The 55,079-nt window shown below is 59.3% G+C and carries 62 protein-coding genes and 2 tRNA genes (2 of these 64 running past the window's edge); 52 read left to right on the top strand and 12 right to left on the bottom strand.

Annotated features, from left to right (window positions below):
• Together QEP12_RS09860 and QEP12_RS09855 are read left to right on the top strand one after the other, a co-directional pair.
• A protein-coding gene (locus QEP12_RS09860) for a glutamate synthase-related protein (RefSeq protein ID WP_284214116.1) crosses the window boundary here: on the top strand, positions 1-2,788 show its 3' portion. It extends 1,949 nt beyond the left edge of the window; 2,788 of the gene's 4,737 nt are visible here — the last part of the coding sequence; its start codon lies off the left edge, out of view; the stop codon is at positions 2,786-2,788.
• Positions 2,789-2,866: 78 nt separating this feature from the next.
• Positions 2,867-4,342, top strand: a complete 1,476-nt coding sequence (locus tag QEP12_RS09855; protein ID WP_284214115.1) for a glutamate synthase subunit beta — start codon at positions 2,867-2,869, stop codon at positions 4,340-4,342.
• Positions 4,343-4,572: 230 nt separating this feature from the next.
• Here QEP12_RS09855 and QEP12_RS09850 read toward each other — a convergent pair whose 3' ends face one another.
• Positions 4,573-4,995 (bottom strand): DUF3293 domain-containing protein, encoded by a 423-nt coding sequence (locus QEP12_RS09850; RefSeq protein ID WP_174862946.1) that lies wholly within the window; start codon positions 4,993-4,995, stop codon positions 4,573-4,575.
• A gap of 184 nt (positions 4,996-5,179) precedes the next feature.
• Between QEP12_RS09850 and QEP12_RS09845 the strand changes: the two genes are divergently transcribed.
• The 31 genes from QEP12_RS09845 to tatC all read left to right on the top strand — a co-directional run bounded on the left by QEP12_RS09845 (position 5,180) and on the right by tatC (position 27,538).
• The gene (locus tag QEP12_RS09845; RefSeq protein WP_219163709.1) at positions 5,180-5,986 is read left to right on the top strand and encodes an amino acid ABC transporter substrate-binding protein; all 807 of its coding nucleotides are present in this window, start codon (positions 5,180-5,182) and stop codon (positions 5,984-5,986) included.
• 137 nt (positions 5,987-6,123) lie between these two features.
• Positions 6,124-6,777: an amino acid ABC transporter permease gene (locus QEP12_RS09840; protein ID WP_174862947.1), complete on the top strand. Its 654-nt coding sequence runs from the start codon at positions 6,124-6,126 to the stop codon at positions 6,775-6,777.
• Positions 6,758-7,534, top strand: a complete 777-nt coding sequence (locus QEP12_RS09835) for an amino acid ABC transporter ATP-binding protein (protein WP_284214113.1) — start codon at positions 6,758-6,760, stop codon at positions 7,532-7,534. The genes QEP12_RS09840 and QEP12_RS09835 overlap by 20 nt, the downstream gene beginning before the upstream one ends.
• Positions 7,535-7,747: 213 nt before the next feature.
• Entirely contained in the window at positions 7,748-8,554 is an 807-nt protein-coding gene (locus QEP12_RS09830; protein ID WP_284214112.1) for an ABC transporter ATP-binding protein, read from the top strand.
• Positions 8,551-9,327, top strand: a complete 777-nt coding sequence (gene mlaE, locus QEP12_RS09825; protein ID WP_174862948.1) for a lipid asymmetry maintenance ABC transporter permease subunit MlaE — start codon at positions 8,551-8,553, stop codon at positions 9,325-9,327. The genes QEP12_RS09830 and mlaE overlap by 4 nt, the downstream gene beginning before the upstream one ends.
• Before the next feature lie 28 nt (positions 9,328-9,355).
• Positions 9,356-9,835 carry an outer membrane lipid asymmetry maintenance protein MlaD gene (gene mlaD / locus QEP12_RS09820; RefSeq protein ID WP_219163712.1) on the top strand — a complete coding sequence of 160 codons (480 nt, stop codon included), beginning with the start codon at positions 9,356-9,358 and terminating at the stop codon, positions 9,833-9,835.
• A gap of 19 nt (positions 9,836-9,854) precedes the next feature.
• On the top strand, positions 9,855-10,604 hold the full coding sequence (locus QEP12_RS09815; protein ID WP_174862949.1) for an MlaA family lipoprotein: 750 nt from the start codon (positions 9,855-9,857) through the stop codon (positions 10,602-10,604).
• A gap of 42 nt (positions 10,605-10,646) precedes the next feature.
• The gene (locus QEP12_RS09810) at positions 10,647-11,294 is read left to right on the top strand and encodes an MlaC/ttg2D family ABC transporter substrate-binding protein (RefSeq protein WP_284214111.1); all 648 of its coding nucleotides are present in this window, start codon (positions 10,647-10,649) and stop codon (positions 11,292-11,294) included.
• Complete coding sequence (locus tag QEP12_RS09805; RefSeq protein ID WP_174862951.1) at positions 11,291-11,590, top strand: STAS domain-containing protein; 300 nt, start codon at positions 11,291-11,293, stop codon at positions 11,588-11,590. Before QEP12_RS09810 ends, QEP12_RS09805 begins: the two co-directional genes overlap by 4 nt.
• A gap of 59 nt (positions 11,591-11,649) precedes the next feature.
• Positions 11,650-12,555, top strand: coding sequence for an ABC transporter ATP-binding protein (locus QEP12_RS09800; RefSeq protein WP_284214109.1), 906 nt, complete (start codon positions 11,650-11,652; stop codon positions 12,553-12,555).
• A gap of 11 nt (positions 12,556-12,566) precedes the next feature.
• Positions 12,567-13,322: an ABC transporter permease gene (locus tag QEP12_RS09795; RefSeq protein ID WP_174862968.1), complete on the top strand. Its 756-nt coding sequence runs from the start codon at positions 12,567-12,569 to the stop codon at positions 13,320-13,322.
• Positions 13,323-13,386: 64 nt separating this feature from the next.
• Positions 13,387-13,629 carry a BolA family protein gene (locus QEP12_RS09790; RefSeq protein WP_174862952.1) on the top strand — a complete coding sequence of 81 codons (243 nt, stop codon included), beginning with the start codon at positions 13,387-13,389 and terminating at the stop codon, positions 13,627-13,629.
• 86 nt (positions 13,630-13,715) lie between these two features.
• Positions 13,716-14,981 (top strand): UDP-N-acetylglucosamine 1-carboxyvinyltransferase, encoded by a 1,266-nt coding sequence (murA, locus tag QEP12_RS09785; protein WP_284214108.1) that lies wholly within the window; start codon positions 13,716-13,718, stop codon positions 14,979-14,981.
• On the top strand, positions 14,982-15,632 hold the full coding sequence (gene hisG / locus QEP12_RS09780; RefSeq protein ID WP_174862953.1) for an ATP phosphoribosyltransferase: 651 nt from the start codon (positions 14,982-14,984) through the stop codon (positions 15,630-15,632).
• Between the two features lie 32 nt (positions 15,633-15,664).
• Positions 15,665-16,981, top strand: coding sequence for a histidinol dehydrogenase (hisD, locus tag QEP12_RS09775; RefSeq protein WP_174862954.1), 1,317 nt, complete (start codon positions 15,665-15,667; stop codon positions 16,979-16,981).
• Between the two features lie 136 nt (positions 16,982-17,117).
• The gene (locus QEP12_RS09770) at positions 17,118-17,387 is read left to right on the top strand and encodes a hypothetical protein (RefSeq protein ID WP_174862955.1); all 270 of its coding nucleotides are present in this window, start codon (positions 17,118-17,120) and stop codon (positions 17,385-17,387) included.
• Positions 17,384-17,827: a PIN domain-containing protein gene (locus QEP12_RS09765; protein ID WP_174862956.1), complete on the top strand. Its 444-nt coding sequence runs from the start codon at positions 17,384-17,386 to the stop codon at positions 17,825-17,827. Before QEP12_RS09770 ends, QEP12_RS09765 begins: the two co-directional genes overlap by 4 nt.
• A gap of 66 nt (positions 17,828-17,893) precedes the next feature.
• A complete protein-coding gene (hisC, locus tag QEP12_RS09760; protein WP_174862957.1) occupies positions 17,894-19,012 on the top strand; it encodes a histidinol-phosphate transaminase in 1,119 nt (372 codons plus the stop codon).
• Entirely contained in the window at positions 19,009-19,647 is a 639-nt protein-coding gene (hisB, locus tag QEP12_RS09755; RefSeq protein ID WP_174862958.1) for an imidazoleglycerol-phosphate dehydratase HisB, read from the top strand. The genes hisC and hisB overlap by 4 nt, the downstream gene beginning before the upstream one ends.
• Positions 19,648-19,731: 84 nt before the next feature.
• Positions 19,732-20,400 carry an imidazole glycerol phosphate synthase subunit HisH gene (hisH, locus tag QEP12_RS09750; protein WP_284214107.1) on the top strand — a complete coding sequence of 223 codons (669 nt, stop codon included), beginning with the start codon at positions 19,732-19,734 and terminating at the stop codon, positions 20,398-20,400.
• A 63-nt stretch (positions 20,401-20,463) separates the two neighbouring features.
• Complete coding sequence (gene hisA / locus QEP12_RS09745) at positions 20,464-21,225, top strand: 1-(5-phosphoribosyl)-5-[(5-phosphoribosylamino)methylideneamino]imidazole-4-carboxamide isomerase (RefSeq protein ID WP_174862959.1); 762 nt, start codon at positions 20,464-20,466, stop codon at positions 21,223-21,225.
• Positions 21,222-22,073, top strand: coding sequence for a D-hexose-6-phosphate mutarotase (locus tag QEP12_RS09740; protein WP_174862960.1), 852 nt, complete (start codon positions 21,222-21,224; stop codon positions 22,071-22,073). Before hisA ends, QEP12_RS09740 begins: the two co-directional genes overlap by 4 nt.
• A gap of 48 nt (positions 22,074-22,121) precedes the next feature.
• Complete coding sequence (gene hisF / locus QEP12_RS09735) at positions 22,122-22,922, top strand: imidazole glycerol phosphate synthase subunit HisF (RefSeq protein ID WP_174862961.1); 801 nt, start codon at positions 22,122-22,124, stop codon at positions 22,920-22,922.
• Positions 22,923-23,035: 113 nt separating this feature from the next.
• Complete coding sequence (gene hisI, locus QEP12_RS09730) at positions 23,036-23,425, top strand: phosphoribosyl-AMP cyclohydrolase (RefSeq protein WP_219163725.1); 390 nt, start codon at positions 23,036-23,038, stop codon at positions 23,423-23,425.
• A gap of 5 nt (positions 23,426-23,430) precedes the next feature.
• A complete protein-coding gene (locus QEP12_RS09725; RefSeq protein WP_284214106.1) occupies positions 23,431-23,829 on the top strand; it encodes a phosphoribosyl-ATP diphosphatase in 399 nt (132 codons plus the stop codon).
• Positions 23,826-24,218: a DUF4870 family protein gene (locus QEP12_RS09720; RefSeq protein WP_174862962.1), complete on the top strand. Its 393-nt coding sequence runs from the start codon at positions 23,826-23,828 to the stop codon at positions 24,216-24,218. Before QEP12_RS09725 ends, QEP12_RS09720 begins: the two co-directional genes overlap by 4 nt.
• 46 nt (positions 24,219-24,264) lie before the next feature.
• Positions 24,265-25,305: a patatin-like phospholipase family protein gene (locus QEP12_RS09715; protein ID WP_174862963.1), complete on the top strand. Its 1,041-nt coding sequence runs from the start codon at positions 24,265-24,267 to the stop codon at positions 25,303-25,305.
• 64 nt (positions 25,306-25,369) lie between these two features.
• A complete protein-coding gene (locus QEP12_RS09710) occupies positions 25,370-25,747 on the top strand; it encodes a histidine triad nucleotide-binding protein (RefSeq protein ID WP_174862964.1) in 378 nt (125 codons plus the stop codon).
• Between the two features lie 104 nt (positions 25,748-25,851).
• Positions 25,852-26,085, top strand: a complete 234-nt coding sequence (tatA, locus tag QEP12_RS09705) for a Sec-independent protein translocase subunit TatA (RefSeq protein ID WP_174862965.1) — start codon at positions 25,852-25,854, stop codon at positions 26,083-26,085.
• A 40-nt stretch (positions 26,086-26,125) separates the two neighbouring features.
• The gene (gene tatB, locus QEP12_RS09700; RefSeq protein WP_174862966.1) at positions 26,126-26,623 is read left to right on the top strand and encodes a Sec-independent protein translocase protein TatB; all 498 of its coding nucleotides are present in this window, start codon (positions 26,126-26,128) and stop codon (positions 26,621-26,623) included.
• Between the two features lie 120 nt (positions 26,624-26,743).
• Positions 26,744-27,538 carry a twin-arginine translocase subunit TatC gene (tatC, locus tag QEP12_RS09695; RefSeq protein WP_284214105.1) on the top strand — a complete coding sequence of 265 codons (795 nt, stop codon included), beginning with the start codon at positions 26,744-26,746 and terminating at the stop codon, positions 27,536-27,538.
• 228 nt (positions 27,539-27,766) lie between these two features.
• Here tatC and QEP12_RS09690 read toward each other — a convergent pair whose 3' ends face one another.
• A complete protein-coding gene (locus QEP12_RS09690) occupies positions 27,767-28,915 on the bottom strand; it encodes a trypsin-like peptidase domain-containing protein (protein WP_284214104.1) in 1,149 nt (382 codons plus the stop codon).
• A 368-nt stretch (positions 28,916-29,283) separates the two neighbouring features.
• On the opposite strand from QEP12_RS09690, the gene QEP12_RS09685 reads away from it, so the two are divergent.
• From QEP12_RS09685 to pdxA, 3 genes are all read left to right on the top strand, one after another.
• The gene (locus QEP12_RS09685; protein ID WP_284214103.1) at positions 29,284-30,615 is read left to right on the top strand and encodes an MFS transporter; all 1,332 of its coding nucleotides are present in this window, start codon (positions 29,284-29,286) and stop codon (positions 30,613-30,615) included.
• Between the two features lie 85 nt (positions 30,616-30,700).
• Complete coding sequence (locus tag QEP12_RS09680) at positions 30,701-31,459, top strand: Nif3-like dinuclear metal center hexameric protein (RefSeq protein ID WP_174862970.1); 759 nt, start codon at positions 30,701-30,703, stop codon at positions 31,457-31,459.
• Between the two features lie 48 nt (positions 31,460-31,507).
• Complete coding sequence (gene pdxA, locus QEP12_RS09675) at positions 31,508-32,575, top strand: 4-hydroxythreonine-4-phosphate dehydrogenase PdxA (protein WP_284214102.1); 1,068 nt, start codon at positions 31,508-31,510, stop codon at positions 32,573-32,575.
• Between the two features lie 66 nt (positions 32,576-32,641).
• Here pdxA and mscL read toward each other — a convergent pair whose 3' ends face one another.
• On the bottom strand, positions 32,642-33,070 hold the full coding sequence (gene mscL, locus QEP12_RS09670) for a large conductance mechanosensitive channel protein MscL (protein WP_219163735.1): 429 nt from the start codon (positions 33,068-33,070) through the stop codon (positions 32,642-32,644).
• Between the two features lie 146 nt (positions 33,071-33,216).
• On the opposite strand from mscL, the gene petA reads away from it, so the two are divergent.
• From petA to QEP12_RS09635, 7 genes are all read left to right on the top strand, one after another.
• Positions 33,217-33,813, top strand: a complete 597-nt coding sequence (gene petA, locus QEP12_RS09665) for a ubiquinol-cytochrome c reductase iron-sulfur subunit (RefSeq protein WP_219163736.1) — start codon at positions 33,217-33,219, stop codon at positions 33,811-33,813.
• Positions 33,814-33,828: 15 nt separating this feature from the next.
• Positions 33,829-35,244, top strand: a complete 1,416-nt coding sequence (locus QEP12_RS09660; RefSeq protein ID WP_284214101.1) for a cytochrome b — start codon at positions 33,829-33,831, stop codon at positions 35,242-35,244.
• A gap of 18 nt (positions 35,245-35,262) precedes the next feature.
• On the top strand, positions 35,263-36,021 hold the full coding sequence (locus tag QEP12_RS09655) for a cytochrome c1 (RefSeq protein ID WP_219163738.1): 759 nt from the start codon (positions 35,263-35,265) through the stop codon (positions 36,019-36,021).
• Positions 36,022-36,128: 107 nt separating this feature from the next.
• Positions 36,129-36,740, top strand: a complete 612-nt coding sequence (locus QEP12_RS09650) for a glutathione S-transferase N-terminal domain-containing protein (protein ID WP_054067369.1) — start codon at positions 36,129-36,131, stop codon at positions 36,738-36,740.
• Positions 36,741-36,791: 51 nt separating this feature from the next.
• On the top strand, positions 36,792-37,334 hold the full coding sequence (locus tag QEP12_RS09645) for a ClpXP protease specificity-enhancing factor (RefSeq protein WP_219163739.1): 543 nt from the start codon (positions 36,792-36,794) through the stop codon (positions 37,332-37,334).
• Positions 37,335-37,382: 48 nt separating this feature from the next.
• A tRNA-Thr gene (locus QEP12_RS09640) sits at positions 37,383-37,458 on the top strand.
• 66 nt (positions 37,459-37,524) lie between these two features.
• Positions 37,525-37,600: transfer RNA gene (locus QEP12_RS09635), tRNA-Thr, on the top strand.
• A 65-nt stretch (positions 37,601-37,665) separates the two neighbouring features.
• Here QEP12_RS09635 and QEP12_RS09630 read toward each other — a convergent pair.
• Positions 37,666-37,992, bottom strand: coding sequence for a hypothetical protein (locus QEP12_RS09630; protein ID WP_174862973.1), 327 nt, complete (start codon positions 37,990-37,992; stop codon positions 37,666-37,668).
• Between the two features lie 229 nt (positions 37,993-38,221).
• Between QEP12_RS09630 and secA the strand changes: the two genes are divergently transcribed.
• The 4 genes from secA (at position 38,222) to QEP12_RS09610 (ending at position 43,992) form a co-directional block, all read left to right on the top strand.
• Complete coding sequence (gene secA, locus QEP12_RS09625; RefSeq protein ID WP_284214100.1) at positions 38,222-40,945, top strand: preprotein translocase subunit SecA; 2,724 nt, start codon at positions 38,222-38,224, stop codon at positions 40,943-40,945.
• 123 nt (positions 40,946-41,068) lie between these two features.
• Entirely contained in the window at positions 41,069-42,298 is a 1,230-nt protein-coding gene (argJ, locus tag QEP12_RS09620) for a bifunctional glutamate N-acetyltransferase/amino-acid acetyltransferase ArgJ (RefSeq protein ID WP_284214099.1), read from the top strand.
• A gap of 284 nt (positions 42,299-42,582) precedes the next feature.
• Positions 42,583-43,515 carry an ATP-binding protein gene (locus QEP12_RS09615; RefSeq protein ID WP_284214125.1) on the top strand — a complete coding sequence of 311 codons (933 nt, stop codon included), beginning with the start codon at positions 42,583-42,585 and terminating at the stop codon, positions 43,513-43,515.
• 12 nt (positions 43,516-43,527) lie between these two features.
• Positions 43,528-43,992: an NUDIX domain-containing protein gene (locus QEP12_RS09610; RefSeq protein ID WP_174862974.1), complete on the top strand. Its 465-nt coding sequence runs from the start codon at positions 43,528-43,530 to the stop codon at positions 43,990-43,992.
• Between the two features lie 83 nt (positions 43,993-44,075).
• Here QEP12_RS09610 and QEP12_RS09605 read toward each other — a convergent pair whose 3' ends face one another.
• The 7 genes from QEP12_RS09605 to QEP12_RS09575 form a co-directional block, all read right to left on the bottom strand.
• Positions 44,076-44,291 (bottom strand): DNA gyrase inhibitor YacG, encoded by a 216-nt coding sequence (locus QEP12_RS09605; RefSeq protein WP_174862975.1) that lies wholly within the window; start codon positions 44,289-44,291, stop codon positions 44,076-44,078.
• Positions 44,292-44,318: 27 nt separating this feature from the next.
• Positions 44,319-45,074, bottom strand: coding sequence for a cell division protein ZapD (gene zapD / locus QEP12_RS09600; protein ID WP_174862976.1), 756 nt, complete (start codon positions 45,072-45,074; stop codon positions 44,319-44,321).
• A gap of 94 nt (positions 45,075-45,168) precedes the next feature.
• Positions 45,169-45,777: a dephospho-CoA kinase gene (coaE, locus tag QEP12_RS09595; protein ID WP_284214098.1), complete on the bottom strand. Its 609-nt coding sequence runs from the start codon at positions 45,775-45,777 to the stop codon at positions 45,169-45,171.
• Between the two features lie 2 nt (positions 45,778-45,779).
• Complete coding sequence (locus QEP12_RS09590) at positions 45,780-46,637, bottom strand: prepilin peptidase (protein ID WP_284214097.1); 858 nt, start codon at positions 46,635-46,637, stop codon at positions 45,780-45,782.
• An 11-nt stretch (positions 46,638-46,648) separates the two neighbouring features.
• On the bottom strand, positions 46,649-47,872 hold the full coding sequence (locus tag QEP12_RS09585) for a type II secretion system F family protein (protein ID WP_284214096.1): 1,224 nt from the start codon (positions 47,870-47,872) through the stop codon (positions 46,649-46,651).
• Positions 47,873-47,961: 89 nt separating this feature from the next.
• Complete coding sequence (gene pilB, locus QEP12_RS09580) at positions 47,962-49,704, bottom strand: type IV-A pilus assembly ATPase PilB (protein WP_174862978.1); 1,743 nt, start codon at positions 49,702-49,704, stop codon at positions 47,962-47,964.
• A gap of 148 nt (positions 49,705-49,852) precedes the next feature.
• Positions 49,853-50,782, bottom strand: coding sequence for a polyprenyl synthetase family protein (locus QEP12_RS09575; RefSeq protein WP_284214124.1), 930 nt, complete (start codon positions 50,780-50,782; stop codon positions 49,853-49,855).
• 210 nt (positions 50,783-50,992) lie between these two features.
• Between QEP12_RS09575 and rplU the strand changes: the two genes are divergently transcribed.
• The 4 genes from rplU to proB all read left to right on the top strand — a co-directional run bounded on the left by rplU (position 50,993) and on the right by proB (position 54,044).
• Positions 50,993-51,304: a 50S ribosomal protein L21 gene (gene rplU, locus QEP12_RS09570; protein WP_174862979.1), complete on the top strand. Its 312-nt coding sequence runs from the start codon at positions 50,993-50,995 to the stop codon at positions 51,302-51,304.
• A gap of 18 nt (positions 51,305-51,322) precedes the next feature.
• Complete coding sequence (gene rpmA / locus QEP12_RS09565) at positions 51,323-51,583, top strand: 50S ribosomal protein L27 (protein WP_042416998.1); 261 nt, start codon at positions 51,323-51,325, stop codon at positions 51,581-51,583.
• A gap of 171 nt (positions 51,584-51,754) precedes the next feature.
• Entirely contained in the window at positions 51,755-52,828 is a 1,074-nt protein-coding gene (gene cgtA, locus QEP12_RS09560) for an Obg family GTPase CgtA (protein ID WP_284214095.1), read from the top strand.
• A gap of 79 nt (positions 52,829-52,907) precedes the next feature.
• Complete coding sequence (proB, locus tag QEP12_RS09555) at positions 52,908-54,044, top strand: glutamate 5-kinase (RefSeq protein WP_284214094.1); 1,137 nt, start codon at positions 52,908-52,910, stop codon at positions 54,042-54,044.
• A gap of 78 nt (positions 54,045-54,122) precedes the next feature.
• Here proB and QEP12_RS09550 read toward each other — a convergent pair whose 3' ends face one another.
• Positions 54,123-54,782 carry an RNA pyrophosphohydrolase gene (locus QEP12_RS09550; protein WP_174862982.1) on the bottom strand — a complete coding sequence of 220 codons (660 nt, stop codon included), beginning with the start codon at positions 54,780-54,782 and terminating at the stop codon, positions 54,123-54,125.
• Positions 54,783-54,875: 93 nt separating this feature from the next.
• Between QEP12_RS09550 and QEP12_RS09545 the strand changes: the two genes are divergently transcribed.
• Positions 54,876-55,079 carry the start of a proline--tRNA ligase gene (locus QEP12_RS09545; RefSeq protein WP_284214093.1) on the top strand. The gene runs 1,539 nt beyond the window's last position, so the window shows 204 of its 1,743 coding nt (coding positions 1-204); the start codon lies at positions 54,876-54,878; its stop codon lies off the right edge, out of view.

Here is a 55,079-nt window from a genome sequence, read left to right as displayed (position 1 = left end):
AGTGGCCATCCCCGCGCTGCTGGCCCTGTCCGCCATCCACCAGCATCTGGTGCGCGAAGGCCTGCGCACCACCACCGGCCTGGTGGTGGAGACCGGCACGGCCCGTGAAATCCACCACTTCGCGGTGCTGGCGGGTTACGGCGCCGAAGCCGTGCACCCCTACTTGGCCATGGAAACCCTGGCCGACATGTACCAGCAGCCCGTGGGCGGCGTGGATGCCAAGAAGGCCATCTACCACTACGTCAAAGCCATCGGCAAGGGTCTGTCCAAGATCATGTCCAAGATGGGTGTGTCCACCTATATGTCGTACTGCGGCGCGCAGCTGTTCGAGTGCGTGGGCCTGAACACTGCCACCGTGGACAAGTACTTCACCGGCACCGCCAGCCGCGTGGAAGGCATCGGCGTGTTCGAGATCGCCGAGGAAACCATCCGCAACCACGTCAACGCCTTCAGCGACGACCCGGTGCTGGAAACTATGCTGGACGCTGGCGGCGAATACGCCTGGCGTGCCCGTGGCGAAGCCCACATGTGGACGCCCGACGCGATTGCCAAGCTGCAGCACTCGACCCGTTCGAACAACTTCAGCACCTACAAGGAATACGCGCAGCTGATCAACGACCAGAGCAAGCAGCACATGACGCTGCGCGGCCTGTTCGAGTTCAAGAGCGACCCGTCCACCGCCATCTCGGTGGACGAGGTGGAACCCGCGGCCGAGATCGTCAAGCGTTTCGCCACCGGCGCCATGTCGCTGGGTTCGATCTCCACCGAAGCCCACGCCACGCTGGCCGTGGCCATGAACCGCATCGGCGGCAAGAGCAACACCGGTGAAGGCGGCGAAGACCCCAAGCGCTACCGCAACGAGCTCAAGGGCATCCCGATCCAGCAGGGCGAGTCCCTGGCCTCCATCATCGGCAAGGAGCAGGTCGAGTCCGACATCGTGCTGCAGGGCGGTGACAGCCTGCGCTCGCGCATCAAGCAGGTGGCGTCCGGCCGCTTCGGGGTGACCGCCGAGTACCTGGTGTCCTCCGACCAGATCCAGATCAAGATGGCCCAGGGCGCCAAGCCCGGTGAAGGCGGCCAGCTGCCCGGCGGCAAGGTAACCGACTACATCGGCATGCAGCGTTACTCGGTGCCTGGCGTGGGCCTGATTTCGCCCCCGCCCCACCATGACATCTACTCCATCGAGGATCTGGCCCAGCTGATCCACGACCTGAAGAACGTGGCACCGCACGCCGACATCTCTGTCAAGCTGGTGTCCGAAGTCGGCGTGGGCACGGTGGCAGCCGGCGTGGCCAAGTGCAAGAGCGACCACGTGGTGATCGCCGGTCACGACGGCGGTACCGGTGCTTCGCCCCTGTCCTCCATCAAGCACGCGGGTGGCCCCTGGGAAATCGGTCTGGCCGAAACCCAGCAGACCCTGGTGCTGAACCGCCTGCGCGGCCGCATCCGTGTGCAGGCCGATGGCCAGATGAAGACCGGCCGCGACGTGGTGATCGGCGCGCTGCTGGGTGCGGACGAATTCGGCTTTGCCACCGCACCGCTGGTGGTCGAGGGCTGCATCATGATGCGCAAGTGCCACCTGAACACCTGCCCCGTGGGCGTGGCCACGCAGGACCCCGTGCTGCGCAAGAAGTTCACCGGCAAGCCCGAGCATGTCGTGAACTACTTCTTCTTCATCGCCGAGGAAGTGCGCCAAATCATGGCCCAGCTGGGCATCCGCAAGTTCGACGAGCTGATCGGCCGCACCGACCTGCTGGACACCCGCAAGGGCGTCGAGCACTGGAAGGCCCAGGGCCTGGACTTCAGCCGCCTGTTCGCCCAGCCGGTCGTGCCGGCCGATGTGGCCCGCTACCACGTCGACAAGCAGGACCACCTGCTGGACAAGGCGCTGGACGTGAAGCTGATCGAGCGCTGCCAGCCCGCCATCCAGCATGGCGAGAAGGTGCGCATCATGGAAGTGGCCAAGAACGTGAACCGTTCCGTCGGCGCCATGCTGTCGGGTGCGGTCACCAAGGTGCACCCCGAGGGCCTGCCGGATGACACCATCCGCATCCACTTCGAAGGCACGGGCGGCCAGTCGTTCGGCGCCTTCCTGTGCAAGGGCATCACGCTGAACATCACCGGCGAGGCCAACGACTACACCGGCAAGGGCCTGTCGGGCGGTCGCGTGATCGTGCGCCCCAGCCATGAGTTCCGCGGCGTGTCCACGGCCAACACCATCGTCGGCAACACCGTGATGTTCGGTGCCACCCGGGGCGAGGCCTTCTTCAGCGGCGTGGCTGGCGAGCGGTTTGCCGTGCGCCTGTCGGGCGCCACGGCGGTGGTCGAAGGCGTGGGCGACCACGGCTGCGAATACATGACTGGCGGCACCGTGGTGGTGCTGGGCAAGACCGGCCGCAACTTTGCGGCTGGCATGAGCGGCGGCGTGGCCTATGTGTACGACGAAGACGGCAAGTTTGCCGAGCGTTGCAACACCGCCAGCGTGAAGCTGGAGAAGGTGCTGCCCCACGAAGAGTTCCTGGCCACCGTGCCGCGCGGCATCTGGCACCACGACCAGAGCGACGACCAGCAACTGCGTGCCCTGGTGGAAGCACACAGCCGCTGGACCGGTTCCCAGCGTGCCCGTGACCTGCTGGACAACTGGGGCGCCGCGCGTGCCAAGTTCGTGAAGGTGTTCCCGACCGAGTACCAGCGTGCCCTGGGCGAAATCTATGAACGCAAACAAAAGGAAAAGCAAGCAGCGCAAGCGCCAGCAGCTCCTCAAAAAGAAGCAGTAGCCGCGAAGTAATCACAGCCTGAAACGGTGGCGCGGCCCCGCCCGCCACCGGCACTGCTTAAGCGAACACAGATTGAAGGAATAGACATCATGGGAAAGACCACCGGTTTTCTGGAATACGAACGCATCGAAGAAGGCTACCTGCCCGTGGCCGAGCGCGTGAAGAACTACAAAGAGTTCGTCATCGCCTTGACCCCTGAACAGGCCAAGATCCAGGGCGCGCGCTGCATGGACTGCGGCACGCCGTTCTGCAACAACGGCTGCCCGATCAACAACATCATCCCGGACTTCAACGACCTGGTGTACCGCGGTGACTGGGAGAGTGCGATCAAGGTGCTGCACAGCACCAACAACTTCCCCGAGTTCACCGGCCGCATCTGCCCCGCGCCCTGCGAGGCGGCCTGCGTGGTGAACATCAACAACGCGCCCATCGGCATCAAGTCCATCGAGCACGCCATCATCGACCGTGCCTGGGAAGAAGGTTGGGTCAAGCCCCAACTGCCCAAGGCCCAGAGCGGCAAGAAGGTGGCTGTGGTCGGCGCCGGCCCTGCGGGTCTGGCGGCGGCCCAGCAACTGGTGCGCGCCGGCCACGACGTGACGCTGTTTGAGAAGAACGACCAGGTCGGCGGCCTGCTGCGCTACGGCATCCCCGACTTCAAGCTGGACAAGGCCAACATCGACCGCCGCGTCGAGCAGCTGGTGGCCGAGGGCCTGAAGATTCGCACCGGCGTGCTGGTGGCGGGCAAGGACGGCCTGGGTGAAGGCAGCAAGGTCACCAACTGGGCCAAAGAAACCATCGCCCCCGAGGCGCTGATGGCCGAGTTCGACGCCGTGCTGCTGACCGGCGGTGCCGAGCAGTCGCGCGACCTGCCTGTGCCCGGCCGGGACCTCAAGGGCGTGCACTTCGCCATGGAGTTCCTGCCCCAGCAAAACAAGGTGACGCGCGACGGCAAGCTGAAGAACCAGATCCGCGCCGACGGCAAGCACGTGGTGGTCATCGGCGGAGGCGACACCGGCTCCGACTGCGTGGGCACCTCCAACCGCCATGGCGCGCTCAGCGTGACCCAGCTGGAGCTGATGCCCATGCCGCCCGAGCAGGAGAACAAGCCCCTGGTCTGGCCCTACTGGCCGCTGAAGCTGCGTACCAGCTCCAGCCACCAGGAAGGTTGCGAGCGCGAGTTCGCCATCGGCACCAAGGAATTCATCGGTGAGAAGGGTCAACTGACCGCCGTGAAGACCGTGCGCCTGGAATGGAAGGACGGCAAGATGACGGAAGTGCCCGGTTCCGAGCAGATCCTCAAGGCTGACCTGGTGTTCCTGGCCATGGGCTTCGTCTCGCCCGTGCAGACCGTGCTGGATGCCTTTGGCGTGGACAAGGATGCGCGTGGCAACGTCAAGGCTTCGACCGATCTGCTCGGCGGCTACGCCACGAGCGTGCCCAAGCTGTTTGCGGCCGGTGACATCCGCCGCGGCCAGTCCCTGGTGGTCTGGGCCATCCGCGAAGGCCGCCAGGCTGCCCGCGCGGTGGACGAGTTCCTGATGGGGGCCAGCACGCTCCCCCGCTGACCGTCGGGCCGGGGGCGCCGCATGGGCGCGGTGTCGGGGGTGCCTGGTGGCCCACCGCACCGTCCACCCTGGACGGCCTGTGGAGATGCACATTCAGGCGCCTGCGGGCGCCTTTTTGCATGCTGCAAAAAAGAGAGTTGGACGCGCAGGACTGGCAAGAGGTTGAAGTGCTTTCCGCGTTAAAACGTTCTGCAGACGAGCGCGGGCAGCTATGAATCAGTGAGCGGGTGTCAGCGCAGCAGCACCAGGCGCGGCACCATGTCGGTGCCGCAGCAGACCACGGCGTTCTGGTTCCATTGCTGCCCCCAGGCGCGGGCGGTGCTCTCGCTCATACCCCACACCAGCACGCTGTCTTCACCGGGCCAGTGGCCTTCGGGGTCGTGGCCACGCCCGTCCAGCCACGACCAGCCGGCGCGCTGCAAGGAGGCGCGCAGCTGGGCCATGCGGCGTGCATTCAGGTGATCGGGCAGCAACTCTCCCAGCGGATTGCAGGCCGTCAGGTAGGTGGCGCAGCGCACGGCGTGGCGCTGGTAGAAGGCGGCCAACGCAGGCTGGGCTTGCCCCAGCTGTAAAAACCAGTCGTAGGGTTGAACGCGGTAATGGGTGGCGCGGTAGGCGTGCAGCAGGGGCTCGGGTAGAACGGTATCGGCCATCAAAAGGTGTCTCCAAGGCACAGGCATGTGGCTTGCATGCGTGGTTATGGCCCACACAGGTAGCAACCGGGGCTTGTCTGCGCGACAATACCGGATTCGGCCATTGCGGCATACAGCTGCGCGGGTTTACGCGTGGTGCTGGTGCTGTGGGCCACACCGGTTTTTCCACCTCAACTTTGAAGCCATGAAAAAACGCACCCTTCTCGCATCGCTGGCCCTGACCGCCATCCTCGCTGCTTGCGGCAAGTCTGAACCTGTTGCCACCTCGGCTGCTCCTGCAGCAGCGCCTGCACCCGCTGCAGTGACCAAGATCGTGGTGGGCCTGGATGACAACTTCCCTCCCATGGGTTTCCGCGACGAGAAGAACGAGCTGGTCGGTTTTGACATCGACATGGCCCGTGAAGCCACCAAGCGCCTGGGCATTGAAGTGGAATTCAAGCCGATCGACTGGAGCGCCAAGGAAGCCGAGCTGAACGGCAAGCGCATCGACGTGCTGTGGAACGGGCTGACCATCCTGGAGTCGCGCAAGCAGCACATCGCTTTCACCGACCCCTACATGGCCAACCGCCAGATCATCATCGTCAAGGCTGGCTCTGACATCAAGGATAAGGCCGGTCTGGCAGGCAAGATTGTGGGCGTGCAGGAATCGTCGTCTGCCGTGGATGCCATGAAGAAGGAAGAAGAGGTCTTTAAGACCTTCAAGGAATTCAAGCAGTTCGGTGACAACATCACTGCGCTGATGGACCTGGAAGCCGGCCGTCTGGACGCCGTGGTGGTGGACGAAGTGGTGGGGCGCTTTCACGTAGCCAAGAAGGCCGATACCTACACCGTGCTGGAAGACAACTTCGGCACCGAAGACTACGGCGTGGGCTTCCGCAAGGATGACACCGAGCTGCTGGGCAAGGTCAATCAGGCGCTCAAGGACATGAAGGCCGACGGCGCTGCGGCTGAAATTTCCAAGAAGTGGTTCGGTGAAAACATTGTCAAGTAAGCTTCGCGCTTGACCATACACCGGCGTGGCCCGCCTTGGCCACGCCGGTGTTTTTTGTGGGCATGGGTTTTCCATGCACCGGGGCACCGTCGGTGTGCCTGCGACACCCGTTAAGCGGTCGCGCTAAAGGCCTGTTCATGGATTACGTTATTTCTCTTTTGGGGCCACTGTCGCAAGGCGCGGTAGTGACGCTCAAACTCTTTGCGATCACGCTGGTGCTGTCTGTCCCGCTGGGACTGGTGCTGGCGCTGCTGCGTCTGTCCCGCTTTGCTGGGTTGCGTGCGTTGGTGGGTGGTTACATCTGGCTGATGCGTGGCACGCCGCTGATGCTGCAGATGCTGTTTATTTACTTCGCGCTGCCGTTTGTGCCCGTGATTGGTATTCGTTTTGACGACTACCCGGCCGCCATCGTGGCGTTCACGCTGAACTACGCCGCGTACTTTGCTGAAATTTTCCGTGCGGGTATCCAGTCGATTGATCGGGGTCAGTACGAAGGTGCCAAGGTACTGGGCCTGAGCTATGCCCAGACCATGCGCCGCATCGTCATTCCCCAGGTGTGGCCGCGCATTTTGCCGCCGCTGTCCAATGAGACCATCACCTTGGTCAAGGACACCTCGCTGATTTACGTGCTGGCCCTGAACGACCTGCTGCGCGCCGCGCGCGGTATTGTCCAGCGCGACTTTACGACCACGCCGTTCATCGTGGCCGCTTGCTTCTATTTAGTGATGACCTTGGTGTTGACCTGGGGCTTCCAGTACCTGGAGAAACGCTATGCCAAGTATGACGCCTGATGTGATGATTTCTGCCCAAGGCATCCACAAGGCCTTTGGCGGTAACGAGGTGCTGCGCGGTGTATCGCTGGATTTGCTGCGTGGCGAAGTGGTGGCTGTGATTGGCCCTTCGGGTTCCGGCAAGAGCACCTTTTTGCGCTGCCTGAATCACCTGGAAACCATTGACAGCGGCAGCGTCGTGGTGGAGGGCGATGTGCTGGCGCAAAACGATGCCAGCGGCAAGGCGCACTATGTGCCAGAGGCCCAGATCCGCAAGATTGGTCACAAGATGGGCATGGTGTTCCAGTCATTCAATCTGTTTCCGCACCTCACCGTGCTGGAGAACCTGATTGAAGCGCCGATGCTGGTCAAAAAGATGAAGCGTGCCGACATCGTTCCCAAGGCCGAGGCGCTGCTGAAAAAAGTCGGCCTGTCTGAAAAGCGGGATGCCTACCCCAACCGCTTGTCGGGCGGCCAAAAGCAACGCGTGGCGATTGCGCGCGCGCTGGCGATGGACCCCGACATCATGCTGTTTGATGAGCCCACCTCGGCCCTCGACCCTGAGCTGACCGGTGAGGTGCTGCGCACTATGCGTGAATTGGCCAACGAGCATATGACCATGCTGGTGGTGACCCATGAAATGGGTTTCGCCCGCGAAGTGGCCAACCGCGTGGTGTTTATGGACGGTGGCTACATCGTGGAAGAAAACGCGGCGGAAGCCTTTTTTGCCAATCCGCAGCACGAGCGCACCCGGGCATTTTTACAGAATATGTTGTAAAAAAACTGCAGCGTAGGCTGTGGTTTTTGAGTGTCAAAATGCGTTGAAATGCTTGTCTGACAGGCGTTAAAAGCTATATTTTTTAGAGCTTTGAGCGCCGTTCACGCATTCAGAAACATACAGAGATGTATGTTTGTTGGCACTTCGATGCAGCCAGGTATGTGGCTTGTCTGCACAATGTCGCCTTTCACTTTTTCTTGAGATTTGCACCGCATGAGTCACCCTGCACCTTTAGTGGAGCTGCGCAATGTCACCTTTGGCTATGGTGATCGCACCATTTTGCGTGACGTCTCCCTGCAGGTGCCGCGCGGCAAAGTCACCGCGCTGATGGGGGCCTCTGGCGGTGGCAAGACCACCGTGCTGCGCTTGATCGGGGGGCAAATCAAGGCCCAGCAAGGTCAGGTGCTGTTTGATGGCAAAGATGTGGGGCAGATGCAAAACGCGCAGCTGTACGCCATGCGCCGGCGCATGGGCATGCTGTTTCAGTTTGGCGCATTGTTTACGGACATGAGCGTGCTGGATAACGTGGCCTTCCCGCTGCGCGAGCACACCCGGCTGCCCGAATCCATGGTGCGCGATATCGTGCTCATGAAGCTGCACGCGGTGGGCTTGCGCGGGGCGCGTGACTTGATGCCAAGCCAGATTTCAGGCGGTATGGCGCGCCGGGTGGCGCTGGCCCGCGCGATTGCGCTGGACCCGGAGCTCATCATGTACGACGAGCCCTTTGCGGGCTTGGATCCCATCTCACTGGGCACGGCTGCGCGCTTGATTCGTACCCTCAACGATGCACTGGGGCTGACCAGTGTTGTGGTGTCGCACGACCTGGAAGAAACCTTCCACGTGGCCGACCACGTGGTGATTTTGGGCGCGGGCGGCATTGCGGCACAGGGCACACCCGAGCAAGTGCAGGCCAACCCCGATGCTTTGGTGCAGCAATTTATCCATGCACGCCCCAATGGGCCCGTGCCTTTTCACTATCCGGCACCGAGCTTGGAACAAGACTTTGGAGGCCGCGCATGAAGGCTGTGGCTGCATTAGGGTTGTGGACGCGCCGTCAGTTTGCGGCAGTGGGCCAGGCCAGTGCATTGTTTGTACGCCTGCTGGGCATGCTGCCCGCCACCTTGGGGCGTTTTCACTTGCTCAAGGATCAGATTCACTTTCTGGGCAATTATTCGCTGGCCATCATTGCCGTCTCGGGCCTGTTTGTGGGTTTTGTGCTGGGGCTGCAAGGCTATTACACGCTGCAGCGCTACGGCTCGGCCGAGGCCTTGGGGTTGCTGGTGGCGCTGTCTTTGCTGCGTGAGCTGGGGCCGGTGGTGACGGCGCTGCTGTTCGCTGGCCGTGCGGGCACGGCGCTGACGGCGGAAATTGGCCTGATGAAGGCTGGCGAGCAACTTTCTGCCATGGAGATGATGGCGGTCGACCCGGTCAAGCGGATTTTGGCGCCGCGATTTTGGGCAGGTTTTATTGTCATGCCGCTGTTGGCGGCCGTGTTCTCTGCCGTCGGCGTGATGGGCGGCTGGCTGGTGGGCGTGGCGATGATTGGTGTGGATGGTGGTGCTTTCTGGGGTCAGATGCAGTCCGGTGTGGACTGGTGGTATGACCTGGGCAATGGCGTCATCAAGAGTGTGGTGTTTGGTGTGGCCGTGACGTTTGTGGCGCTGTACCAAGGCTATACCGCCAAACCCACGCCCGAAGGCGTCTCGCGCGCTACGACCCGCACGGTGGTCGTGGCTTCGCTGGCTGTGCTGGCGCTGGACTTCTTGCTCACCGCTTCGATGTTCAGCATCTGAAGCGCAAAGATTCAAATAAGGACGAGATATGCAGGCATCTAAAAACGACGTATGGGTCGGCCTCTTTGTGTTGATTGGCGCGCTGGCGCTGGCGTTTTTGGCGCTGCAATCGGCCAATTTGCTGAGCCTGAGCTTTCAAGAAAGCTACAAGGTCACCGCACGCTTTGACAATATTGGCGGCCTCAAGCCGAAAGCGGCCGTCAAAAGTGCGGGTGTGGTGGTGGGGCGTGTAGAAAACATCACGTTTGATGACAAAACCTTCCAAGCTACCGTACACATGGCGATGGAAAAGCGCTACGCCTTTCCCAAAGACAGTTCGCTGAAAATTCTGACCAGTGGCTTGCTGGGAGATCAATATGTGGGCATTGAAGCGGGTGCGGACGATGTCAACTTGGCAGACGGTGATCGCATTACGGCGACCCAGTCCGCCGTGGTGCTCGAGAATTTGATCGGGCAATTCCTCTACAGCAAGGCTGAAGAAGGCGGCGCTGATGGGGCAGGGAAATAACAACAAACAGGAATCTACGATGCAAAACAATCACTTTGCAATGTCCGCACGCTGGCGCCAGGCAGGCGCCGCCTGCTTGGTCGTGGCGGGTTTGGCGTTGACAGGTTGTGCTTCCACGCAGGCCACCAACCCCCAAGACCCTTACGAGAGTTACAACCGCTCGATGACCAAGTTCAACGACACCGTGGATGATGCGGTGTTAAAGCCTGTGGCCACGGCCTATAAGACGGTGACACCTTCGCCCGTTCGCACGGGGGTGAGCAACTTCTTCACCAACTTGGGTGACCTGTGGTCGATGGTGAACCATGCCTTGCAAGGCAATGGTGAGCAAACCTACAACCACATGGTGCGCTTCACCACCAATACGGTGTTGGGTCTGGGGGGCTTGCTGGACATCGCGACCGAGATGCAGGTGGAGCGTAACAAGCAAGACTTCGGTTTGACTTTGGCAAGCTTGGGTGTCAAGCCCGGGCCTTATCTGGTGCTGCCTTTCTTTGGCCCCTCGACCGTGCGCGACACGCTGGCGCTGCCGATTGACTGGCAAGGCTATGTGCTGGCGGATTTGAAGCCCGTATCACACCGCAATAGCTTGATGGGCTTGAGCCTGGTGAGCAAGCGCGCCAGTTTGCTGGATGCCACCGATACGCTGGATGCCGCAGCACTGGATCGCTACACCTTGATACGGGATTTTTATCTGAAGCAGCGCAATCCTGCTGCCAATTCGTCCAATGATGACAACGCTGGTCGCGTCGAAAGCTTCGACGACTGAGCGAGGGCCAGGGCCTGAGGCCTTGGCAAGTAAGGAATCACAATGATGCAACGTCGTACTTTGGCCGCTGGTGTGGCCGCTTTTTCTGCACTGTGGCTGGCTGCGCCGGTCGTTACGGCCGCTGTAGAGACCCCGGACGCTCTGGTTAAACGCCTGTCCGCCGATATTCTGGAAACGATCAAGGCAGACCCTGAGCTGCGCAATGGCAATATTGCGCGCATTTCACAGGTAGTTGACAACACCGTCATGCCCCATGTGAACTTCCGTCGAATGACGTCGGCTGCGGTGGGTCCCCAGTGGCGCCAGGCCACGCCGGCACAGCGTGAGCGCCTGCAGCAGGAGTTCAAGCTCATGCTCATTCGCACCTATGCCGGTGCCTTGAAGCAGGTGAGCGACCAGCGCGTAGTGGTCAAGCCTTTGCGCGCGGCACCTGAGGATAAAGATGTCTTGGTGCGCACCGAAGTGCATGGCAAGGGTGAGCCCGTACAACTGGACTTCCGTCTGGAAAACACGGACGGCAAGGGCTGGAAAATCTACAACCTGAATGTGCTGGGCGTGTGGATGGTGGAGACCTACCGTACCCAGTTTGCGCAGGAGTTGAACAAAGGTGGGATTGACGGGCTGATCAACGCCTTGGCCAGTCGCACCATCGCTGCCGACGCCAAAACCGCGAAGTCAGCGCAGCCATGAGCCACACCATTGCACTTGCGCCGGTGCTAACCGCTGACACCGTGGTGGCAGCGCAAGCACAACTGCTGCACAGCATGCAGGCGCAGCCCCAGGGCGCGCACATTGTGCTGGATGCCTCAGGGGTGCAGTCCTTTGATTCGGCCGGCCTGGCCTTGTTGCTGGCGTGCCTGCGCGCGGCGCATGCGCGCCAGCAAAGCTTGCGCGTACAGGGCTGGACCAGCAGCTTGCAGTCGCTGGCGCAGGTGTATGGCGTGATGCCTTTGCTCGATACCGCTGTGGCCCCCCAGGCGGCGTAAGGGTGCAAGACCATGGCCTCGGCTGAGCGGCCACGAGCGCCTTAGAATGTCAGGCTCTCATGCCAGCCATTTCCATCCAATCTGTCTCCAAGACCTACGCGACCTCCCAAGGTGGTTTCCAGGCGCTCAACCATGTGAGCCTGGAAATTGCGGAGGGCGAGTTCTTTGGTCTGCTCGGCCCTAACGGCGCGGGCAAAACCACACTCATCAGCATTTTGGCCGGCCTGACCAAGGCCACCTCCGGGCGCATCACCGTGATGGGCCAGGATGTGCAGTCAGACTTTGCAGCCGCCCGCAAGCAACTGGGGGTGGTGCCGCAAGAGCTGGTGTTTGACCCCTTCTTCAATGTGCGCGAGACGCTGCGCCTGCAGTCCGGCTACTTTGGCGTCAAGCACAACGACGCCTGGATTGACGAGCTGCTGGAAAGCCTCGGGCTGGCCGACAAGGCCCACGCCAATATGCGCCAGCTCTCGGGCGGCATGAAGCGCCGCGTGCTGGTGGCGCAGGCCTTGGTACACAAGCCGCCGATCATCGTGCTGGACGAGCCCACGGCCGGTGTGGACGTGGAGCTGCGCCAAACCCTGTGGCACTTTGTCAGCAAGCTCAACAAGCAAGGCCATACGGTGCTGCTGACCACGCACTACCTGGAAGAGGCAGAAGCCTTGTGCAACCGCATTGCCATGCTCAAGCACGGCAACGTGGTGGCGCTGGATGAGACTTCGAATTTGCTCAAAACCGCATCGTCCAACGTATTGCAGTTCAAGACGGACCAGGCGTTGCCTGAAGCACTGGCCCCCGTGGCGCGTGTGACCGGGCGTGTGGTGCAGCTGCCCGCACAGGGGCCCCACGATATCGAACGCTTTTTGGCCACCTTGCGTGAAGCCGGGGTGGTGATGGAAGACATGGAAATTCGCCGTGCGGACTTGGAAGATGTGTTCCTGCTAGTGATGAAGGGAGCTGCATGATGCTGCCCTCCATGCAAGGCTGGACGTCGCTGTTCTACAAAGAAATTTTGCGGTTTTGGAAGGTGGGCTTTCAGACCGTGGCTGCGCCGGTAATGACGGCGGTGCTGTACCTGCTGATTTTTGGCCACGTGCTGGAAGACCATGTGCAAGTGTTTGACGGCGTGGGCTACACGGCGTTCTTGGTGCCCGGGCTGGTGATGATGAGCGTGCTGCAAAACGCGTTTGCCAACAGCTCATCGAGCCTGGTGCAAAGCAAGATCATGGGCAGTGTGGTGTTCATCTTGCTCACGCCGCTGTCGCATTGGGCCTGGTTTTGTGCCTATGTGGGCTCTTCCATCGTGCGCGGCTTGGTGGTGGGCTTGGGTGTGTACATCGTCACCCTGTTTTTCACGCCTGCGGTGGCTGCTGCGCCGCTGTGGATCGTGGTGTTTGCGGTGCTGGGCGCTGCCTTGCTGGGTACGCTGGGGCTGATCGCCGGGCTGTGGGCCGACAAGTTCGACCAGATGGCCGCTTTCCAGAACTTTTTGATCATGCCCATGACATTTCTGTCGGGCGTGTTCTATTCCATTCAATCCCTGCCGCCTTTTTGGCAGCAGGTCAGCCACCTGAACCCGTTTTTCTACATGATTGACGGTTTTAGGTACGGCTTCTTCGGCCAAAGCGATGTCTCTCCGTGGGTGAGTCTGGGTATCGTCGGCGTGGCGTGTTTGGTGGTCAGCGCTCTGGCCATTCATCTGCTGCGCATTGGCTACAAAATTCGCCATTGACCGTGGTGCGCTGGCGCGCGCCACTTTTCGCCGTCAGCATGCGCGCTGCGGCACAGAGACCACTATGAATGCTGACCTCCTCCAATCCATCATCGCTGCCGGCTTGCACTGTGAACATCTGGCCGTGGAAGGCGATGGCCGCCATTGGTATGCGACCGTGGTGTCGGCTGAATTTGAAGGCAAGCGCTTGCTGGCACGCCAGCGGCTGGTGTACGCCACCTTGGGTGAGCGCATCAAGACGGATGAGGTGCACGCCCTGTCCATGAAGACCTTCACCCCGGCAGAATGGGCGGCCAAAGCCGCTTAAAGCCAAATAAATAGATAGCTGTTAGTGCTTGATCCATATGGGTTTGAGCCTGATTTTGTTTAAATTTCGATTCAAGGCTTGAAGCCATGGACAAACTCCTGATTCGCGGCGGCCGTGCTTTGCACGGTGAAGTGCTGATTTCTGGCGCCAAAAACGCGGCTTTGCCCGAGCTGTGCGCTGCGCTGCTGTCGGCCCAGCCGGTTACGCTGCACAACGTGCCGCGTCTGCAAGACGTGGCCACCATGCTCAAGCTCATCCGCAACATGGGGGTGACCGCCGAGCGTGATGACAACGGCACGGTGCACCTGAACGCCGGGGGGCTGAACAACCCCGAAGCGCCCTATGAGCTGGTCAAGACCATGCGTGCCTCGGTGCTGGCCCTGGGCCCGCTGCTGGCGCGCTTTGGTAAGGCCAAGGTGTCGCTGCCCGGTGGCTGCGCGATTGGTTCGCGCCCCGTGGACCAGCACATCAAGGGCCTGCAGGCCATGGGCGCCATCATCACCGTGGAAAACGGTTACATGAACGCCAGCCTGCCCGCAGGCCGCACGCGCCTGAAGGGTGCGCGCATCACCACCGACATGGTGACGGTGACTGGCACGGAAAACTTCCTGATGGCGGCTGCGCTGGCGGAAGGTGAGACCGTGCTGGAAAACGCGGCCATGGAGCCCGAAATCTCTGATCTGGCAGAAATGCTGATCAAGATGGGCGGCAAGATTGAAGGCCACGGCACCAGCCGCATCACCATCCAGGGCGTGGAGGCCTTGCACGGCTGCGAGCATGCGGTGGTGGCTGACCGGATTGAAGCGGGTACCTTCTTGTGTGCGGTTGCGGCAACAGGTGGCGAGGCTTTCTTGCGCCATGGCCGCGCCGACCATCTGGGTGCCGTCATCGACAAGCTGCATGACGCGGGCGTGCAAGTGCAGGCGGAAGAAGGCGGCATTCGCGTGCGCAGCCAAGGCCGCGTGAAGGCGCAGAGCTTTCGCACGACCGAGTACCCCGGCTTTCCCACCGACATGCAAGCGCAGTTCATGGCGCTGAATCTGGTGGCCGAAGGCACCAGCGTGGTGACCGAAACCATTTTTGAAAACCGCTTCATGCACGTCAATGAAATGCTGCGCCTGGGCGCGCACATTGCCACCGATGGCCGCGTTGCCACGGTGGAAGGCGGCGCACCGCTGTCAGGCGCCACGGTGATGGCCACCGATCTGCGCGCGTCGGCCAGTCTGGTGATTGCGGGGCTGGTGGCCAAGGGCGAAACCCTGGTAGACCGCATTTATCACCTGGACCGTGGTTATGACCGCATGGAAGCCAAGCTGCGTGGTCTGGGCGCTGACATTGAAAGAGTTTCCTAAATGAGCATCACCATTGCCCTGTCCAAGGGCCGTATCTTTGAAGAAACCGTGCCCCTGCTGGCTGCCGCCGGGATTGAGGTGACTGAAGACGTCGAAAAGTCGCGCAAGCTGATTTTTGACACCAATCGCCCCGATGTGCGCGTGGTGCTGGTGCGCGCTTCCGACGTGCCTGTGTACGTGCAGTACGGTGGTGCTGACCTGGGCGTCTCGGGTTCCGACTCGCTGATCGAGCATGGCGGCCAGGGCCTGTACCAGCCGCTGGACTTGCAAATTGCCAAGTGCCGCGTGAGTGTGGCCGTGCGCAATGGTTTTGACTATGCACATGCCGTGCAGCAAGGCGCACGCCTGAAGGTGGCTACCAAGTACACCACGATTGCCCGTGAGTTCTTTGCCCAAAAAGGCGTGCACGTGGACATGATCAAGCTGTACGGCTCGATGGAGCTGGCACCGTTGACCGGCATGGCCGACGCGATTGTGGACCTGGTGTCCACGGGCAACACCCTCAAGGCCAATGACCTGGTGGAGGTGGAGCAGATCATCGACATCAGTTCGCGCTTGGTGGTCAATCAGGCGTCGCTCAAGCTCAAGCAGCGCGCTCTGCGCCCCATCATCGATGCGTTTACGCAGGCTGTGCAAGCCAAAAACAACTAATTTATCTCTCCACTGTTGAAGCAGTAAGCACTATGGAAATCGCAGCAAAACCTCTCCGCCTAACCACCGCAGACGCCAATTTCGAGCATGATTTTGCGCAGCGCCTGCATTGGTCGGCCGACACGGATGCTGCGATTGAGCAGCGCGTGGCCGACATCCTGGTCGATGTGCAGCAGCGCGGCGACGCCGCAGTGCTGGAATACACCGCCCGTTTCGACACCCTGCAGGCCGACACCATGGCCGCGCTGGAGCTGACCCAGGCCGAGCTGAAGGCGGCTTTTGAAAGCCTGCCTGCCGTGCAGCGCGCGGCGCTGGAGTCTGCCGCCAAGCGGGTGCGCAGCTACCATGAGGCGCAAAAGAAGGCCAACGGCGAAAGCTGGAGCTACCGCGACGAGGACGGCACCCTGCTGGGGCAGAAAGTCACGCCGCTGGATCGCGTGGGCATCTACGTGCCTGGTGGCAAGGCGGCCTACCCCTCCAGCGTGCTGATGAACGCCATCCCCGCCCATGTGGCCGGTGTGCCCGAGATCATCATGGTCGTGCCTACGCCCAAGGGCGAGAAGAACCCGCTGGTGCTGGCGGCCGCCTATGTGGCCGGCGTGACCCGCGCCTTCACCGTGGGTGGCGCGCAGGCCGTGGCGGCCTTAGCCTACGGTACGGCCACGATTCCGAAGGTGGACAAGATCACCGGCCCTGGCAACGCCTACGTGGCCAGCGCCAAAAAGCGCGTGTTTGGCCTGGTGGGCATCGACATGATTGCCGGCCCCTCGGAAATTCTGGTGCTGGCCGACGGCAGCACACCGGCCGACTGGGTGGCCATGGACCTGTTCAGCCAGGCCGAGCACGACGAGCTGGCACAGTCCATCTTGCTGTGCCCCGATGCCGCTTACATCGACGCGGTGCAAGCCGCCATCGACCGCCTGCTGCCCGAGATGCCGCGCGCCGCCATCATCGCCAAGAGCCTGAATGACCGTGGTGCGCTGATCCTGACGCGCGATATGGACGAGGCCTGCGCCATCAGCAATCGGATTGCGCCCGAACACCTGGAAGTTTCCAGCAATGACCCGCACCGCTGGGAGCCTGCGCTCAAGCACGCCGGAGCGATTTTCCTGGGGGCTTATACCAGCGAATCGCTGGGCGACTACTGCGCCGGCCCCAACCACGTGCTGCCCACCAGCGGCACGGCGCGTTTCAGCTCGCCACTGGGCGTGTATGACTTCCAAAAGCGCAGCTCCCTCATCGAAGTCAGCGCGCAGGGCGCCCAGGTGCTGGGTCAGATCGCCTCGGTGCTGGCACACGGCGAAGGCCTGCAGGGCCACGCCCGCGCCGCCGAGATGCGTTTGAAATAAGCGCAGCCTTGATGCTGGGTGCCAGAGCCGCAGACCGCGAGGTGCTGCGGCTTTTTTGTGCGCTTTAGATTGCAGGCATCGCACACCAAGATGACACGAATTTCGTGTCACACGAATTTCGTGTACCATTTGGGCCATGAAAAACGTCACCATTACCGTGGAAGACAGCGTGCTGGAATGGGCACGCATCGAGGCAGCGCGGCGCGGCACCAGTGTCTCGCGCATGCTGGGTGACTTCATGGCCGAGATGCAGCGGCGCGAGGACACGTATGAGCGCGCCTATCTGGCGTGGCGTACCGATGAGCGCACGTGGAAAGCCAAGGATGCTCCTAAAACCACAGCGCGCAGCGTAGGTGGTAAGCGCGCTGCAGGCCCCAAAGATACACAAAGTAAAGGTGTGGCGTGAACCCCGTATTCGTCGATACCTCGGTGCTGATCGCCGCTGAAGACGTGGGCCAGCCCGCCTTGCACCACGCCGTGCTGGCATGGCTGGATGTGCTGTGGCACAGCCGCACGGGTCGCACCAGCAACCAGGCACTGGTAGAGTTTTACGAACAGGTCACCACCGCCGAAACCCCGCTGCCACAAGGTGATGCGCGTGCCGCCATTCGCCGCTACCAGACGTGGACACCCTGGCAAACCGATGCCGCCACGCTGGAGACCGCATGGGCCGTGCAAGCGCGCCATGCCTTGCCGTTTGCGGACTGCTTGGCCGTGGCCTGCGCGCAGCACAGCGGCTGCGAACGGATGTTGACCCTGCATTTGCCCCACGGCGCGCAGTACGGCGGTGTCACCATGGTGCACCCGCTGCAGCAGGCCCCGCACGCAGGATCGCAAGGCGCCTGAGCCGCCGCCAAGACGACCGCTCCCGCGCCCCATTGAGTGAAGAAGAAATTGGAAAGTGTGAACCCCATGTCAGCAGCTTCAAGCCAAGCCCAAGCCTTGCAACGCATTCGCGCCGATGTGCGCGCCATGTCGGCCTACCATATTCAGCCGTCACAAGGTCTGCTGAAGATGGACACCATGGAAAATCCCTTCCGCTTGCCTGCCGCGTTGCAAAAGGCGCTGGGTGAACGACTGGGTGCACTGGAAATCAACCGCTACCCCGGTGAGCGCCTGGAAGTCTTGAAGCAAATGCTCAAAGACTACGCCGGAGCGCCCGCAGGCAGCGCGGTGCTGCTGGGCAACGGCTCGGACGAAATCATTACCATGCTGGCGCTCGCCACCGCGCAGCCCAGCGCTGCTGGCCGCGCCACCATGCTGGCGCCCATGCCCGGCTTTGTGATGTACCCACTGTCGGCACAGCTGCAGGGCCTGGATTTTGTGGGCGTGTCGCTGACGGCAGACTTTGACCTGGATGTGCCCGCCATGCAGGCCGCGATTGCCGAGCACAAGCCCGCCATCACCTACATTGCCTATCCCAACAACCCAACCGCCACGCTGTGGCCCGAAGACCAGGTGCAGGCGGTGATTGATGCCGTGGCACAGATTGGTGGCTTGGTGGTGATGGATGAGGCCTACCAGCCCTTTGCCAGCCGCAGCTGGATCAGCCAGATGCGCGCCCAGCCCGAGCGCAACGCCCATGTGCTGCTGATGCGCACCTTGAGCAAGTTTGGGCTGGCCGGTGCGCGCCTGGGTTACCTGATTGGCCCTGCCGCCATCGTCAATGAGCTGGACAAAGTTCGCCCTCCTTACAACATCAGCGTGCTGAACTGTGAAACCGCGATTTTTGCGCTGGAGCAGGCCGATTTGTACGCCGCGCAGGCGCAGGCGATCCGCGCCGAGCGCCAGCCCTTGATCGATGCGCTGACGGCCTTGGAGGGGGTGGAAAAAGTCTGGCCCTCTGAAGCCAATATGGTGTTGCTGCGCGTGCGGAATGCGGGCGCGGCCCAAGCCGCCATGAAGCAGCGCGGCGTGCTGGTAAAAAATGTCTCGGCCATGCACCCGCTGCTGGCCAATTGCCTGCGGTTGACCGTGGGTACCCGTGAAGAAAATGCCCAAATGTTGGCAGCCTTGAAGGAATCGCTATGAGCCATGCACTCGTCCCCTCCACCGCTACCGCAGCCGCTGATTGCACCTCCCGCGTGGCGGAGGTGCAGCGCAACACCGCCGAAACCAAGGTCTACGTCCACGTGGACCTGGACGGCACCGGCAAGGCCCGCTTGGCCACCGGCATTGGTTTTCTGGACCACATGCTCGATCAAATTGCGCGCCACGGCCTGATTGACCTGAACATTGACTGCGAAGGCGATCTGCACATTGACGGCCACCACACCGTGGAAGACATTGGCATCACTCTGGGCCAGGCCTTTGCCAAGGCCGTGGGCGACAAGAAGGGCATTCGCCGCTACGGCCATGCCTACGTGCCGCTGGATGAGGCGCTCTCCCGCGTGGTCATCGACTTCTCGGGCCGCCCCGGTCTGCACATGGACTGCAAGTTCACCGCAGGCCGCATTGGCGAGCTGGACACCCAACTGGTGTTTGAGTTTTTCCAGGGTTTTGTGAACCACGCCGGCGTGACCCTGCACATTGATAATCTCAAGGGTTTTAACGCCCACCACCAGTGCGAGACCATTTTCAAAGCCTTCGCCCGTGCCCTGCGTTTTGCGCTGGAGCGCGATGAGCGCATGGCGGGCGTGATCCCTTCCACCAAGGGAAGTCTCTAAAAAATGTGAGCAGCTAGCGCAAGTCAGTCAACCGATTGCCTGCGCTCAAGCGTTGAAACCCTGCAACAACAAGCGCAAAGTGCTATGAGTTCCATGAACAACACCGTGGCCGTGGTCGATTACGAGATGGGCAATCTGCGCTCGGTCTCCCAAGCGGTCATGACCGCAGCGCAAGGCACGGACGTGCGCGTCATCGTCACCCAAGACCCGGCCGAAGTGCGCGCGGCCAGCCGCATCGTGCTACCCGGCCAAGGCGCCATGCGCGACTGCATGGCCGCGCTGAAAGCCTCGGGCCTGCAAGAAGCCGTGCTGGAGGCCGCCGCCACCAAACCGCTGTTTGGTGTGTGTGTGGGCATGCAAATGCTGCTGGATCACAGCGAAGAGGGCGACACGCCTTCGCTGGGGCTGATTCCCGGTGAAGTCAAACGCTTTGATCTGGCGGGGCGCATTCAGCCTGATGGCAGCCGCTACAAAGTGCCGCAAATGGGCTGGAACCAAGTGTTCCAGACGGCACCCGGCGGCGTGCGCCATGCCATGTGGCAAGGAATTCCCGATGGGGCGTATTTCTACTTTGTGCACAGTTTTTATGCGGCCCCGGCTGACGCGGCGCATTGCGCGGCTGAGACAGATTACGGTGGAAGGTTTGCATCTGCGCTGGCACGCGATAAGATTTTTGCCACGCAGTTCCACCCTGAGAAAAGCGCAGACCATGGGATTGCGCTGTACCGCAATTTCTTGCACTGGAACCCGTAACTTTTTCTTCAACCCCGGCCACAACCCTGTTCGGCCGAATTTAGGCAAAGCCACCCGCACATCATGCTGCTGATCCCCGCCATCGACCTCAAAGACGGTCAATGCGTTCGCCTGAAACAAGGCGATATGGACCAATCCACCACCTTTGGTGACCCCGCCGAAATGGCGCGCCGCTGGCTGGATGCCGGTGCACGCCGCCTGCACTTGGTGGACTTGAATGGTGCATTTGCCGGTCAGCCTAAAAACTTGGCGGCCATCAAAGCCATCTTGAAAGAAGTCGATGGTGAAATCCCCGTGCAACTGGGTGGCGGTATCCGCGATCTGGACACGATCGAGCGCTACATCGACATCGGCATGGAGTACATCATCATCGGCACCGCTGCCGTGAAGAACCCCGGCTTCTTGCAAGATGCCTGCACCGCATTTGCCGGCCACATCATCGTGGGCTTGGATGCCAAAGACGGCAAGGTCGCGATTGACGGCTGGAGCAAGCTGACTGGCCAAGACGTGATTCCGACTGCCAAGCGCTTTGAAGACTGGGGCGTGGACTCCATCATCTACACCGACATTGGCCGCGACGGCATGCTCTCGGGCATCAACATCGACGCCACCGTCAAGCTGGCGCAATCTGTGCGCATTCCTGTCATTGCTTCGGGCGGTCTGGCCAGCATCAAAGACATTGAGCAGTTGTGCGCCGTGCAAGATGAAGGCATTGAAGGCGTGATCTGCGGCCGTGCCATCTACACCGGTGATCTGGACTTTGCCGAAGGCCAGAAACTGGCTGACAAGCTCAGCGGCTACGACGAAGAAGAAGCCGCGGAATGACCCAGCCCCAAGCCGCGCGTACAGTCTGGCGCGGCCTTGCATGCACGCAGATCAGCTTGCCCAACGGTGACTGTGTGCGCGTCTCTGATTTCGGCGCTCAAGTGCTGTCGTGGACGGCACGCGGCCACGAGCGCATGTTCCTGTCCGAGCGCGCCGTGCTCGATGGCAGCGCGGCCATTCGTGGTGGCGTGCCCGTGTGCTTTCCCCAGTTCAACGCGCGGGGCCCGCTGCCCAAGCACGGTCTGGCCCGCCGCACCGTGTGGCACTACGAAGGTGCATCGGTGCAGGGCGATGCCATCACGGCGCGCTGGCGCTGGGAGGCTGCTGCGCCTTTGCATGCCGAATTTCCGCACGGTTTGCGGGCCGAGCTGGCAGTGACGGTGGCGCCCGACCAGCTGCGCATTGCACTGTCGGCCACCAACACTGGCAGCAGCGCCTTGGCCTTCACGGGGGCGCTGCACACCTACTTGGCGGTGCAGGGTGCAGACATTGCAGCCTTGCAGGGGCTGGAAGGCGCGGCGTTCTGGGATGCTGCAAAAGCCTTTTCACCTGCGGTGCAAAGCGGCGCGGTGGCACTGGGCGAAGAAGTCGATCGGGTGTATGCCCGCATTGCCCAGCCGCTGGAGCTGCGCGATGCCGCCGGCACGCTGCAGATCAGTCAAGACGCCACATGGCCTGAGACCGTGGTCTGGAACCCCGGCCCCACCCTGTGCGCCACGCTGCCCGATATGCAGGGCGCCGACTGGATGCGCATGCTGTGCGTAGAAGCTGCGGCCATCAACCAGCCGGTGGCCCTGCACCCCGGTCAGCACTGGCAGGCGGCCCAAACTTTGCAGGTGATCGCCTGAAGGGCGTTTGCCGGTGTTCGCTGTTCAACCGATAGAAAAAATCTTTCCATGCTCGCAAAACGCATCATTCCCTGTCTGGACGTCACCGGTGGCCGCGTGGTCAAAGGCGTCAATTTTCTGGAACTGCGCGATGCGGGCGACCCCGTCGAGATCGCTGCGCGCTACAACGCGCAGGGCGCGGACGAGTTGACCTTTCTGGACATCACCGCCACCAGCGATGGCCGTGATTTGATCCTGCCCATCATCGAGGCAGTGGCCAGTCAGGTCTTCATCCCGCTGACCGTGGGCGGCGGCGTGCGCAGCGTGGAAGATGTGCGCCGCCTGCTGAACGCGGGCGCGGACAAAACCAGCTTCAACTCCGCCGCTATTGCCAACCCCAGCACCATCAACGCCTGCAGCGACAAGTACGGCGCGCAGTGCATCGTCGTGGCCATTGATGCCAAGCGCCGCACGCCCGAGGACGAGCAGCGCATCGGCCCCGGCGGCACACCCATGGGCCCCGGCTGGGACGTGTACAGCCATGGCGGACGCAAAAATGTAGGGCTGGACGTGGTGCGCTGGGCCGAAGAAATGGCGCAGCGTGGCGCGGGCGAAATTTTGCTCACCAGCATGGACAAAGACGGCACCAAGAGCGGGTTCGATCTGGCGCTGACCCGTGCCGTGAGCGATGCCGTGGGCGTGCCCGTGATTGCCTCGGGCGGTGTGGGCAACCTCGACCACCTGGCCGATGGCGTGCAGCAGGGCGGCGCCGATGCGGTGCTGGCCGCCAGCATCTTCCACTACGGTGAGTACACCATCCAACAAGCCAAGGAACGCATGCGCGAGCGCGGCATTCCGGTGCGTTTGTAACGGTTAAAAGTTTTTGAGAGCAGCTTGCGCAGGTTCCAGGCGGCTTTACGTATGTTTTGTGATTCAAATTAGCTGTTGGCCTGCGCTGGCAGCTATACAAAACAGGAATTCCTATGAGCTGGCTCGATCAAGTCAAATGGGATGCGCAGGGGCTGGTGCCCGTGATTGCGCAAGAACGCAGCAGCGGCGATGTGGTGATGTTTGCGTGGATGAACCGCGAGGCACTGGCCCAAACGGCCGAGCTGGGCCGCGCTGTCTACTTCAGCCGTTCGCGCAACAAGCTGTGGTTCAAGGGCGAAGAGTCGGGCCACGTACAAACTGTGCACGAGTTGCGCATTGACTGCGACAACGACGTCGTACTGCTCAAAATTACCCAGGAAGGGCATGAGCCCGGCATTGCCTGCCACACCGGCCGTCACTCCTGCTTTTACAGCGTGCTCAAAGACGGCCAGTGGGTGGCGATGGACCCCGTCTTGAAAGATCCCGCTTCCATCTACAAATAAACACCATGTCTGAAACTACCAACCCTGCATCGGTCGAAGGTGCCTTGGCCCGTCTTGCGGCCGTCATTGAAAGCCGCAAAACTGTGAATGGCGGCGACCCTGAAAAAAGCTATGTGGCGCGCTTGCTGCATAAAGGCCCCGACGCTTTCCTGAAAAAGATTGGCGAAGAAGCCACCGAAGTGGTGATGGCGGCCAAGGATGTGGATGCCGGTGCTGACAAAGGAAAAATCCTTTATGAAGTGGCGGACTTGTGGTTTCACTCCATGATTGCGCTGTCGCACTATGGGCTCACGCCTGCCGACGTGGTGGCCGAGCTGGAGCGCCGTGAAGGCACCAGCGGGCTGGAAGAAAAAGCTTTGCGCAAAGCCAAAGACCGGGCGGCGCAGGAAGGAAACCCCGAGTGAACGATGACATTGTGGAAGTCCGCGCGGTAGACCAAGCGACGCTGGATGGCCTCCAGGCCTGGGGCTGGGTCAGTTACATCCTCCATCTGCTCGTGGCCATCGGGGCCGTCATTCCCGGCGCGCAGATCAGCGTGCTGGTGCTGGTGGTGGCGTTGGTCATTGACCTGGTTAAACGCTCAGACGCACGCGGCACGTGGCATGAGAGCCACTTCTCCTGGCGGCTGCGCAGCGTCATTTGGGCCGGGGTGCTTTACGTGGTGACGTTCCCCTTCTTCCTGTTGGGACTGTTCCTGTTTAACCCCGCCTGGGTGCTGATCTCCATCTGGTTCCTCTACCGCATCGTGCGCGGCATGATCGCCATGAACAAGTACGAGCCTTTGCCACAGTAACCGGCAACGCGCGCCAGCCTCGCCTGCAACGACTGAAAGCTTGCTTATGAGCCCGCCCCATGCAATCCAGCCGCAATGCCTGAATCTGGCACTTCAAGGGGGTGGCTCGCACGGGGCTTTTACCTGGGGCGTACTCGACGCCTTGCTGGAAGACGGTGGCTTTCGCTTTCCCGGCATCAGTGGCACCAGCGCGGGTGCCATGAATGCGGTGGCGCTGGCGCAAGGCTTTGCATCTGCAGCGCTGGCCCACCCCAAAGACCCCGTAGCGCGCCAGGCACAAGCTTGCGAGCAAGCGCGCGCAGCGCTGCGCAAGCTGTGGGAGGGCGTCGGGGCGATGGGCGCTTTCACCTTGGGTGTGCCCGTGATGAGCAACCCGCTCATGGGCATGATGAGCCAGTTTCTCTCGCCCTACCAGACCAATCCTCTGGACATCAATCCGCTGCGCAAGCTGCTTGAGCGCGTGGTGGACTTTGGCTTGCTGGCCCGAGCCTGGGATGTGGAGGGCATGCCCCAGCTGTTTGTCTGTGCCACGAATGTGCGCACGGGCAAGGGCGAAATTTTTAGCGGCAACCGCCTGAGTGCGGACGCCGTCATGGCCTCTGCGTGCCTGCCGCAGCTGTACAAGGCTGTAGAAATTGAGGGTGAGCGCTATTGGGATGGCGGTTTTTCCGGCAACCCGGCGCTGTACCCCCTGATTTACCGTACCAATTGCAGCGACATGCTGCTGGTGCAGATCAACCCGATCGAGCATGACAGCGTGCCCGATACGGCGGGCGATATTGCCGAGCGCATGAATGAGGTGATGTTCAACGCGAGCCTGCTCAGTGAGCTGCGGGCGATTGACTTTGTACGCCGCTTGCTGGCTGAGGGGCGCTTGGACAAAACGCGCTACAAAAGCGTGCTGATGCACCGCATTGATGGGGGCGCAGCCCTGAGCCATTTTGGCGCCGCCAGCAAAACGCGCGTAGATATGGGCTTTTTGCTGCAGCTGTTTGCGCTGGGCCGCAAAGAAGGCGCCCGCTGGGTGCAGGCGCACCGCGATGACGTGGGGGTGCGCGAGACCTTGCAGATTGTGGACAATCCATAGTTTTCAGGCCTGCACCTTGGGGTGCCTGTGCTGATACTTCCGCTACACAGAGATTGAGTTTCCGATGACCGACCACGCACACACTGCGCACGACCCCCACTGTATTTTTTGCAAGATCACTGCAGGCCAGATCCCCAGCCGCAAGGTGTATGAGGACGATGAACTTTTCGCCTTCCATGACATCAACCCTGCTGCCCCCGTGCACTTTTTGATCGTGCCCAAAAAACACATGCTCTCGCTGGCGCATGTGACACCTGCGGATGAGGCGCTGTTGGGCCGCATCATGGTGCTGGCCCCCCAGCTGGCGCTGGAGCAGGGCTGCAACCCTTATCCAGATGGCGGCTTTCGCACGGTGGTCAACACTGGCACAGAAGGCGGCCAGGAAGTGCACCACCTGCATGTGCACGTGCTGGGTGGCCCGCGCCCTTGGAAACGTGGTTAACACTTTGCTGACACAACCGGGCTACCGCGTAAACATAAGGCCATCTCAGGCGCTATGTTGCGGTCTCCCGTCTAAAATGGCTCGTATTCGTTAGGAGATATCGCATGGGAACGTTTTCCGTCTGGCACTGGCTGATCGTGCTGCTGATCGTGGTTTTGGTGTTCGGTACCAAGAAGCTCAAGAATTTGGGCGGCGATCTGGGTAGCGCAGTGAAGGGCTTCAAAGATGGCATGAAGGACGGCACCGCAGGTGACGCCACGGCCGAGAAGACCGCTGTGGCTGACCAGTCCAACGCCGACAAGACCACGATTGACGTCGACGCCAAGCAAAAGAGCTGATGCGTCAGCATGACCGCAAGCACCTGCAAGGGGCGTTGGCATGATTGACATTGGTATTTCTAAACTGGCGCTGATTGGCGCAGTGGCGTTGATTGTCATCGGCCCGGAGAAACTGCCGCGCGTGGCGCGTACCGTGGGTACGTTGCTTGGCAAGGCGCAGCGCTACGTGTCTGACGTCAAGGCAGAAGTCAACCGCTCCATGGAGCTCGATGAGCTCAAGAAGATGAAAGAGTCGATGGAGACGGCGGTGCAGGATGTCGAGAAGACCGTGCACACCGCTTCCAGTGACTTTGAAAAGGACTGGCGAGCGGCCACCGATTTCGAGTCCGACTACGACAGCGGCGGCGTGGGCACGCAGGCGAGCGACTACAGCGGCTTTGACAGCCACAGCACCGTCACGCCTGCGTATAAAAACCCCGGGAAAAACTTCCGCCTCAAGCGCGGCGCTGTGCCCCGCTGGTACAAGGCGCGCGCCGGTGTGCGCACGCATGTGCAATCGGGCGCAGCGCGTGTGGCGCGCTTTCGGCCCAAGCGCTGACTGCCCTGGGGCGCTTGGCATTGGTACAGACAGCGCAGTCGTTTTTGCAACATAGCAAAAGGCTGCGCTGGTGTTTTCTCTTGATCCGCAGGGCCTTGAGGCCCGGTTCTTTTTTCGACCATGTCCACCAAACCCACCAAAGACGACGAGTTGGCCGGCTCTGAACAGCCGTTTGTGCAGCACCTCATGGAGCTGCGTGACCGACTGCTGTATTGCATCTACGGCATCGCCGTGGCGGTGGCTGTGCTGGCCATCTGGCCTGGCCCCAATGGTTTGATCGACTTTATTGCGATGCCCATCAAGGCGCACATGCCGCCCGATGCCAAGCTGATTGCGGTGGGCGTCTTCTCGCCCTTCTTCGTGCCGCTGAAGGTGTTGATGATGGTGGGCATGCTGGCGGTGCTGCCCTGGATCATGTACCAGCTGTGGGCGTTTGTGGCGCCTGGGCTGTACACGCATGAAAAGAAGTTTGCGCTGCCTTTGATCATTTTTGGCAGCTTCTTGGCCTACGTCGGGATTGCCTTTGTGCAGTTCTTTGTGCTGGACAAGATGTTTGGCTTTATCCAAGGTTTTACGCCCGATAGCGTGGCTGCTACGCCCGATATTGCTTCGTATGTGGAAGCCATCTTGTCGCTGTACCTGGCTTTTGGCATGGCCTTCCAGGTGCCGATTGTGGTGATGCTGCTGGTGCGCTTTGGCATTGTGGAAGTGGCTAAGCTCAAGAGCTTTCGTGGCTACTTTGTGGTGCTGGCCTTTGTGGTGGCGGCGGTGGTCACTCCGCCGGATGTGATCTCGCAGCTGGCGCTGGCTATTCCCATGTGCTTGCTGTATGAGGTGGGCATCATCGGAGCGGGCTGGTTTTCCAAGGTCTCCAAAAAACCAGGCGATGAAGAGGCAGAACCCGATCAGGTGTGAGCCTTTGTGCCCCGTTAGCGACCCGCGGTGAACGGGTCTGCATAAAAAAAACCGCAGTGCTGTTCATAGCCTGCGGTTTTTTTGTGCATTGCCTGAATGCCTGAATGATTAAAAACAAGAGCTTCTGGCGCTTATGGCATCAATGATTGCGTATGAATACCTATGGAAATCATGGATTGGTGAGCTCAAGCAGCTCATATTTTTGACGCTGCTTGCGACCATTAGCGGCTAACGCTGTGGGCGCATGCGCTGCGGCACGGGCCGCGTGGCGGGGACGATATCCAGCGTCAGGCTTTCGTTGCCACGCTGCACCACAAACGGGGCGCTGGTGCCGGGCTGCAAGGCAGCCACAGCAGTCATCATCTCGCCCACGTTGCGGATCTTGTGGCCGTCCACTTCCACAATCACATCCCCGGGCAGCATGCCGGCTTTGGCAGCGGGGCCGGCTTGCAGCACGCCGGTGATGATGATGCCTTGGCTGGCTTTGACGCCAAAGGTTTCTGCCAGTTCGGGGGACAGTTCATTGGGCTCTACGCCAATCCAGCCACGGGTGACCTTGCCGTCTTTGACCAGGCCGTCCATCACGATCTTGGCCGTCGAGACGGGAATGGCAAAACCAATGCCCATGCTGCCGCCTGAGCGCGAGTAGATCGCGGTGTTGATGCCCAGCAGATTGCCTTCTACATCCACCAGCGCGCCGCCGGAGTTGCCGGGGTTGATTGCAGCGTCGGTCTGGATGAAATTTTCAAAGGTGTTGATGCCCAGCTCGCTGCGGCCCAGGGCACTGACGATGCCGCTGGTCACCGTCTGGCCCACGCCAAAGGGGTTGCCAATGGCTAGCACGGTGTCGCCCACCAGGGCATGGTCGGAGTTGCCCAGCACGATGACGGGCAGTTTGTCCAGCTCAATCTTGAGCACGGCCAGATCGGTTTCGGGGTCGGTACCGATCACGCGCGCCACGGCCACGCGGCTGTCGGCCAGGGTGACTTCAATCTGGTCGGCGCCTTCCACCACGTGGTTGTTGGTCAGGATGTAGCCGTCGGGGCTGACGATGACGCCGCTGCCCAGGCCGGCTTGCTGCTGCGCGCCCACATCGCCAAAGAAGAATTGAAACCAGGGATCGTTGCTGCGCGGGTGGCGCACTTCTTTGCTGGTGTTGATGCTGACCACGGCCGGCATGGCTTTCTGGGCGGCGCCGGCCAAGCTGCCGGGCGCAAACTCGGTGCGCGGCTCGGAAGGTGCTTCCAGCAAAGAAATGCCTGCACGGCTGTAAGTGGCACCGCGTTTGAGCCAACTGGGCTGCAAGGTTGCCACGATGAAATAAGCCGCCAGCAGCACGGTGACAGCTTGGGAAAACAAAAGCCAGTAACGCTTCATAAAGTAATTCGCAGAGGGCGGTGAATGGTGAAAGCGTACGCGCAAATGCGCGCTCGCGTCAGGACTTGGGGTATCGGTGGTGCGCGCTGTGTTTTGCCATCGCGCAAAGAGATGGGGTGCATCTATTTCGCGAAACCACATCGTGATCCGCGATGGTTGTCTAAAACCCTATGAGTGTTAACCCTAGAATGTTTTTTCGACTGCGCCACACTGTGTTCGCTCTTGCCTTGGCACACCCGCGAAGGCCAAGAAACGCCAGGCTGCATTACCGTGAAGCTTGAAAGAACAGTCCAGTCTCGCCTTGAAGCATCTATCCGTTGCCCCGGTTTTAGCGCTGTCTGACCTTTTGTAACTGGAAAGACAACCCCATGAGTAAGCATCCCAATGCACAAGCCCACCAAGTTGCGGGCGGTGCGCACCACCGTCCTCTGAACCGAGAGGACTATAAAACGCTGAGCCTGTCCGCTTTGGGCGGCACGCTGGAGTTTTACGACTTCGTCGTTTTCGTGTTCTTTGCCAACGTGATTGGCACGCTGTTCTTCCCTGCGGATCTACCGGACTGGATGCGCCAGCTGCAAACACTGGGCATTTTCGCGGCCGGCTATCTGGCACGCCCCCTGGGCGGCATCATCATTGCCCACTACGGCGACAAGATTGGCCGCAAGAAGATGTTCACGCTGTCCATTTTCTTGATGGCGGTACCCACTTTGGTGATTGGTTTGCTGCCCACCTACGCCACCATTGGCATTGCTGCGCCTTTGCTGCTGCTGCTGATGCGCGTGCTGCAAGGCGCTGCGATTGGCGGTGAAATGCCCGGTGCCTGGGTGTTTGTGGCCGAGCACTCCCCGGCCAAGAACTACGGGTTGGCGATTGGTACGCTGACTTCCGGGATTACTGGCGGTATTTTCCTGGGCTCCATCTTTGCGGTGTGGCTCAACAGCGCCTACAGCCAAGAAGAGATCCACGACTGGGCTTGGCGCCTGCCCTTTATCTTGGGCGGCGTGTTTGGCTTGGTGTCGGTGTATTTGCGCAAGTTCTTGCAAGAAACGCCGCTGTTCCAAGACATGCAAAAGCGCAAGGCGGCCGACGCCGAGTTGCCGATCAAAACCATCTTGCGTGAGCACAAAGAAGCCTGCTGGCTGGTGGCGCTGATGACCTGGGTGCTGTCGACCGCCATCGTGGTGGTGGTGCTGTTCACGCCCTCGTACCTGCAAAAAGTCTTCCACATTGCGCCCGCTGCAGCCATGAAGGCCAATGCCGTGGCCACCGTGACACTGACCCTCGGTTGCGTGTTCTGGGGCTGGCTGTCCGACAAGATTGGCACCAAGTGGACCATGATCTTTGGCTGGGGCGGCATGACCCTCACGGCCTATATGTTCTATCTGGGCCTGCCTGGTGAAGAGACCTTGGTGGCACGCTACGCGTTGGTGGGCTTCTTTGTGGGCTCCATCTCGCTGTTGCCCGTGGTGGGGGTGCGCGCATTCCCTGTGGCGGTGCGTTTTACCGGCCTGTCTTTTGCCTACAACATGGCGTATGCCGTGTTTGGTGGCCTGACCCCCATGCTGGTGTCCATGTGGCAGCAAGTGGACGTGATGGCCCCTGCGCACTACGTGGCGGCCATGGGTGTGCTGGGCGCCGCTATCGGCTTCTTCTGGCCTATGGCGTCGCGTGGCTGGCAGCCGAAGGTGAAGGCCTACTAAACGTGGTGCCAGCCATATCCCAAGGGCAGCTTCGGCTGCCCTTTTTTATGCCGGTGCATGTGCTGGCCATGGTGGGCTTGGCACAATGGTTGGCATGATTCAGCGACAAGACCTCCTCGCCCATTTCGATGCTTTGCTCCAGCCCGAGCGCTTCAAAGACTACGGCCCCAATGGCCTGCAGGTAGAAGGCAAAGCCGAGATCCGCCACATCGTCAGCGGCGTGACGGCCAGCCGTGCCCTGATTGAGGCGGCCATTGCCGACAAGGCCGATGCCATCTTCGTGCACCACGGCCTGTTTTGGCGTGGCATGGATGGACGCATCACCGGCTGGATGAAGGAGCGCATCCGCCTGCTGCTGACCCATGACATCAGCCTGTTTGCCTATCACCTGCCGCTGGATGCACACCCCGAGTTGGGTAATAACGCACAGTTGGGCCAGAAGCTGGGCGTGCAGTGGGATGCCACCTTTGGTGAGCAAGCGCTGGGCATGGTGGGTGAGGCCGACTTTGCCAATCCCGTCGCGCTCTCAGCGCATGTGCAAGCAGTGCTGGGCAGGGCGGTGACATGCGTCAGCGGGGCGTCAGAGCGCGCCATTCGCCGCTTGGCGTGGTGTACGGGCGGTGCCCAGGGCTTTTACGAAAGCGCGCTGGCTGCGGGTGCAGACGCCTTTATCACCGGTGAAATCTCGGAGCCACAGGCGCACTTGGCGCGCGAAACGGGCACCACCTTTATTGCAGCGGGGCACCATGCCACCGAGCGTTATGGTGCCGCTGCGGTGGCCGCGCAGGTGGCGCAGCAACTGGGGCTGTCGCATCGCTTTATTGAGATCGATAACCCTGCGTAATATTGATAGCTGTCAGCGCTTGATAGATAAGCGCTAGAGGACTATTTCATGTTGAAACCAAAAGCCATCGCCATTACCCAGGGCGACTCCGCAGGCATTGGCCCGGAAATCATTGCCAAGGCATTTCGAGATGCGCCGCAGGTGATGCAAGCTTGCTTTGTCGTGGGGGATGTAGCCACCATGCGCCGTGGTGCCAAGGCGATTTGCCAAGCCGGCGATAGCGCGCTGCCCGTCGCGGTCATCGACAGCCCTGAGGAGGTGGTGAACGTGCCGCCGCGCTGCATGCCCGTGCTGCAATTGCCCGGCATACCGGGCCCTGCGCCCTGGGGGGTGGTGAGCGCCGATGCTGGCCGTGCAGCCGCCCTGAGTGTGCAATGGGCCGCGCGCGCTGCGCTGCGCGCGGAGGTGGCAGCCTTGGTGACGGCGCCCCTGCACAAAGAAGCGCTGCACGCCGCAGGGGTGGATTACCCGGGGCATACCGAGTTGCTCCAAGCGGAAGCGGCCCAGCATGTGGGCGTGGCGGTGGACGAGATGCCGGTGCGCATGATGCTGGCGAACCATGAACTGCGCACCGTGCTGGTCAGCATCCATGTCTCGCTGCGCCAAGCGCTGGAGGCCGTCACGCACGACAACATTGTGCAAACGCTGCGCATTACCCACCAAGCGCTGCTGCGCATGCTGGGCCGTGCACCGCGTATCGGCGTGGCGGGGCTGAATCCCCATGCAGGGGAGGGGGGGCTGTTTGGTCGTGAGGAGCTAGAGACGATTGCCCCGGCTGTGCGCACTGCGAGGAGCGAGGGTATCGATGCGCAGGGCCCATTTGCACCCGACACAATCTTTATGCGCGCAAGGAATGTTGACGGGCACGCAGGGGAATTTGATGCAGTGTTGGCGATGTACCACGACCAAGGGTTGATCCCGATCAAGTATTTGGGTGTCGAAGACGGGGTGAACGTCACTTTGGGCTTGCCCTTGGTGCGTACCAGCCCCGATCACGGCACGGCATTCGACATTGCCGGGCAAGGAGTGGCCGATCCTTCTAGCTTGCTGCAAGCGGTGCAAATGGCGCGCTCCTTGTCGGTGCATTCGCAGGGTGCAGCCCGCCCCCTGGCGTAAATAATGGGGCAGATCGCCCCGTTATTGCGCGCTCAGAATCCCAGCCGTTGGGCGGGACAGCTAGGTTCAGCGGCGCAGTTGGTCGCGAATTTCTCGCAACAGCAAAACCTCTTCGGGCGTGGCTGCTGGCTCAGGTGGCGCTGCGGGTGCTTGGCGTTTCAAGCGATTGATTTGCTTGATCATTATGAAAATGATGAACGCCAAGATGGTGAAATTCACCGCGACGGTGATGAAGTTACCATACGCAAAAACAGGCACACCCGCTTCTTGCAAGGCCGTCAAAGTGCGCGGCACACCTGCCGGCATATCGCCCAAAACGACGAACAAATTAGAGAAATCGAGCTTGCCAAACACCATGCCGACGACCGGCATGATCAGATCTTTCACGACGGAATCCACGATCTTGCCGAAGGCACCGCCGATGATGACGCCCACGGCCAAATCGATCACATTGCCTTTGACGGCAAACTCGCGGAACTCTTGCATCATGCCCATGCGCGCACCTCCACTTCGTTGAGATAGGTCATATTGCATGATCTAAAGCAAGAAGAGTGTCAGACGCGTGCTTGGATTCCAAATTTTCGCTCCGCTACAATTTCTCGATTGTCCTTATACCTAGCGATGTTTTATCGAGGATCCCCATGAGCGAAACACCTGTCGACTCCAGCAAACGGACGTGGATCATCACGTCTGCCTGCGCTGGCGCGGTAGGCGGCGTGGCAGCCGCTGTTCCTTTTGTCAGTACCTTCCAGCCTTCTGAAAAGGCCAAGGCAGCAGGTGCTGCGGTGGAAGTTGATATCTCGGCCCTGCAGCCGGGCGAAAAGCTTACCGTTGAATGGCGCGGCAAGCCAGTTTGGATCATTCGCCGCACCAAAGAGCAGTTGGCGGATTTGGCCACTTTGGATGACCAACTGGCAGACCCTGAATCCAAGCGCAAACCCAGCGAATTTACTCCTGTGTATGCCCGCAACCCTTGGCGCTCGATCAAGGAAGAAGTGCTGGTGTGCGTGGGTATTTGCACGCACTTGGGGTGTTCGCCCGTCGATAAGTTCCAGACCGGCGCCCAGCCTTCGCTGCCCGCCGATTGGAAGGGCGGCTTCTTGTGCCCATGCCACGGCTCGACCTTTGACTTGGCCGGCCGCGTGTTCAAGAACAAGCCCGCTCCGGACAATCTGGAGGTGCCGCCCCACATGTACCTGTCGGAGACCAAACTCCTGATCGGTGAAGACAAGGCTTGAGGGAGTTAAAACGACATGGCCCACGAATTCAAAGACATCGACCCGAACGCGTCTACCGGCGCCAAGGTGACGAACTGGTTCGAGAACCGTTTCCCCACGGCATTCTCGGCCTACAAGGTTCACATGTCGGAGTATTACGCTCCGAAGAACTTTAACTTTTGGTACATCTTCGGCTCACTGGCGCTGCTGGTGCTGGTGATCCAAATCGTGACCGGTATTTTTCTGGTCATGCACTACAAGCCAGACGCTGAAAAAGCGTTTGCTTCCGTGGAATACATCATGCGTGATGTGCCATGGGGCTGGCTGATTCGCTACATGCACTCCACCGGCGCATCTGCCTTCTTTGTGGTGGTGTATCTGCACATGTTCCGCGGGTTGCTCTACGGTTCGTACCGCAAGCCACGTGAGCTGGTCTGGATCTTTGGCTGTGCCATTTTCCTGGCGCTGATGGCTGAAGCCTTTATGGGCTACCTGCTGCCATGGGGTCAGATGTCGTACTGGGGTGCGCAGGTGATCGTGAATCTGTTCGCCGCTATTCCATTCGTTGGCCCAGATCTGGCGATTTTGATTCGTGGTGACTACGTGGTGGGTGATGCAACGCTCAACCGCTTCTTTAGTTTCCACGTGATTGCGGTGCCGCTGGTGCTGCTGGGTTTGGTCGTTGCACACTTGCTGGCGCTGCACGATGTGGGCTCGAACAATCCCGATGGTGTAGAAATCAAGGCGCCCGGCGCGCCCAAGGATGCCAAGGGCAATCCGCTGGATGGGGTTCCTTTCCACCCTTACTACACCGTGCACGATATCTTTGGCGTGGGTGTGTTCTTGTTTCTGTTCTCGGCGGTGGTGTTCTTTGCGCCTGAGTTCGGCGGCTACTTCTTGGAATACAACAACTTCATTCCTGCTGATCCGCTGCAGACGCCTGCGCACATTGCTCCTGTGTGGTACTTCACACCGTTTTACTCCATGCTGCGAGCCATCACCACAGAGATGATGTACGTGTTGGTAGCCTGCGTAGGCTTGGCGGCAGTGTTCGCAGTCTTGAAGACCAAGATGGCTGGCTTGTTCAAGCTGGTTATTGTGGGTGCGGCTGTTGTGGCTGTGGTGCTGATGTTGTCGATTGACGCCAAGTTCTGGGGTGTGGTGGTGATGGGTGGTGCCGTGGTGATCTTGTTTGGTCTGCCATGGTTTGACCTGAGTCCTGTGAAGTCCATCCGCTACCGTCCAAGCTGGCACAAATACCTGTATGCGGTGTTTGTAGTGAACTTCCTGATTCTGGGGTACTTGGGCGTTCAGCCGCCTTCGCCCACCGGTGAGCGAGTGTCGCAAGTTGGTACGCTGTTCTACTTTGGCTTCTTCTTGCTGATGCCTTGGTGGAGCCAGTTGGGTACGCCTAAGGCTGTGCCTGATCGCGTGACTTTCAAGCCTCACTGAGCCTAGGAGCGAAGAACAATGAAAAAACTGATCCTTACGCTGGTCGCAGCGCTTGGTATTGCCGGTGGCGCGCATGCTGCTGTTGGTGGTTTGGTGGCCTTGGATAAGGCGCCGGTTGATACGACCAACCAAGCCTCGCTGCAAAATGGTGCCAAGTTGTTTGTGAACTACTGCTTGGGCTGCCATTCGGCTGCTTTCATGCGCTTTAACCGATTGAAAGAAATCGGCTTGAGCGATCAAGAGATCAAGGACAATCTGCTCTTTACCACCGATAAGGTGGGAGAAACCATGGTTTCCGCGATCGATCCCAAGCAAGCCAAGAGCTGGTTTGGTGCCAATCCGCCAGATTTGACCGTGATTGCGCGTTCGCGTGCAGGAGCGGGTGGTTCAGGGGCTGATTACCTCTATACCTTCTTGCGTACTTTCTACCGCGATGACACCAAAGCCACAGGTTGGAACAATTTGGTCTTCCCATCGGTGGGTATGCCGCATGCACTGTGGCAATTGCAAGGTGAGCGTCGCGCTATCCTGGAAACTGTAGAAGTGCACGGGCAAAACACCCAAGTGTTCAAGGGCTGGGAAACCATCTCTCAGGGCACAATGAGCGCACAAGAGTACGATCAGGCAGTCGGTGATTTGGTCAACTTCCTGCAATGGATGGGTGAACCGGCCCAAAATACCCGTATTCGCGTCGGTGTGGGCGTGTTGATTTTCTTGGGCATCTTTATCTTGATCGCCTGGAGATTGAACGCCGCATTCTGGAAAGACGTTAAATAAATAGATAGACTGCTGCCGCTTTGCACTTTGGTGTGAAGCGCTTCGGTTACAGCGGAGTGGGCGCTTTTGAGGCGTCCCACTCTTTTTGATTTTTAGGAGCTTCCGCCATGATGGTGCTTTACTCGGGAACGACTTGCCCATATTCCCACCGCTGCCGCTTTGTGCTGTTTGAAAAGGGAATGGACTTCGAAATCCGCGATGTGGACTTGTACAACAAGCCTGAAGAAATCGCGGCGATGAACCCTTATGGCCAAGTTCCCATCTTGGTCGAACGCGATCTGATTCTGTACGAGTCGAACATCATCAACGAGTACATCGATGAGCGTTTCCCGCACCCTCAGCTGATGCCCGGTGATCCAGTGGATCGCGCGCGCGTGCGTCTGTTCTTGCTGAACTTCGAGAAAGAATTGTTCGTGCACGTGAATACGCTGGAGCAGCGCAACGTCAAGGGCAATGAAAAGGAAGTGGAAAAGGCACGCCAGCACATCCGCGATCGCTTGACGCAACTGGCACCTGTATTCTTGAAGAACAAGTACATGCTGGGCGAAGGCTTCTCCATGTTGGACGTAGCCATCGCTCCCCTGTTGTGGCGCCTGGACTACTACGGCATTGAGCTGAGCAAGAACGCTGCACCTTTGCTCAAGTATGCGGAGCGCATCTTCTCGCGCCCTGCTTACATTGAGGCACTGACACCCTCTGAAAAGGTCATGCGCAAGTAATTTGCGCATTGTGCGATCTTTGAGTTTTTTGCTGTTTGCTGGAATTTGTACATGAACGAGCCCACCACCACATCCACACGGCCGTATTTGATTCGCGCCCTTCATGAGTGGTGTACGGACAATGGGCTGACGCCTTATTTGGCAGTCAAAGTGGATCGTTCTGTACAGGTGCCTCGCGAGTTTGTGCGAGACGGTGAGATCGTGCTGAACGTCAGCTATGACGCGACAGGTAATCTGCAGCTGGGCAATGAATACATTGAATTCAAAGCCCGCTTTGGTGGAAAGTCCCGTGAAATCATGGTGCCTGTGGAGCGTGTGCAAGCGATTTATGCACGTGAATCTGGGCAAGGCATGTCTTTTCCGGTAGTGGATGATTTGCTGGCGGAGCTCCCAGATGATGCTGGTGGATTAGATGTGCGTGGTGCACAAGCTGCCGCGTCCATAGCGTCGAAGGGGCAAGATGAAGATGCCGCTTCTGCTGCGCAATTGATGCAATTGGTAACTTCCACACACAAGCCTGTCGAGGATGGCAATGATGAGCCGCGTCCGCCTGCTGGCGGTGCAGGTCGTCCTGCACTAAAACGCGTCAAATAGGTATAAAGCCTTTTTGGGTAGAAAACTTGTATTAGAATCTCGGTCTTCGCCGGTTTAGCTCAGTTGGTAGAGCACCCGCCTTGTAAGCGGTAGGTCGTCAGTTCGAATCCGACAACCGGCACCAAACTTAGGTGCTTTTTGGTGAAGTACCTTGTCCCGGTGGCAAATTGCAAAACTTGTGCCGTGGATAGCCGGTTTAGCTCAGTTGGTAGAGCACCCGCCTTGTAAGCGGTAGGTCGTCAGTTCGAATCCGACAACCGGCACCAAATTTTAAAAAAGACCCTCAAGGGTCTTTTTTTTTGCCTACTGCGGCTGTGGTGCTTTGAGCTGCTTACTGCGGAGTCTGCCAAGGAGAGCTGCTCAAGACTTTGAGCTGAATCTGCGCAACATCCCAGCCTTTGGTGCGCAAGTGTGCCTCCAGGGCGGGTAGCAAGTAGCGCACTTTGCTTGCTGCGGCATTGTTTTTGAGAATCAGGCTCCACGTACTGCCTTGGATAGGGCCGGGTTGGATACTGTTGCGCAAACCGGGTGGCAAGAGGGGCTCAATCGCTTTCATGCGTGCGTTCGCTTCCCGTGCTTGGCGCACCAGTTGGGACAGGGTGGGCGAAGACTGGGCGGCTTGCTCTAAAGAGACGGCGATATGGCGGCGCGAATGCATGGCGTTGGACCTCGGGAGTGCTTGTCCATTATGAGTCGCTCTGTTGCTTGTGCGTTGGCGCAAGGGTGCTCTGGTGGCAAAGCATGAGCGGCAGTTAGAATCAATTTTTGGCTTCCAGCGCAAAGACTCTTGTTTTTACGTTGCGTGAGCCCATCTGCATGGCAACTCTATACTAGGGATTTGGCTGCTGCTGGTGCTTTTTCGGCGCTGGTAAGCGGCTTCCGTTCGCATGGTCAACTTTCTCACCAAACTTTTCGGCAGCCGCAACGACCGGCTTCTCAAACAGTACCGCAAGGCGGTGGCTCGCATCAATGCGATGGAGTCGGAGCTCGAAAAGCTCGATGACCAAACCTTAAAAGCGAAAACCCAAGAATTCAAAGACCGCTTGGCACAGGGTGCTTCGCTGGATGAGTTGCTGGAAGAAGCATTTGCCGTGGTGCGTGAAGCGTCTAAACGCGTCATGAAGATGCGCCACTTTGACGTGCAGTTGATGGGCGGCATGGCCTTGCATCAAGGCAAAATTGCTGAAATGCGCACCGGTGAAGGCAAGACGCTCACGTCAACGCTGCCTGTGTACTTGAATGCACTGTCCGGTGATGGTGTGCACGTGGTGACGGTGAACGACTATCTGGCCAGTCGCGATGCCGAAACCATGCGTCCGCTCTACCACTTCCTGGGGCTGTCGGTCGGTGTGAATCTGCCCAATGCGCCGCGTGAAGACAAGCAATTGGCCTATTTGGCGGACATCACCTACGGCACCAACAACGAATACGGCTTCGACTATCTGCGCGACAACATGGTCTACGACAAGGCCGACCGCGTGCAGCGCGCGTTGAACTACGCGATTGTCGACGAGGTGGACTCGATCTTGATTGACGAGGCACGCACGCCTTTGATCATCTCGGGTCAGGCGGATGACAACACGACCATGTACCAAGCCATCAACCAGCTGGCGCCCCAGCTGGTGCGCCAAGAAGGCGAGGCAGACCCGCGTACCGGTGAAGGCGTTACCAAGCCCGGTGATTTCACTGTGGATGAAAAGAGTCACCAAGTCTTCTTGACCGAAGAGGGGCATGAAAAGGCCGAAAGCATTTTGGCAGCCGCAGGCTTGCTGCCTGAAGGTGCGTCGCTGTACGACCCATCCAACATCGCTCTGGTGCACCATTTGTACGCTGCTCTGCGTGCCCACCATATCTACCACCGTGATCAGCACTACGTGGTGCAAAACGGCGAAGTGGTGATCGTGGATGAGTTCACGGGCCGCTTGATGTCGGGCCGCCGCTGGAGTGATGGCCTGCACCAGGCCGTAGAAGCCAAGGAAGGGGTGGCCATTCAGGCTGAGAACCAGACCATGGCCTCCATCACCTTCCAGAATTACTTCCGCCTGTACCACAAGCTGTCGGGCATGACTGGTACTGCGGATACGGAAGCCTACGAGTTCCAGAGCATCTATGGTTTGGAAACGGTGGTGATTCCGCCCAACAAGCCCAGCAAGCGCGAAGACCAGCTCGATCGCGTCTACAAGACCACTCCCGAGAAGTACAACGCAGCGATTGAAGACATTCGCGAATGCCACGAGCGCGGCCAGCCCGTGCTGGTGGGTACGACTTCGATTGAAAACTCGGAGATCATTGACCAGTTGCTGACCAAGGCTGGTTTGCCCCACCAAGTGCTCAATGCCAAGCAGCACGCCAAGGAGGCGGACATCATCGCCCAAGCCGGCCGCAAGGGCATGATCACCATCGCCACCAACATGGCGGGCCGTGGTACCGACATTGTGCTGGGCGGCAACATCAGCAAGCAGGAAGCGGCCATTTATGCCAATCCGGAGCTGGATGATGCCACCAAGGCCGAGCAGATCGCTGCGCTGCGTGCGCAGTGGCAAAAAGACCATGAAGAGGTCAAGGCGCTGGGTGGTCTGCGCATCATCGCCACCGAGCGCCATGAGTCGCGCCGTATTGATAACCAGCTGCGTGGCCGTTCGGGCCGCCAGGGCGACCCCGGGTCTTCACGCTTTTATTTGAGCTTGGATGACCAGCTGATGCGTATCTTTGCGGGTGACCGCGTGCGCGCCATCATGGATCGCCTGAAAATGCCTGAAGGCGAAGCGATTGAAGCGGGCATTGTGACCCGCTCTATCGAGTCGGCCCAGCGCAAGGTGGAGGCGCGCAACTTTGACATGCGCAAACAGCTGCTGGAGTACGACGACGTCTCCAACGACCAGCGCAAGGTGATCTACCAGCAGCGCAATGACATTTTGGATACCTCTGATCTGAGCGAAATGATCACGGTCATGCGCGAAGACTGTATCTCTGACATGGTGCGCCAGTACGTGCCTGCCGAGTCGATGGAAGAGCAGTGGGACTTGCCTGCGCTTGAAAAAGCACTGGCCGACTGGCAGGTGCATGTGGACTTGCAAGGCATGGTCAAGGCCTCTGACAGCATCACCGATGAAGACATCTTGGAAGCCTGTGTGAAGGCCGCCAACGACGTGTATCAAGGCAAGCTGGATTTGGTGGGCTCCGAGCAGTTTATGAACTTCCAACGCGCGGTGCTGCTGCAAAGCTTTGACACCAACTGGCGTGACCATTTGGCCGCGCTGGACTATCTGCGCCAAGGTATTCACCTGCGTGGCTTTGCCCAAAAGCAGCCCAAGCAGGAATACAAGCGCGAAGCGTTTGAGCTGTTCCGCCAGTTGATTGACCAAGTCAAGAACGAAGTGACGCGTGTGCTGCTCACGGTGCGTATCCAGCAGCCTGAGCAACTGGAGCAGGCCGCACAAAGCATTGAAGAGCATGCCGAAAGCGTGCAAGGCGGTATGCATTACGCCAGTGCGGACAGTGACAAGAGCGACAGCTTTGAGCTGCCGCCCGGTGTGCGCGTGGGCCGCAACGACCCCTGCCCTTGCGGCAGCGGTGAAAAGTTCAAAAACTGCCACGGCAAGTTGAACTAAGCGGCTGAGCGGGTAACACCGTCATCCCCAAAGAACACGGGCGCAGGCCCGTGTTTTGCGTTGTGTGGCATGGTTTTTTACCCATAATGGCCGTCTAACTGTTTCTCTGTAGGAAGCCCTGCAATGCCTGTGAATTTGCCTGTTCCCGTCGCCGCTGACCTGTTTGCCGTCGCTGGTGTGCGTATTGGTGTGACCGAAGCCGGTGTGCGCAAAGCCAACCGCAAAGACCTGACCGTGTTTTTGCTGGATGAAGGCGCCAGCGTGGCAGGCGTGTTCACGCAAAATCGTTACTGCGCAGCCCCTGTGCAGGTGTGCCGTGAGCACCTGGCGGCAGGCCAAAGCATTCGTGCCATGGTGATCAATACGGGCAATGCCAACGCGGGCACGGGCGCAGCCGGCCTGGCCAATGCGCGCAAGACCTGTGAGGCACTGGCCCAAGCGCTGGGCGTGAGCGCGCAGCAAGTGCTGCCGTTTTCGACCGGCGTGATCATGGAAGAGCTGCCGGTGGGCCGCATCGTGGCTGGTCTGCCTGCGGCGATTGCCGCGGCCAAGGCCGATAACTGGGCGTTGGCCGCCGAAGGCATCATGACCACCGACACGCAGCCCAAGGCCTATAGCCGCCAGCTGCAAGTGGGTGGCAAGACCGTGCACATCACCGGCATCAGCAAGGGCGCCGGCATGATTCGCCCCAATATGGCCACCATGCTGGGCTATCTGGCCACCGACGCAGCCATTGCACCGGAGTTGCTGCAGGATTTGGTCAAGGAGCTGGCCGACGGCTCTTTCAACCGCGTCACGATCGATGGCGACACCTCCACCAACGATTCGTTCGTGCTGGTAGCCACCCACCAGGCGGGCAACGCTGCAATCACCAACTGGGACAGCGCCGATGCCCAGGCTTTGAAAGCGGCGCTGCAGGACGTGGCGCGTTTGCTGGCCCAAGCGATTGTGCGTGACGGCGAAGGTGCCACCAAGTTCATCACCGTGCAGATTGACGGCGGCAAGACCGAAGCAGAATGCCGTTTGGCGGCCTATGCGATTGCTCATTCGCCCTTGGTGAAGACCGCGTTCTTTGCTTCAGACCCGAACTTGGGGCGCATTCTGGCTGCTGTGGGCTACGCCGGCATTGCCGATCTGGACCAGACCAAGATTGACCTGTACCTGGACGATGTGCACGTGGTGGTCGATGGCGGGCGCAATCCCTCTTACCAGGAAGAAGACGGCCAGCGTGTGATGAAGCAGCAGGAAATCACCGTGCGCGTGAACCTGGGGCGCGGCCAGGCCAGCCAGACGGTGTGGACGTGCGACTTCAGCCATGACTACGTGACCATCAACGCCGACTACCGCTCTTGATGAGCGGTGGCGTTGCCAAGCGCAATGCCCTGCAGGCTTGGTGGCAATCGTTTGCCGTGGCGCTGCCACTGTCTGGACGATTGCGCCGCGCCTGCACAGCACAGGCGGGCTGAGCGTTGTGCAACGCTGCAAACGCAATGAGGAGCCTGGTGGCTCCTTTGTGTTTTAGGAGCTATTGGCGCTGGTGAATCAATGATTTCAAGGTGTTTTCTATTTGAAATGCTTTGAAATCAGGCGCAAACAGCTATCAAAAAAATGAATGGAGGCAGACTGTGCAAGATGTGATGAACCCGTTGGAGCGCTTGGTAGAGCGCGCCGAGCAGTTGATGCAGCGCATTGAGTCGGTGCTGCCCCAGCCCCTGCAAGCGCCCGCCGACTGGAGTGCCGCGATTGCCTGGCGCTACCGCAAGCGTGCCAATGGCTGCGGCGTGCTGGAGCCGGTGCGCCACGTGGGGGCGATGCAGCTGTCGGACCTGCAGAACATCGACGGCCAAAAGGACAAGATTGCGCGCAACACCGAGCAGTTTGTGCAGGGGCGCACGGCCAACAACGTGCTGCTGACGGGCGCGCGCGGCACGGGCAAGTCGTCGCTGATTCGGGCCTGCTTGCACGCCTATGCGCCGCAGGGGCTGCGCCTGATTGAGGTGGACAAGGCGGATTTGACCGACTTGCCCGACATCGTCGACGTGGTCGCCGGTCGCCCCGAAAAATTCATCATCTACTGCGACGACCTGAGCTTTGAAGAGGGCGAGCCCGGCTACAAGGCCATGAAGTCGATCCTGGATGGCTCGGTCAGCGCCGCCACGCCCAATGTGCTGGTCTACGCCACCAGCAACCGCCGCCATTTGCTGCCCGAGTACATGAGCGACAACCTGCAAACCTCCAAGGGCAAGGACGGTGAGATCCACCCCGGTGAGGTGGTGGAGGAGAAAATCTCGCTGTCCGAACGCTTTGGCCTGTGGGTGAGCTTCTACCCCTTCAGCCAGGACGAATACCTGCGCGTGGTGGCGCAGTGGCTGCGTTCCATGGGGTTGCCTGACGACGCCATCCAAGCCGCAGAACCTGAAGCCCTGGTCTGGGCGCTGGAGCGTGGCTCGCGCAGCGGCCGTGTGGCCCAGCAGTTTGCGCGCGACTACGCGGGCCGCAACCAAGGTGTGGCGGCCCCGCACCAACGCATTGCCGACGTCGACGGCTTGACTGACGGCGCGGAAATTTAAGAAAGCAGATTTTTGACAGTGACTACTCCTGCAGAACGTAAACATACCGAAGTTGCCGTAGGCGTGCTGATCCGCGACAGCGACGGGGCCTTGCTCATCACCAGCCGCCCGGAGGGCAAGCCGCGTGCGGGCTGGTGGGAGTTTCCCGGCGGCAAGCTCGAAGCGGGTGAGACCGTGGAGCAGGCCTTGCGCCGCGAGTTGCAGGAGGAGCTGGGTATCACCATCACGAACTGCATGGCCTGGAAGGTGACCGAGCACGCCTACAGCCACGCGCTGGTGCGCCTGCACTGGTGCAAGATCACGCAGTGGCAGGGTGATTTTGAAATGCGCGAAGGCCAGCAAATGGCCTGGCAGCAGCTGCCGCTGCACGTGCGCCCGGTGCTGGAGGGGTCGCTGCCCGTGCTGCAGTGGCTGAGCGAAGAGCGCGGCCTGCCTTTTGACGCCAGCGTGTACGCAGTGCCAGAGCTGCAAAAATAAGAGCTGCTAGCGCTAAAAATAAAGGGATTGCAATACAAATGTGTTGCAATCCCTTTTTCTATCAGCGCAAGCAGCTATGGTTTTTAGTCGCTCTCCGTGCGTGGATCACCGAAGGGGTTGTCTTGCGGCGGCGGTGCGGGCACGCGAAACGCTTCGGCCGCCCAGGCACCCAGATCAATGTCTTTGCAACGCACGCTGCAAAACGGGCGTGAGGGGTTGCTGGGTGCAAACAAGCTGGGGCCGCCACAGGTGGGGCACGAAACCGTAGGCGGAGTGTTGGGTGCGGTGTTCTCACTCATACCGTGCAGTCTGACACAAGGCTGCAGTTATGCGCACAAGGTCAACTCGAAAGCCGCGTTTTCCGTGGTCGATTGCAGGCTGCCACTTTCGTTGGGGCGCACCAGGCGCACCGACACCATCAAACGGTTGGCGCTGATCTCCGGAATCAGGCCGGAGTCTGCATGGATGCGCAGGCGCAGCAGCTGGTAGGCCTTGCCTGCAGGCAGTGCTTGTTGAAACTGTCCGTTGCTGGCCGCGACCTTTTGGGGAGAGCCGGTTTGGCGTAGCAAGCCCAGCAGCAGTCCGAGTGCATCGGACAACGGCTTGAGGCACTGGGTCCACTGCTGCAAGTCGGCTTGGCGCTCATGCGCGGGTTTGTTTTGCCAGCGGTGGTAGGCAGGCAGGTCAAAGCTGCTGGTGCCACCGGGAATGCTGATGCGGCTGCGAATAGCCATCAGCCAATCAATTTCTGTCAGTGGCTGGCCGGTTTTGCCGTTTTGCGCGTGCAGCGCGCTGTAGCACTGATCGAGCTGGGCAATGATGTTGTCCAGCATGTCTTGGGCAATCGCGGGGTTGTCCCGCAGGCCTTCGAACATGTTTTTGTGGCGATCCAGGTCGCGCAGCAGATCCGATTTGAGGTCGGCACGCGCCGCAACTTCCATCGTCTCAAAGATGGTGGCCAGCGCAAAGTGGTGATCTACGGGAGATTCGCGCGTGACGAGTTCGGACAAACGCCGGAACAATTGTTCCAGTCGCAAATAAGTGCGTAAGCGTTCGTTGAAAGGGTACTCGTAAAGAATCACGCTGACAGTATCCCAGTAGGCTCAGGCGAAAAAATGGGTGTTGGCAGCGTCTGTGCACGAAGCATGCCAAGTGTTACAGGCGCATTGGCTGCCATCATAGCTGTAACTGTGCCGAAATTGATAGCACTTCTTGACGTAATGCAGCGAAATCGAGCCCATCGTTGTAGATGACCCAGTCTGCAGCGGCTCTGCGCTGTGTGCGCGTGGCCTGTGCTGCCATGATTTTTTCTATCGCCGCACGCTCTAGGCCATTGCGCGCTATGACGCGCTGGATTTGGGTCTCTTCCTCGCAGTCCACCACCACCACGGCGTGGAGTTGCTGGCGCCAGCGCCCAGACTCCACCAGCAGTGGCACATCAAAGACCAGTAGCCGGGTGCCGCACGCTTCGGCTTGCAAAGCTTGGCGGTCGGTCAGGGTGCCAATCAGGGGGTGAACAATGGCTTCCAAGCGCTGCTTGGCGCAAGGGTCTTGAAAAATCAGGTCGCGCATGAAGGCGCGGTTGAGCGCTCCCTGCGCATCGATTGCTTGCGAGCCAAACGCTGCTTCGATGGGGGCAATCGCCAGCCCGCCGGCGGAGGTCAGGCTGCGGGAGATGGCGTCTGCGTCGATGATGGCGGCACCCGCCTGCGCCAAAATTTGGGCGACTGTGCTTTTGCCACTGCCGATGCCGCCGGTCAGGCCTATACGTCGAGCACGCTGCATCTTTACAAACCCAAGGAGCGCAATACGGTGGCCAGAATACGCTCATGGCCAAAGAACATGGCGGTAAAACCTGCGCCAGCCAAAAAAGGGCCAAAGGGAATGTAACCGCCTTCGCGCAGTTTGCTGTTCAGCTTCATGGTAATGCCGACGATGGCGCCAATCACTGATGCCATCAAAATAATCGGGACCAGCGCTTGCCAGCCAAACCATGCGCCCAGCGCCGCAAAGAGTTTGAAGTCGCCGTAGCCCATGCCCTCTTTGCCAGTGACCAGCTTGAAGAGCCAGTAAATGCTCCACAAAGAACCATAGCCTGCAACCGCACCCCATAGCGCGCTGGGCAGATTAATTCCTGTCCACCCCAAAGCCGTGCTCAGCAGGCCTGCCCAAAGCAAGGGAAGGGTGATGTCGTCCGGCAGCAGGGTGGTGTCCCAGTCGATCAACGCCAGGGTCAGCAGCGCAGCACTAAAGCCGCACCACGCCCAGGCTTCATAGGTGAAGCCCCAGCGGTGAATGCACCATGCAAACACTGCTGCGGTAGTGATCTCGACCAGAGGGTAGCGCGCACTGATGCCTTGTTTGCATGCACGGCATTTGCCGCGTAAACCAATCCAACTCAGCACGGGAATGTTTTCGTACCAACAGATGACATGGCCGCAGTGGGGGCAGCGCGAGCGTGGCTGGCACAGGGTGAGTGCAGGTGCCGTAGCGCTGTATGTTTTGCCCGCTTTTGCGGCTTGGTGCTCTGCGCACTCGGCATCCCACTGTGCCTCCATGATGAGCGGAAGGCGATGGATCACCACATTCAAAAAACTACCAATCAGCAGGCCCAGCAGCGCTGCCAAGGCAACGTCGCCTTGCATAAGGAAATCCATCAAACCACTTGCCCCAATTTGAAGATAGGCAGATACATGGCCACCACGATGCCGCCAATAATGCCGCCCAAAAACACGATGATGATGGGCTCCATCAAGCTGGAAAGCCCAGCCACCATTTCATCCACTTCTTGCTCATAAAAGTCTGCAGCCTTGGACAGCATGTGATCGATTGAGCCAGATTCTTCGCCAATCGCGCACATTTGCAGCACCATCGACGGAAATACATTGGCGTTGCTCATAGCAATATTCAAGCTGGTGCCGGTAGAGACTTCATTTTGAATGCGATCGGTGGCTTCTTTGAACACGCTGTTGCCCGATGCGCCGCCCACGGAGTCCAGGGCTTCCACCAAAGGTATGCCTGCGGCGAACATGGTGGAGAGGGTACGTGTCCAGCGTGCCACGCAGGACTTGTCGATAAGCGTGCCAAAAATGGGCATTTTGAGCAGCATGCGATCCATGGCCCGCTGCATTTTTGGACTGCGCCTCCATGCCTGCATAAAAAAGTACCCTCCCGCGCCCAGTACTCCAAATATCAGCCACCAATATTCCACAAAGAATTCACTGATGGCCATAACCAGCAGCGTAGGCGCTGGTAAGTCGGCGCCAAAAGAAGTGAAAACCTCCTTGAACGCTGGAATCACAAAAATCATGATGACCGTGACCACGATGAAAGCCACGATGACCACAGAGGTCGGATACATCAAAGCGGACTTGATCTTGCTTTTGATGGCCTCGGTTTTTTCCATGTAGGTCGCCAAGCGATCCATCAGCGTTTCCAAAATACCTGCGGCTTCACCGGCTTCAATCAAGTTGCAGTACAAGGCATCGAAGTACATGGGGTGTCTGCGAAATGCCACGCTCAGCGATGTGCCGGTTTCCACATCCTGGCGGATGTCGTTGAGCAACTTGGTGACGCTGGCATTGGGGTTGCCTCGTCCCACAATGTCAAAAGACTGCAGCAATGGCACCCCGGCTTTCATCATGGTGGCCATCTGGCGGGTAAACAAAGCGATGTCTTTGGGCTTAATTCTTTTACCCGTGCGCATGTTGCGCTTTTTCAGCTTGGTGATGAAAACACCTTGTCTACGCAAAGAAGCTTGCACCTGTGCTTCTCCAGCTGCCCGCATTTCTCCGCGTAACTCTTTGCCTTGACGGTCTTTACCCGCCCATTCAAAGACGAACTCTTTGGCAGTGGCTTTGCCTCTTGCTGCGTGTGCCATACCGCTGCTCCCTCTGCTGTCAGTGTTGTTGTTAAATGTTTTGCAGGCAGCTTGTTTTCGCGGCCTGGCTTCAAATCAAAACTTGGGTGTCAGAGATTGGTGACGGCCAAGACCTCTTCTAAAGAGGTGACGCCCAGCTTCACCTTGTCCAGACCAGATTCACGCAAAGACTTCACCCCTTCAAGCTTGGCTTGCGCTGCGATATCCAGCGCACTGCCATCGCGCAAAATAATTTGTTGCAGTGCTTCGCTGATCGGCATTACTTGGTAGATACCGACACGACCTTTATAGCCGTTGTTGCAAGCACTGCAGCCGACCGCTTTGTAAGGCACCCATGTGCCATCTAGCTGATTGCTTGCATAGCCTGCTTCGAGCAGCGTTTCGTGGGGCACCTCGTGTGGTTGCTTGCATTGCGGGCACAAACGACGGGCCAAGCGCTGCGCAGTAATCAAAATGACGCTGGATGCGATATTGAAGGGGGCAATGCCCATGTTGCGCATCCGCGTGAGGGTGGTCGGCGCATCGTTGGTATGCAGCGTGGATAGCACCAAGTGTCCGGTTTGCGCGGCTTTGATGGAGATGTCGGCAGTCTCCAGGTCGCGAATTTCGCCGACCATGATGACGTCAGGATCTTGGCGCAAGAAGGACTTCAATGCCGTCGCAAAAGTGAGACCGGCCTTTTCATTGACGTTGACTTGATTGACCCCCGGCATATTGATTTCAGACGGATCTTCTGCTGTTGAGATATTGACGCCGGGCTTGTTCAGCAGGTTCAAACAACTGTAGAGGGACACGGTTTTGCCGGAGCCTGTGGGCCCAGTCACCAAAATCATGCCGTAGGGGCGTTGAATGGCGTCGAGCAGGCGTTTTTTTTCATCGGCTTCATAGCCTAGGGCATCAATCCCCATCTTGGCAGTGTTCGGATCCAAAATACGGATCACGATTTTTTCGCCAAACAGGGTTGGAAGTGTGGAGACACGAAAATCAATCACACGGTCGGCACCCACCTTGAGCTTCATGCGGCCATCTTGTGGAACGCGTTTTTCAGAAATGTCCAGGCGAGAGATGACCTTGATGCGTGATGCCAGCTTTTCCTTGATAGCAATGGGGGGCGAGGCAATTTCGCGCAACTCTCCATCAATGCGAAAGCGTACGCGGTAAGTGTGCTCGTAAGGCTCAAAGTGCAAATCGGATGCGCGCATATTGAACGCATCAATCAGCATTTTGTGCAAAAACTTGACGACCGGAGCATCTTCAACTTCGGAGGCGCCTACGTCTTTTTCTTCATTCTCAGGGATGTCTTTGATGTCATCGAACTGAAAATCACCATCGGCGTTGAAGGTGTCTAGTGCCTCCGTCACGCTCTTGGTGCTGGATTCGACGAGACGAAGCAGCTTGTCGTGTTCGACGATGACCCAGTCCACACCCATTTGGGCGGTGAATTTGATTTTTTCCGCAGCCTCCTTGTCGGAGGGGTCTGCGGTTGCGACGACTAAGCGGTTACCCCGTTTGAGCAGTGGCAGCACTTTGTGCGTAGCACACAACTTGGTATCAAGCAGATCCTTTGGTAGCCGCGCAGGGTCTACCGCATCCAAGTCCAGCAAAGGTGTGCTGAAAATATGTGCAATGCAATGGGCCAAATCGATGGCAGGCAGGCGTCCACTGGCAACCAGCTGTGCCACAAAGCTATTTTTGCTGGCACTGGCTTTGTGGGAAATTTCCTGCGCAGCAGCCTCGGAAAGGTGCCCTGCGCTGACCAAAGCGCGGGCCAAGCCCGCAAGTGGAGTGGTCATAGTGGACGTGAGGGTGTGAGCAGTTGTAGCAGCAGTCATTGCCCAAGCATGGGAGTTTCGTTTATGTGATGCGAGCATCATCCCCGATAGCGAAGACACTGTATAGATGTAAAAAGCCTGCAGGAGCAGGCTTTTTCACTAGGTTTGACGTGCTAGGCATAAAACGCACGTACCTTTGCTTACATGGTCATGTGCGCCGCAGCAACAGATGTGCGGCCAACTGCTCCATGGCTTGCGTGAAAGGGTTGGTGGGCAGCATCTCCAGTGCGGCGATGGCGCGCATGGCTTCGTCGTGCGCGGCTTGGCGGGTTGCGTCAAGTGCTCCGGTCGTTTTCACAATTTGCAAAATACTCTGCAACTGATCTGTGGAGCCTTGCTCAATTGCTTGACGCACGATCTGCGCATCGGTGACATTGGCCCGTTGCATGGCAATGATGAGAGGGAGTGTGCACTTGCCTTCGCGCAAGTCATCGCCTAGGTTTTTGCCCATTTCATGGGCGTCGCCGTCATAGTCTAAAACGTCGTCGATGATCTGGAAGGCTGTGCCCAATGCTTGGCCAAAAGTGGCGCAAGCCGCTTCTACTGCGGGCGAAGTATTGGCCAAGATGGCTGCAATTTGGGTACTGGCCTCAAACAACTTGGCAGTTTTAGAGCGAATGACGTGCAAATACCCGTTTTCATCCAGGGATGCGTCGTGGGTGTTGATGAGTTGCTGCACTTCACCTTCGGCAATGATGTTGGTGGCATCTGACAGCACTTGCAATATGCGCATATTGCCTGCTTCCACCATCATCTGAAAGGAGCGGGTGTGCAAGAAGTCGCCCACCAGCACGCTGGCGGGGTTGCCAAACGACTCGTTGGCGGTTGGGCGGCCACGGCGCATGGTGGACTCATCCACCACATCGTCATGCAGCAAGGTGGCGGTGTGGATCAATTCCACCACGGCTGCCAGCAAGTGCTTGTGAGGATGGCTGTTGCCCAGCGCGTTGCTCACCATCAACAGCAGCGCAGGCCGCAAACGCTTGCCGCCCGCCGCAATGATGTAGTGGGAAATCTGACCGATGAGGGGGACACTGGTTGTCAGGCGCTGTGCGATGACACGGTCCATCGCCTGCATGTCTTCGGCGATCAGAGCGAGGGGGTTGGAAGTAAGAGTTGCTGTATTCAAGGTAATGCCACCAAGAGAGTGGCCAATTATAGGAAGAGCCACTCGATATCCTAGTCGGAATAAGGTTGGGGGCTTGGGCGGCAATAGATGTTTGTGCGTACAATAGTCGGCTTCCGTAGAAAATCGTCTGCGGAGACTCAAGAATCGAAAGAGGTTTACATGTACGCGGTCATAAAAACCGGCGGCAAACAGTATCGTGTTGCTGCTGGCGAAAAAATCAAGGTAGAACAGATTGCTGCGGACGTAGGCCAGGAAATCGTGATCGACCAAGTTTTGGCAGTCGGCAACGGCGCAGAACTGAAGGTTGGCACTCCCCTGGTGTCCGGCGCAACTGTGAAGGCAACGATTGTTGCTCACGGCAAGCACGACAAAGTACGCATCTTCAAGCTGCGTCGTCGTAAGCACTACGCTAAATCCCAAGGCCATCGCCAGCAGTTCACAGAGCTGCAAATCGTGGCGATTGCTGCTTAATTCTGAAGGAGCTAAGTCATGGCACAGAAAAAAGGCGGCGGCTCTACGCGCAACGGACGTGACTCCAAGCCAAAAATGCTGGGTGTGAAGGCCTTCGGTGGCGAGTTGATCAGCGCAGGCTCGATCATCGTGCGCCAGCGTGGTACCAAGTTCCACCCCGGCACCAACGTCGGTATCGGCAAGGATCACACTTTGTTTGCTTTGGTGGACGGTCACGTGTCTTTTGACACCAAGGGCGCTCTGTCCAAGCACACTGTCAGCATCACGCCTGCTGCTTAATCAGCGCAAGCGTCAGCTGACTCACACAAAGCCCCGATGCGTCGGGGCTTTGTTGTTTTTTGAAGCAGAGCGGTTAATGCCCCTTTGCAGCAGGCCAAGCCAATGCTTGGCTTATGCTTTCAGACCGGCACCGTGGGTGCTCGTCTCTCTAATGAATCACGGAAAAGCCTCATGAAGTTCGTCGATGAAGCCTATATTGAAATTGCCGCCGGCGATGGTGGTAATGGCGCAGCCACGTTCCGCCACGAAAAATACAAGGAATTCGGCGGACCCGACGGTGGTGACGGCGGCCGTGGTGGTCACGTCTATGCCGTGGCTGATGTGAATTTGAATACGCTGATTGACTACCGTTACTCCCGGCGCCACGAAGCGCAGCGCGGTGAAAACGGTATGGGCAATGACATGTTTGGTGCAGCCGGTAAAGACATTACGCTGCGCCTGCCTGTGGGCACGATCATTTCGGATGAAGAAACCGGTGAAGTGCTACATGAGTTGCTGACACCTGGCGAAAAGATCATTTTGGCCAAGGGCGGTGACGGTGGCTTTGGTAACTTGCGTTTCAAGAGCGCGATCAACCGCGCACCGCGTCAGAAAACGCCCGGTCGCCCCGGTGAGCGTTTCGCGCTGAAGCTGGAGTTGAAGGTGCTGGCGGATGTCGGTCTGCTGGGGATGCCCAATGCCGGCAAGTCCACGTTTATCTCGTCGGTGTCCAATGCACGCCCCAAGATTGCGGACTATCCCTTCACGACCTTGCACCCCAATCTGGGCGTGGTGCGTGTGGGCCCAGAGCAAAGCTTTGTGATTGCCGACATTCCAGGGCTGATCGAGGGCGCATCCGACGGTGCGGGCCTGGGTCACCAGTTCCTGCGCCACTTGCAGCGCACACGCTTGCTGCTGCACATTGTCGATCTGGCACCGTTTGACGACGGCGTAGACCCGGTAGAGCAGGCCAAGGCCATTGTCCAAGAGCTCAAAAAATACGACGAAGAGCTCTACAGCAAGCCGCGCTGGCTGGTGCTCAACAAGCTGGACATGATCCCGGTCGAAGAGCGCGCCGCCAAGGTCAAAGACTTTGTGAAGCGCTTCAAGTGGAAGGGCCCCGTGTTTGAGATTTCGGCGTTGGCGCGCGAAGGCACCGAGCGTTTGGTGCAAGAGATCTTCAAGCACGTGCATGTGGTGCAGCAGGCAGAGCAGCCCCAAGAAGCAGAGTACGATCCACGTTTTGCTGGCGGTTCGCCAGAGTAAAACGCAGTCTTTCTGCTTCTTGATTGATAGCTTCTAGCGCTTGCTGCATAAGCGTTAGAGGCCTAAAAAGCTTTAAATCATGTCTTCCCATGTTTTGCAAGATGCACGCCGCATCGTGGTCAAGGTCGGCTCCAGTTTGGTGACCAATGAGGGGCGTGGCCTCGATGAAGCTGCGATTGAAGAGTGGTCGCGCCAGTTGGCAGCCCTCGTGCATGGTGATGACGGTGTTCGCCGCGAGGTGATCATGGTCTCCAGCGGCGCCGTGGCAGAAGGCATGAAGCGTTTGGGTTGGGCCACCCGCCCCAAAGAAATTCATGAGCTGCAAGCAGCCGCTGCCGTAGGGCAGATGGGCTTGGTGCAGATGTATGAAACCAAGCTGCGCAACCACCACGTGGGCAGTGCGCAGGTGCTGCTCACCCACGCGGACTTGGCCGATCGCGAGCGCTATCTGAATGCGCGCTCTACCTTGCTGACGCTGCTCAAGCTGGGCGTAGTGCCGGTGATCAACGAGAACGACACCGTGGTCAACGACGAAATCAAGTTCGGCGACAACGATACCTTGGGCGCGCTGGTTGCTAACTTGGTGGACGCAGATGCCTATGTGATCTTGACCGACCAAAAAGGCCTGTACACCGCAGACCCGCGGCGCAACCCTGATGCGCAATTTGTGCACGAAGCGCAGGCGGGCGATCCGCAGCTGGAAGCGATGGCCGGCGGTGCAGGCTCCAGCGTGGGCACGGGTGGCATGCTGACCAAGATTTTGGCGGCCAAGCGTGCGGCAGGCTCGGGCACCTCCACCGTGATTGCCTGGGGACGTGAGCCCGATGTACTGCTGCGCCTGACCCAGGGCGAATCGATTGGTACTTTGCTGGTGGCGCCCACGCACAAAAACCAAGCGCGTAAACAATGGATTCGCGATCACCTGCAAATGCGTGGTTCGGTCACCATCGATGCCGGTGCGGTGCTCAAACTGCGCGAGGAAGGTAAGAGCTTGCTGCCCGTGGGCATGGTGGCGGTGGACGGTGACTTTTCGCGCGGCGATGTGATTGCTGTGCGCGACGCGGAGGGCAAGGAGATTGCGCGCGGTTTGGCCAACTATTCCAGCGCCGAAGCCCGTTTGCTATGCAAGCATGCATCTTCTGAAGTGGAGCAGTTGCTGGGCTACTGTGGCGAGCCTGAGATGGTGCACCGTGACAATATGGTGGTGCAGCACTGAAGGTGCTGCGCGTGCGCCAATCCGTTTGGCAGCCATAAAAAATCCCGCTGTGCAGCAAGGCAAGCGGGATTTTTTGATTTACCGGTTATTAGCTTCGTTTTGCGGGTCTGGGTCAAAACTGGCACCGGGCGGAAGTTCCATCCCAGGGTTTTGAAGCAGACCATGACTGCGCAGGGGCTGTGCCGTGCGTGGCGCAGGTTGTGAGGGATCTTGCCCATCGCGTGGCCGCATGCCACTGCGCAGATAGCGGTTGCGCTGTTGCTCGGAGCGGGGTATGTAGCGAGCCAACTCAGTGAGTGCCATTTCATAGACACCCCGTTTGAACTCTACCACCACATCCAGTGGCACCCAGTAATCGTTCCAGCGCCAAGCGTCGAACTCTGGGTGGTCGGTGGCGCGCAGGTTCAAGTCCCAGTCTTGGCCGAGCAGCTGGAGTAAAAACCAGATCTGCTTTTGCCCCTTGTAATGACCACGCGCATCACGGCGTATGTAACGATCTGGCACCTCGTAGCGCAACCAGTCCCTTGTTCTTGCGACCACGCGAACGTGGTTGGGCATGAGACCCACTTCTTCATGCAATTCCCGGAACATGGCTTGCTCGGGGGTTTCACCCCGATCAATACCGCCTTGCGGAAACTGCCAGCTGTGGGTGCGAATGCGTTTGCCCCAGAACACCTGGTTCTTCTGGTTGAGCAGGATGATGCCGACGTTCGGGCGAAATCCGTCCCGGTCAAGCATAATCGAACCCCAATTTATATATTGCGTTCATTATGCATGGCCCCTTGTGATCGACAAGCGGGCCATGCCTATTTCCACTGAATTGCCAGTTCCATGAAAGCCTCCCAATTTCTTATCTCCACCCTCAAAGAAGCTCCGGCCGATGCCGAAGTGGTCAGCCACAAGCTCATGACGCGGGCTGGCATGATCAAAAAGCTGGGTGCAGGCATCTACAACTACATGCCCATGGGCTTGCGCGTGATCCGCAAGGTGGAAGCCATCGTGCGCGAGGAAATGAACCGCGCCGGTGCGATTGAG

It is taken from the genome of Comamonas jiangduensis (genome assembly GCF_030162955.1).
Classification (GTDB): Bacteria; Pseudomonadota; Gammaproteobacteria; order Burkholderiales; family Burkholderiaceae_C; genus Comamonas; species Comamonas jiangduensis.
This window is presented reverse-complemented; position numbering and strand designations above follow the sequence as displayed.

Coding starts and splice junctions, on each gene's coding strand:
- mlaD (WP_219163712.1), top strand. CDS start 9,356: ATGCAGGCATCTAAAAACGACGTATGGGTCGGCCTCTTTGTGTTGATT.
- mscL (WP_219163735.1), bottom strand. CDS start 33,070: ATGGGCATGATGCAAGAGTTCCGCGAGTTTGCCGTCAAAGGCAATGTG.
- rplU (WP_174862979.1), top strand. CDS start 50,993: ATGTACGCGGTCATAAAAACCGGCGGCAAACAGTATCGTGTTGCTGCT.
- murA (WP_284214108.1), top strand. CDS start 13,716: ATGGACAAACTCCTGATTCGCGGCGGCCGTGCTTTGCACGGTGAAGTG.
- pdxA (WP_284214102.1), top strand. CDS start 31,508: ATGTTGAAACCAAAAGCCATCGCCATTACCCAGGGCGACTCCGCAGGC.
- cgtA (WP_284214095.1), top strand. CDS start 51,755: ATGAAGTTCGTCGATGAAGCCTATATTGAAATTGCCGCCGGCGATGGT.
- hisG (WP_174862953.1), top strand. CDS start 14,982: ATGAGCATCACCATTGCCCTGTCCAAGGGCCGTATCTTTGAAGAAACC.
- QEP12_RS09650 (WP_054067369.1), top strand. CDS start 36,129: ATGATGGTGCTTTACTCGGGAACGACTTGCCCATATTCCCACCGCTGC.
- QEP12_RS09605 (WP_174862975.1), bottom strand. CDS start 44,291: ATGAGTGAGAACACCGCACCCAACACTCCGCCTACGGTTTCGTGCCCC.
- QEP12_RS09680 (WP_174862970.1), top strand. CDS start 30,701: ATGGTTGGCATGATTCAGCGACAAGACCTCCTCGCCCATTTCGATGCT.
- QEP12_RS09615 (WP_284214125.1), top strand. CDS start 42,583: ATGAACCCGTTGGAGCGCTTGGTAGAGCGCGCCGAGCAGTTGATGCAG.
- QEP12_RS09715 (WP_174862963.1), top strand. CDS start 24,265: ATGAGCCCGCCCCATGCAATCCAGCCGCAATGCCTGAATCTGGCACTT.
- hisA (WP_174862959.1), top strand. CDS start 20,464: ATGCTGCTGATCCCCGCCATCGACCTCAAAGACGGTCAATGCGTTCGC.
- pilB (WP_174862978.1), bottom strand. CDS start 49,704: ATGACTGCTGCTACAACTGCTCACACCCTCACGTCCACTATGACCACT.
- hisC (WP_174862957.1), top strand. CDS start 17,894: ATGTCAGCAGCTTCAAGCCAAGCCCAAGCCTTGCAACGCATTCGCGCC.
- tatB (WP_174862966.1), top strand. CDS start 26,126: ATGATTGACATTGGTATTTCTAAACTGGCGCTGATTGGCGCAGTGGCG.
- QEP12_RS09575 (WP_284214124.1), bottom strand. CDS start 50,782: ATGCAGGCGATGGACCGTGTCATCGCACAGCGCCTGACAACCAGTGTC.
- mlaE (WP_174862948.1), top strand. CDS start 8,551: ATGAAGGCTGTGGCTGCATTAGGGTTGTGGACGCGCCGTCAGTTTGCG.
- QEP12_RS09850 (WP_174862946.1), bottom strand. CDS start 4,995: ATGGCCGATACCGTTCTACCCGAGCCCCTGCTGCACGCCTACCGCGCC.
- hisD (WP_174862954.1), top strand. CDS start 15,665: ATGGAAATCGCAGCAAAACCTCTCCGCCTAACCACCGCAGACGCCAAT.
- QEP12_RS09710 (WP_174862964.1), top strand. CDS start 25,370: ATGACCGACCACGCACACACTGCGCACGACCCCCACTGTATTTTTTGC.
- argJ (WP_284214099.1), top strand. CDS start 41,069: ATGCCTGTGAATTTGCCTGTTCCCGTCGCCGCTGACCTGTTTGCCGTC.
- QEP12_RS09800 (WP_284214109.1), top strand. CDS start 11,650: ATGCCAGCCATTTCCATCCAATCTGTCTCCAAGACCTACGCGACCTCC.
- QEP12_RS09590 (WP_284214097.1), bottom strand. CDS start 46,637: ATGCAAGGCGACGTTGCCTTGGCAGCGCTGCTGGGCCTGCTGATTGGT.
- rpmA (WP_042416998.1), top strand. CDS start 51,323: ATGGCACAGAAAAAAGGCGGCGGCTCTACGCGCAACGGACGTGACTCC.
- QEP12_RS09690 (WP_284214104.1), bottom strand. CDS start 28,915: ATGAAGCGTTACTGGCTTTTGTTTTCCCAAGCTGTCACCGTGCTGCTG.
- QEP12_RS09805 (WP_174862951.1), top strand. CDS start 11,291: ATGAGCCACACCATTGCACTTGCGCCGGTGCTAACCGCTGACACCGTG.
- QEP12_RS09585 (WP_284214096.1), bottom strand. CDS start 47,872: ATGGCACACGCAGCAAGAGGCAAAGCCACTGCCAAAGAGTTCGTCTTT.
- QEP12_RS09725 (WP_284214106.1), top strand. CDS start 23,431: ATGTCTGAAACTACCAACCCTGCATCGGTCGAAGGTGCCTTGGCCCGT.
- hisI (WP_219163725.1), top strand. CDS start 23,036: ATGAGCTGGCTCGATCAAGTCAAATGGGATGCGCAGGGGCTGGTGCCC.
- QEP12_RS09835 (WP_284214113.1), top strand. CDS start 6,758: ATGCCAAGTATGACGCCTGATGTGATGATTTCTGCCCAAGGCATCCAC.
- QEP12_RS09770 (WP_174862955.1), top strand. CDS start 17,118: ATGAAAAACGTCACCATTACCGTGGAAGACAGCGTGCTGGAATGGGCA.
- hisF (WP_174862961.1), top strand. CDS start 22,122: ATGCTCGCAAAACGCATCATTCCCTGTCTGGACGTCACCGGTGGCCGC.
- QEP12_RS09855 (WP_284214115.1), top strand. CDS start 2,867: ATGGGAAAGACCACCGGTTTTCTGGAATACGAACGCATCGAAGAAGGC.
- QEP12_RS09830 (WP_284214112.1), top strand. CDS start 7,748: ATGAGTCACCCTGCACCTTTAGTGGAGCTGCGCAATGTCACCTTTGGC.
- coaE (WP_284214098.1), bottom strand. CDS start 45,777: ATGCAGCGTGCTCGACGTATAGGCCTGACCGGCGGCATCGGCAGTGGC.
- QEP12_RS09660 (WP_284214101.1), top strand. CDS start 33,829: ATGGCCCACGAATTCAAAGACATCGACCCGAACGCGTCTACCGGCGCC.
- QEP12_RS09645 (WP_219163739.1), top strand. CDS start 36,792: ATGAACGAGCCCACCACCACATCCACACGGCCGTATTTGATTCGCGCC.
- petA (WP_219163736.1), top strand. CDS start 33,217: ATGAGCGAAACACCTGTCGACTCCAGCAAACGGACGTGGATCATCACG.
- tatA (WP_174862965.1), top strand. CDS start 25,852: ATGGGAACGTTTTCCGTCTGGCACTGGCTGATCGTGCTGCTGATCGTG.
- QEP12_RS09550 (WP_174862982.1), bottom strand. CDS start 54,782: ATGCTTGACCGGGACGGATTTCGCCCGAACGTCGGCATCATCCTGCTC.
- hisB (WP_174862958.1), top strand. CDS start 19,009: ATGAGCCATGCACTCGTCCCCTCCACCGCTACCGCAGCCGCTGATTGC.
- QEP12_RS09815 (WP_174862949.1), top strand. CDS start 9,855: ATGCAAAACAATCACTTTGCAATGTCCGCACGCTGGCGCCAGGCAGGC.
- QEP12_RS09685 (WP_284214103.1), top strand. CDS start 29,284: ATGAGTAAGCATCCCAATGCACAAGCCCACCAAGTTGCGGGCGGTGCG.
- QEP12_RS09810 (WP_284214111.1), top strand. CDS start 10,647: ATGATGCAACGTCGTACTTTGGCCGCTGGTGTGGCCGCTTTTTCTGCA.
- QEP12_RS09630 (WP_174862973.1), bottom strand. CDS start 37,992: ATGCATTCGCGCCGCCATATCGCCGTCTCTTTAGAGCAAGCCGCCCAG.
- QEP12_RS09740 (WP_174862960.1), top strand. CDS start 21,222: ATGACCCAGCCCCAAGCCGCGCGTACAGTCTGGCGCGGCCTTGCATGC.
- hisH (WP_284214107.1), top strand. CDS start 19,732: ATGAGTTCCATGAACAACACCGTGGCCGTGGTCGATTACGAGATGGGC.
- secA (WP_284214100.1), top strand. CDS start 38,222: ATGGTCAACTTTCTCACCAAACTTTTCGGCAGCCGCAACGACCGGCTT.
- QEP12_RS09790 (WP_174862952.1), top strand. CDS start 13,387: ATGAATGCTGACCTCCTCCAATCCATCATCGCTGCCGGCTTGCACTGT.
- QEP12_RS09845 (WP_219163709.1), top strand. CDS start 5,180: ATGAAAAAACGCACCCTTCTCGCATCGCTGGCCCTGACCGCCATCCTC.
- proB (WP_284214094.1), top strand. CDS start 52,908: ATGTCTTCCCATGTTTTGCAAGATGCACGCCGCATCGTGGTCAAGGTC.
- QEP12_RS09840 (WP_174862947.1), top strand. CDS start 6,124: ATGGATTACGTTATTTCTCTTTTGGGGCCACTGTCGCAAGGCGCGGTA.
- QEP12_RS09795 (WP_174862968.1), top strand. CDS start 12,567: ATGCAAGGCTGGACGTCGCTGTTCTACAAAGAAATTTTGCGGTTTTGG.
- tatC (WP_284214105.1), top strand. CDS start 26,744: ATGTCCACCAAACCCACCAAAGACGACGAGTTGGCCGGCTCTGAACAG.
- QEP12_RS09655 (WP_219163738.1), top strand. CDS start 35,263: ATGAAAAAACTGATCCTTACGCTGGTCGCAGCGCTTGGTATTGCCGGT.